The sequence below is a fragment of the Metabacillus mangrovi genome, from assembly GCF_009711125.1.
Lineage (GTDB): Bacteria > Bacillota > Bacilli > Bacillales > Bacillaceae > Metabacillus_B > Metabacillus_B mangrovi.
The window spans coordinates 1-57,671 of the sequence record NZ_WMIB01000022.1 but is presented as its reverse complement, the minus strand read 5'-3'; the positions used below and the strand labels follow the sequence as shown (position 1 = coordinate 57,671).

The following is a 57,671-nucleotide window of genomic DNA, read 5'->3' as shown; positions in this document are numbered from 1 at the left end:
CCCTTCCCGTTTGGAAGAGGATTGATAGAATAGTATAATAACGCGTGGATATATTTTACATGAAAGGACAAAGAACATGCTTAAAAAATATGACTGGCTCGTCCTCATTGTATTCACAGGACTGGCTTTGTATCTGAACAGCGGCTGGATGGAGATTGCCGCAAGCCTGGCGGGACTTGTCTGTGTATGGCTGAACGCAAAGGAAAACATTTGGGCGTACCCGATTGGAATCGTGAATCTTACTTTGTTCTTTTTCATTTTTTACGAAGTCAAACTCTATGCAGATGCCGTTCTGCAAATTATCTTTCTCGTTTTGTCCATTTATGGCTGGGTTGTGTGGCTGACTAAAAGAGAGGGACATTCGGTCCGGCCGACACGGAAAATAACGAGAAATGAGACAGTTTTTCTCTTTACCGGCATCCTGCTCGTTGCGGTGAGCTGGGGATATGGCCTATCTGCTTATACAGATGCCTCCATTCCGTATGCTGATGCATCAATGGCGTCCATGTCCATTTTTGCCCAGGCTTTCCTGTCCCGCAAAGTCCTTGAGAACTGGCTGATTTGGATTGCTGTTGATATCCTGTCAGTTGGAATCTATTTATACAAAGGGCTGCCGCTTATTGCTTTTACCTACTTTGTTTTTCTCCTCATCTGTATCTATGGATACATCAGCTGGAAAAAAGAATGGCAGAGCGCCAGGCTGCAGGATGCTGCATGAAAGGTGGAATAAAGATGTACGCACACGGTTTGGTCTTCGGGAAATTTTATCCGTTCCATAAAGGCCACCACTATTTAATCCGGCGCGCAATGGAAGAATCAGCGCATGTTACGGTGGTCGTCTGTTCTCTTTTGTCTGAGACCATCCCGGGGGTTCTTCGCCATGCCTGGGTTCACCAGTCTGTAAAAGAAATGCTCACAGAGCCGGAATTTGCAGGAAAAACAGCGGACGTCATCCATCTCGATCAGACTGTTCCCCAAGAGCCTTCGGAACATCCTGATTTCTGGGCCATCTGGACAGGGCTTCTGGAAGGCTATCTGACTCCTGCTCACCCTAAGTTTGACGCGCTGTTCACCTCAGAGGACTACGGTTTTCAAATGGCCGATTGCCTGAATTGCACACATGTCTTGGTGGATAAGGAGCGGCTCACACATCCGGTGTCCGGCACGCTTTGCCGCCGGTTCCTGAATGACAAAGCGGGAACCCATCCGGAATTCACCCGCTTCTTTCAGGAATACGCCGATATTCAAACAAAAGCCCCTGAACCTTTTCATCACCGCATTGTGATCGTCGGCAGTGAATCAACCGGGAAAAGTACGATGACAGAAAAGCTCGCTGATCAGCTGCATGCAGCCGCTGTTTTGGAATACGGCAGAACCTATACAGACCAGTTTCCGCTCACCGGCATTCAGGATTTCTATATCCTGCTGCAAAAACAGCTTCACCTTTTTCTCCACACACCGCTGGAAGCAGTTAAAAATCCAATTCTCATCTGTGACACGGACGCCATCGTCACCCAGACGTTTGCGGATCTCTATTTCCCGCTCAGAGAAAAGGAATTTGATGTGCTCGCTGAACAGCACATCCATGCCTACAGACAGCATGCGGATCTCTACCTGTTTTTAAAACCGACCGTCAAATGGGTGGACGACGGAACGAGGCTTCATGAGCATTACCAGGAATTTGCAGCACAGCGGATAAAGGAGAGGCTCGATAAGTACGGAATAGCTTATGCAGAGATCGATCATCCGGATTATGATGTCAGGACCGAGCAGGCTTTTCAAGCAGTTAAGAAGGTATTAGGATAATCCTGGCGGGGGAACGCAAATCAGTCACCGCCCCCTCCGCCTCCATCTCCGCCGCTGTCACCCCCGCCCCATTCATCGGAAAAACCTCCTTCACCATCACCGAGCCCATCTATTTTAAATACATAAATGACTAAACAAAGCAGGACACAAAACAGCAAAACGGTATCTGCCACACTCCAAAAAGAGCCTTTCAAAAACCCTAAAGCAGCCGTCACCACCGCAAGCCCCAAAAATACGGCCTTTTTCCGCTCATAACCGTTCTTAAAGAAGGAAACAGCAATCCTGAGAACTTTATTCACCACAAGGAGTGCTAATAAATAATTGAATGAGGCTAGAATTGATTCAGTCATCAAAAACCTCCTAAAAAATGTTTATTCTTTAATCACACAAGGAAAACATTCCCTATACGATTAAGATCGTAAACTCGTCTGGAGGCTTTTTTATGAAAATCCTGTTTATCTTTATCGTTGTATTTATTTCTGGAGGATGCAGCCTCAGCCCTGAAACGGAAACCTCTGCTGCAGAGGAATTTACCAAAAGCTATTTATCTTCAGAGAAAACGGCGGAAGACGGCTACGATCTGTTTGAATCGAAGACGGGCGGGTATACGATGCTGTTTCCTGAGGATGCTGTAGTCTCAGAGCATTTCGGCAATGAAAAGCGGAATGACGCGTTTGAGTCTATTATGTACGGCTACCGGTTAAATGGAGCTTCTGTAAGCACCCGAATTACATATGAAAATAAACCAGGCACCCGGGACATTCAAGAGAAACAGAGACTGCTGTCTGTGTCAGCAGGCTACGACGGGGCTTATGAAGTAATTCAATCCAAAGGAAAAACCATTTACTTTGCAGAAAAGAGGACTGTATTAAAGAACTCAAACGGTCATGTCTATCTCGGGTTTATTAAAGCATCAGACAGTGGTCAAGCTGTGGAGTTTACCTTAAATGCAAGGTGCAAGAGGGATGACCAGAGCTGCCAGCCCCCTCTAAAGAATACAGCGCTGAAACTAATGAAGTCTGTACAATTTAACGGGAGGGTGAACGGAACTTGAGAATCCAAATCAAATTTGCTGCCGCACTTCTTCTTTTCATCCTTGCAGGCTGTGACGGTTTAAATGGAAAAGTGGAAAAGCCTGCGGCATTGAAAGATGACTTTACTAAAGGGTACCTGTTGTCTGACAGCGAAGTGGAGGAAGGCTATTTCACGTTTAAATCCAAGACAGACGGATATACGATGCTGTTTCCTCAGGATGCTGTGATATCAGATGATTTCGGCAACGAAATCCATGGTCTTGAATATGAGGCTATTCTATACGGAGCAAAAAGAGATGGGGCTGCTATTGAAACCCAAATCACGTATGAAGATAATCGCAGCACAAGCAAGCTCGAACCGAATTTAAGCCTGCTGTCCTCATCCATTGGCTATGAAGGATCCTACAAAGAGATGAAAGAAGACGGGAAGGTCCATTACTTTGCAAAAGATGTGATGGATGTTGGAAAAGCCACGGCTTACAGCTATTTAAGCTTTATCAAGGCAGATACCACCAATCAGGCTGTAAGGATCGTGTACACCATTACCTGTCAGAAAAAAGATACATCCTGTACGGCAAAGCAGAATGATTTTGAACAGGTTGCCATTAAAATGGTGAAGTCTATTGTTTTTAAGAAGTAAGGAGGAAACAAGTTGAAGCGGCTCATCAAGGTTGGCATTATTTTAAATCTGATTATGACTGTGGGCTGCGGTATGAGTAAAACCCCTGATGAAAGAACGGTTCAGGGACGAACAGCAGCTGAAAAAGACTCTTTTACAAAAGGCTATCTGTCCTCATCAAAAGAAACGGAGGATGGCTATCACTTATTTAAATCAAAGACTGGCGGCTATACCATGCTTTTCCCTGACGATGCAGTCCTATCTAAAGAATTTAATGAGCAAAGAGAAGCCTCCTTTGAAAGCATCGTTTATGGAGCAGAACGGAAAAACGCCAGTATCATGGCGGATGCAACCTATGAAAATAAACCGGAAACTCAAGATGCAGAAGCTAATCTGGAACTATTATCAAACACTACTGGCTATACAGGCGAATATGAAGAACGTAAAGAGGAGGGCAGGAGGATTTACTATGCAAGTGAAGAATCCGAGATTGAAGGAGCTATGAGCTATAACTACTTTGGCTTTATTCAGTCTGCCGGCAGCAGCCAGGCAGTAGAGTTCATCTATAATGTCAGCTGTGAAAAAGCAGCACAAGCCTGTAGAGCAGCTGAGGCAGACCATGAAAAAACGGCTATGAAAATAATGAAGTCAGTGACTTTTAGCAAGGAATGAAGAGATAGCCAGATTTTTACTCTACCTGCATTTGATAACCCCGACTTAAAGCCTAATCTGGTTTCTGTTGATCCATAATTCCGTGTTATCTTATTGGGCAGCGGAGATCTATATGTTCGTAACAATTGAGGGGGATCCATTATGAGAATAAAAAGATGCATTTATGCACTTGTTAGTTTATTGATTATTGGAGGATGTGAACTAAGCACAGAATCCGCTCAGCAAGAGACACCAGCATTAAAAGATGAGTTTACCAAAGAAGATTTAACCTCCGCTAAAGAAGTGGAAAAGGGTTTTTATGAGTTCAAATCAAAAACAGGCGGTTACACCATGCTTCTCCCAGTTGAAGCTGTTATTTCAAAAGGCTTCTTATATTCGGTGCTGAAATTGATCAAGCATCCATTGACACACAGATCACTTATGAAAACGACCCCATCACCAGAGACATAGAAGTAAACTTAGAATTATTATCAAGTTCATCAGGCTACGAAGGTTCCTATAGTGAATCCAAGGAAGGCTCAAAAACCATCTATTATGGCAAAGAGACGATGGAGTCCGAAGAGTATACTACATACAAATATATCAGTTACATAAAAGGAATCGGATCGGATCAGGCTATCAGATTCATATATGGAGCATCATGTAAGAAAACCGATGAGAGCTGTCATGCGAAAGCAGATGAACAAGAAAGAACAGCGAAAAAAATCATACATTCCATCACATTTAACAGGAAGTGAACCGAGTATAGCCTCTGCAACGGACAGGCCTAATATCAAAATTCAGAACCATAAAAAGGTAAGGTCCAAATTCCGCTATAAAAGAACTGAAGTCGTGAAACTGTCCGTTTTATATGGATAAACAATAGTAATGAAATGAATAGATTCATGACAATTGAGGGGGCAAAATCTTGAACCGGCTCATTAAACTTTGCATTGTACTTCATTTACTTATTATTGGAGGCTGCGGCATGAGTGAGAATACTCCTGAAAATAAAGCTGTACAAGGGGAAGCCGCCCCTAAAGCAGCAGCAGTAGAAGATACGTTTACAAGAGGTTATTTAACGTCTGCTAAAGAGAAGGAAAAAGGATTTTATGAATTCAAGTCGAAAACGGATGGCTACTCTATGCTTTTTCCAGCTGAAGCAGTCCTATCCAATGAATTTGGCAATGAGCGAAAAGGAAATGACATGGAAGCCGTCATGTTTACCGCAACTCTCGAAAAGGCCGATATGAACACGCAAAGCATTTACGAGAATCTTCCCATTACAAGTGACATTGCAGCCAATCTAGATCTATTGTCAACCTCCGTCAGTTATGATGGAAGATTTGAAGAAGTAAATAAAGAAGACCGAAGCATCTATTACGGCAAAAAAACCACTGACCTGGATGATGCAGTTGCCTATAGCTATTTTAGTTTTATAAAAGCCAAGGATGGTAATCAAGGTGTACGCTTCATGTATAGCGCAACCTGCAAGAAAGCAGATAGATCCTGCGTTTCAAATTCAGAAAAACATGAACAGATCGCTAAAAAAATAATGGAATCTGTTACGTTTGAGTAGGTGCAGCAGGTAGACCGTGCTCAATTTGATTATGCAAATCGATTCGCGGGTAAGCGCACCCATTTATTTTGTGCAGTAGGAATATGTGGTGGTAATTAAATGGATTTATGACATTTGAGGGGGCCTCATTATGAAATTAAATAAAAGCGCCTATGCACTCATAAGTTTATTACTTATTGGAGGCTGTGCAATGAGTGAAAAAAATTCAGACGAAAAATCTGAACAAGAAGAATCCGTTCAACAAGAAACACCTGCTTTAAAAGATGAGTTTACCAAAGGATATTTAACCTCTGCTAAAGAAGTGGAAAAGGGTTTTTATGAGTTCAAATCAAAAACAGGCGGGTACACCATGCTTCTCCCAGTTGAAGCTGTTATTTCCAAAGACTTTGGAAACGAACTAGATGAAGATTTTTACGAAGCCATTCTATACGGTGCTGAAATTGATCAAGCATCCATTGACACCCAGATTATTTATGAAGACAAACCAATTACGAAGAATATAAAAGAAAACTTAGAGTTACTATCAAGTTCATCTGGCTATGACGGTTCCTATAGTGAATCCAAGGAAGGCTCAAAAACCATCTATTATGGAAAAGAGACGGTGGAGTCCGAAGAGTATACTACTTATCAGTATATAAGTTATATAAAAGAAAATGGGTCGGATCAGGCTATTAGCTTCCTATATGGAGGATCATGTAAGACAACCGATGAGAGCTGTAATGCGAAAGCAGATGAACAAGAAAGAACAGCTAAAAAAATCATACACTCCATCACCTTTAACAGGAAGTGACCAAACGAGAAATAATGGACGAGGATAGCTCTCAGACCAAAATCCTAACACCCCAAAAAATCAAGGTCTAAATTCCCGTGAAGAAAGAATCGAAATAATGCAAATATCCGTTTTATATTGTTGGACAGTGGGAATATGTGGTAGTAATTAAATGTAGTGATTTGTGACATTTGAGGGGGACAAATTCTTGAATCGGCTCATTAAACTTGGCATTATAATTCATTTATTTATTATTGGGGGCTGCGGTATGGGTGAGAATAATCCTGAGAAGAAAGCTGTTCAAGGGGAAGGCAATTCAAATGAGACCCCTAAAGCAGCAGCGTTGCAAGATGAGTTTACCAAAGGCTATTTAATTTCATCGGAAGAGACAGATAAGGGGTATTTCACTTTTAAATCAAAAATAGACGGTTATACCATGTTATTCCCTTCGGGAGCTTTAATTTCTGAAGATTTCGGCAACGAGAAGCGAGATGATGCCTTTGAGGCTATCATGTATGGTTATAAATTAAATGGAGCATCCATAAGCACTCGAATAACCTACCAAAATAAACCGAGTACACAGGATATTGAAGAAAAACAAAGATTGCTTTCTGTTGCAGTGGGATACGAAGGAACTTTTGAGGAGATAAAGGCAAAGGGAAAAACAATCTATTTTGCAAAGAAAACAGCTGAACTTAAAAATTCGAATGGCTTCGTTTATTTTAGCTTTATAAAAGCAGAAAACAGTGATCAAGCGGTTGAATTTATTTTTAATACAAGATGTAAAAAAGAAGATAAAACTTGCAATTCCAACGTGAATGATTTGGAGAATACAGCAATTAAAATCATGAAATCTGTCCAGTTTGAACAGGAGTAATGACAATGAAAAACAATGAAAATTCTAATGAAGTTCTCTCCACCGAAATGCTGAGGGCGAGAATTGCTAAACTCGAATACGATATTCCTAAAGATCCATCTGAATTGGAATTAAAAGAATTCCAGGAGAAAATCAGGCAAATATACATCGAAGAAACAGGATCTCCTCCCCCTATAAATATTACTATTTACCACTCAGGATCCAAGGAGTACAGCGAAGATAAGGATACAGGCTTTGATGGTACTGTCATTCACTTTTTTGATCCTGAAAAAGGAATCAATCAGTCTTATACAATAACAAGGGGCAGTGAAATGGGAGAAGATAGCGGTACAGGGGAGCCGTTAGACTGGCTGTATAATACGTTTGGAATATATACAGGTAGAAATCGGGAACAATATGAAGCCGCATCAAGCTTTCAAAATAAGGTGAACAATGAGATAGAAAGAAAGATTGCGAAGGAAATTGAGATCAAAAAAACGAATGGTCAATCATACAAAGACCTTGAACTATCCCGCTTCGGAATTGGACATTCTCTTGGAGGGAATTTAATACAAATGCTGCAACTGCAAGAAGGCCACTTTAAGGAAGTATACGCATTTAATGATGCACCTCCAAGTGCCTATCAGCTTGCATATATCGATCAGGAGTTTTGGTTTGAGCTTAGTGATTATTTCAGCATTCCTGAAAATAACTTCGATGAAATCTACACCATCCCCAGCGCCGATCTCGAAAAATTCGCCACCGACTACTACAAAGAACGAGGCAAAAACATCCACCACACCACATCGGCAGATGAAATTCTGTACGCCATCTCTAATTTTCGCGGCTTCCTGTTCTTCGGCGACCGGAACATCATAGAGACAAATCCTGAATTTGATGGACTGAAAGGTGTGCTTGATAACGTGTCGGATGAAGACCTTGCGGTGATTCAGAAAAAGCTCGCCGAGATTGCGCCTTATTATGAGAAAGGCGGGATTGACGGGATCGTCTTTGGTGTAACCGGCTACGATAAAAAATTCTGGGATGATTCTATTGAAACGCTTAAAGACCTGGACCTTACTACTTTAAATCCTGTGGAACGGGCGGAGAATGCGATCACCGTGGCGAAAACGATCAGTTCCATGAAGGATCACGTTGGCCTCATGATAAACAGGGTGACAAGCCTGAAGGATGAGCTGCCTGCTTTACTATCGATTGTTGGCACTGTATCTGCTGAAGAAAGGGAAGAAATCGAGTCGGTCATCGATGGAATGGTAGACAACCTGGAAACGATGAAGGGCGCCATTGAAAACATTGGGGATGTCGCCACCTTAGAAAAGCTTCGCGACGGGGATCTGAGCGGGTTTTTAAAACAAGTTGAAATGCTGATGAACACCTCAGACATCATCAAAACCGAATTCAGCGAATTTAAGGCGGGCTTTGGATCCATAAAAACCATCTTAGAAGAACTAATGGACAAATTCGGGATGGCGACAGAAGCCCATCTGCTGGATGCTGTAATCAGCGCACTTTCTATAGACGGGTTCTCCTATAAGGGTGATGATATGTACAAGGCTAAAATGGTGAACGGGAAGCCGGTCATCATCAACCTTTCATCCGCTCTCCGGCTTTTTAAAGAGGGGCTGACCATTTATGAGGAAAAGGAAAGCATTCTCAAGCAGGTGAAAGAGGCGTACCAAAGAGAATACGCGGAAGATTATTCCCATAGAAAAGGTACGCTGATGAAAGAGATCGCCAGAACCGAATTGGATTTCAGCTGGGCTCAGAGCAGGCTCGGATACAGCCCGACCGCTTACAAAGTAACGAAGATTGACGTACAGGAAAGCATTTACCCGATTCCTCCCGCCAACACCGCAACCTTCCAGGAGCTATTCCACTACCATGAGAACGAACAGGAAGCAGGAGTAAAGCAAATCCATAAAATTAAATCCTCTGTAGAAGACTTTTTCAAAGAAGACAAGAAAATTGCCCAAATGTTTAAGCTAATTTAAGAAAAGAGGGATCATTTATGCCGCAGCTATCCTTCCTGCACCAGCTCGTACCGGAGCAGGACCTGACCCATAAAGCCAGCAAATTCCACAGCCTTTTGGATGAACTCAATGCAGCAGGAACGAAACTCACCCAAACCGTCCAAATCGAAATGGAAGCCCAATCCGGTGAACTCGTCGACCAAATCAGCGATCAAATCCAAAAGGACCAAACGAAACAGCAGGAAGCCATCACCCAACAAAAAGCCTCGATGACCGCCCTCGCCTTCCAGTACAGCAGCTTCGTCAACAGCATGAACCGGCAGATGACGACGATTCATTATGAGGAGGATAAGAAGGCTGTGGTTTCGGTTTGAGAATGAGAAGAATCGCCGCTCGGATTTCCAAGACGAGTGGCGAATTACTTCCCAAGATAAACCTTTCTCAGTACCTCTTCTTCCTCTTCCGTAATATTTAATTTTTTGCGCCACTTTGAAAGTAAGCATTCAAACTCTTCGATTAAGAGACCGTAGTGGCACATCACCAACATTGCTTGATTTAACAGCTTCTTATCTGCAATCAGCAGCTTTTCATTTGATTCATTTATGTAAGAAATACGATATCCAGCTGCTATTGCCTCCATTATGATACGATTCCTCTTTTCTTCTCCCACTGAGAAGGAGCCGGATTTAAGAACATTTTTTAGGATCATTTCTGCCGAATGTATATTGATTTCATCTCGCTCTAGCAGTTTCTTCATTTCATCTCTTGAAGGAAAGCTGCTTTTTCGACTTACAGTTAGTAAATAAAGCGCTAAGAGAGCGATGATCCCCCTGTGAAATTCTGCAAGTTCTGTTTTGTAATCCCGCTGGACTTTGCATAGTTTTATCGGAGACCCCTGTACCAGCACATATCCTGTTTCCAGATCTGCACTTCCGCTGCTGTTTTTATGGTAGAAATAGACATCATCGTAATCAAATTTGCCAATCGCATAATCAGTCTCCAGTAATTTATATAAAGATTTGGTCTTATTAATGGTGAACCAACTCACGAAGCATTCCTCTTTTCAGCAATTTCTAAAAAGAACTCCGGCAGCAGCCGAAGTTCTTTCCATTACTCACCATATTCCTCTTTTATCGCTTTCTCCGCACAAAACTCAAAGAATCTGTTCAGCAGTTCGTCAACTTCATCTTTCTTGGCAATCGCATCCAGCCACTCTGCAGGGATTGCATCCATGTGACGGGATAAATGCCCATCTACTTTATAAAGGATCCCGGCCATCGTTCCCGTAATAGACGCGACCGTATCGGTGTCGTCTCCCAAATTAACAGCTTTTAACACTGCCTCTTTAAAGCTCGACGTGTTCCCGAGGCACCATATTGCCGCCTCCAGTGTATGCACCACATAGCCATCCGAACGGATTTCACTTTCCGGCAGATCAAAGAAGTCCGGGCTGAACAGCCGAGAATAGTGCTGGAGTTCGGTGGTGTAGGGGTGGTCCGCATTAAAGTTGTCTGCAAATAGCTTTCCAATCTGCTGCAGTGCTGTTTCCGGATCATTGTTGTGGTAAATTCTTATTAGGAATTCAATATAAATAATGGATCCAACAATTGAGCGCGGATGAGAGTGAGTGACCTCACTATATTTTTTTATCACTTCTGCTTTCTCAATAAAGTTGAAATTTTTATATAAGGTGAAAGCAAGCGGAGCAATTCTCATTACTGCACCGTTTCCATTATCAAATTCAGAACCGCCTCCACATTCTCTTGGAGCTAATCCGTTCTGATATCGGCTGATGGATTCAATCGTCGTTCTGCCAATATCAAACATCTCACCATAAGGAGTCATATAGCCTTCTGTTCTGTATCGGTTGAACTTTTCAAGCAGATTCGCCGCATCTCCGTCTTCCAATAAATTTTCAATCAGGCATAGGGTTAGTGACGTATCATCCGACCAGGTTCCAGGAGGCTGATTATACGTTCCGTAGCCGGTAACTTCCTGGATACGAAAGCTCCCTCTGCTCTTGAACTCAACAGGCACACCTAATAAATCACCCACAATTCCTCCATAAAGAGCCGGCATCAGTCTTTTCTTTAGACCAATTTTTAAAAACGTTACGCTATCGTCTTTCCATTTATCTTCCAAACTTCCTCTTTCCATATTTCACACCCACTTTTAAATAAAGTCTAACTTAATATACAGTCTATCATCATTATCTAAGAATGCCTCTCTAATGACCATTTCCTGGCGTGCCTGAAGCAATAACTCCGCCTCATGTGGAAAGTGGCTGACTTGTCCGAGATAAGCACCATGTGCACCTTTCGGAACATTAATCTCCCATGAGACAGGCAAATTTTGAAACGATGCACTTTTTGCGATAGACGTACTGGTAAACCCGTAATCTTTAAAGGTTTTTCCAACTAATTTCTCAGCTATTATTCTTCCTTCATCATTAAATGTAATCAACTCATCAAGCGGTCCCAAATCTGTGCCACGGAAAACGCTTATATCATGAGGAACTTGTGCTTTATACAAGCTCGACGTGAGATCTTGGATAACACCCGGATCCACACCATGCAGACTGTCACTAGTTCCTCTAAGATATCGATTAATTTTACTGAAATCATTTCCTGTATATTGTCTTAATGCTTCAACTTCTCTTTCTGACAAGTTTTCAAGCCAATCAGAATAGTGTTCTTCTCCCCATTTATGAGCTTCATCTAAAGTATGGATTGTTTCTCTTGGTAATGAATCTGCCCCTCTTCCGCTGTTGTTAGAAGAGAACTTAGTGAGCACCTCACCAAGCGTTTTCTTCTCTACATCAAATAAAGGAATGTTCACACCGTTAGCATCAGCATTCCAGACCTTCAGGTTAACTGGTACAGGGATACTGCCAACTCTTTTCACCGTATTTTTTAATGTTTCACTGGCTGCTGATTTAAGCTTATTGGATGTTTCAGACGCTAAGCGGAAAGCATCTTCCACTTTTGACCCTGCCCGGCTGCCAATCTGTTTTAGAGCCTCATCAGCTTTCATCAGTTTGCCTTTTACATAGTCCGTGCTATAAGGAAATTTGCTGCCCAGTTTTTGAAGACCGCCTTTATCAACAAAATGGGCTCCGCCGCCAATCAGTCCCATGGTCAGCCCGTTCCACATCGCTTGCTGTCTTTGCTCTTCAGTAAGCTGATTGCCGAACATGTCCGTACCGGTGCCAAATTCCCACGCACTATTCGCTGTGTAAAGTCCGTATATCCCTTTTTCCGTCTTATTCAGGATATCCATTGCTTTAAGGCCTTTGTAAGAATCCAGCATATGATTAGCTGTGCTTACTCCTTTAGCCGTTTTGTAAAGAGCGCTTCCTCCTTTGATGGCACGGCCTGCCCAGCCTACAACCGGTATGAACCCGGCAGCAGCCATCGCACCGGCCGCCACCCGTTCAGCTTCGGAAAGCTTACGGCCGGTCACAGGATCGACACCCGTAGTTGCACGGACAGAATCGTAATATCCGCTGAATTCTCCAGTGAAGGTTTTAACGCCTTCTACCGCTTTCTCGTACCATGGCTTGTTTTTTTCTGCTTCAATTCTAGCTTTCTCCGCCTCAATCCGCGCCTTCTCTGCAGCAATCTGCTCACGAATCTTCTTCGCTTCCGCTTCCTGCTCTTTGAAGGTATCCACTTTTTCCGAAACAGATTTCCGGACATCATGAATCGGGTTTTTCTCATAAGTCGTTGCATTGAAGTTAATTGGCTGGACCGTTCCGCCTTTAGATGTGGCCTCCATGATCGCGACGTACGCCTGCTGGACCGCTGTCTGTGCATCTATACTGTCCATATAGCGGCCGATGAGCATTCCCTCATCCAGCTGATTCAGTGCTTCCTTGGTCTTGGTTCTTTTCTTGTCTGCCTTCTCCCGGTTCGTTTCAAATGAATCTGTGGAAAAAGGTGTGATCGAGATAATGTCGTTAATGGAACGAAGAATCGTCTTTAGCTCAGAATGCTGGGCTTCGACCATGGATTGGCTGTTCGAAGATGCCGTCTGCAGCTGCTCTTCCAAAAAAGGAGTTTCCACCCTTGTGGCGTCCGATAAATTGGCATCGCCCGCATACCCCGGCACCGCCTCATAAAACGCCAGCAGATGCTCGATCAGCTTCTTCCAATCTCCAACAAGATCTACCTGCGCCTCATAGAACGCCTTAATATTGTCTGCACCTTTCCCCTGAAACTCTGCATTGTCCACAAGTGTCTGAAACGTTTTCTCAAGCGAAACCAACTTGCCATTCAGCGTCTGGTATTGCGCAATCCTCGCCTCAATGGCCGAAAACAAAGTTTCCGAATCATAAATCTTCCCCATTTTCCACGCTGCCTCTCCTGTTTATGAGTGAGTAATCGCCTCATCCTGTTCCTTCAAAGAAGTCACATTCGCCTTCGTATCCTCAATATTTTTAGAAACCGCCTCTATGTACTCCCTGGCCATCACATGAATCGACTCCTCGCGCTGAAGCAAAAGCTCCGTAAACGCAAGCTTCAGATCCCCCAAAGAAGCCGCATCAAAAGGTTCAATCACAACCTCCTTCAGCGCCCTCTCCATCTCCTCAAGCTGGCTCATCACTGTATTATGGTCAAGTTTAATTGTAGTCATCAAGACACCTGCCTTTTTGAAAATGTAACTTTCTACTAATTTTATCATTTAGAGGATGTATGGCCCAATTGGAGGAAAGTCCTGTGTTTTTGGGGAGAATTCCAAAGGAGAAGGTATTTCGAATTATGCAAAGGGAAATAATTACAATAAGAACACATGTTTTCTATAATAGAAAGAAGGAGTTGAGGAGATGATCACTTTTGGATCGCTTACCACATATCAGCAAAATGTTTTATTGGCCAGTATTTTAGGAGATGGAGAAATAACAAAACTGTATAAAAATTCGAGAAGAATCAATAGGAGCTACAGAGAGCATTATTCAAAAGAGCAAGAGGATTATAGAATGTGGAAATGCGCCGTCCTTCCTGAATTACTTTATAAAAGGCAAAAAGGGAATTATATCGTCTCAAAATCTTTGGAGATGTTTAATTATTTAAGTGATCACTTCTATCCTGAAAACACCGATAAAAGAATTCCTGTACAACTTCTCCGATACATAAGTCATCCAATCTTTATTGCAGTTTTATATTTAGATGACGGATCTCTTTGCATTAGCAGGAGAATCAACCACCATAAAAAAAAGATCACATTAAGCCCAGTAATTGCTCTCTACTTGCAATGTTTCGAAGAAGAAGAATTGATTCTTCTAAAAAAACATATCAAAGAAATCTTTGATTATGATTTGGTACTCTCCAAACGTAAGGATGGAAAAGGTACTATTTTAAAGCTTCAAAAGACAGCAGAAGTTTATCAATTTCTTAAACTGATTGGCACCGAAATTAATTTGGAAAGCATGAGGTATAAGTTTGACTGGGAGTACCGTTTTATAAAAGAACGCCAAAGATATAGATCACTATACCCAGATTATGAAGTGACCTCAGCCCATTCGAACAATTTCCGTCCTTACACGGCAAATGAAATAGAAACAATGATGGCGTTAAAACAAAAGGGAGAAACAGATGCAAAAATTGCGCAAACCCTGGATAGAAGCTATTGGTCGGTCGTTTACAAACTGGCAGAGCTAAGAAAAGCAAAAAGAAGACCTCCGAAGAAGCCTTCTTGAGTCTCCAATTAACGAAGCAATTGAAGAACACCTTGTGGTTGTTGGTTGGCTTGCTTTGCCGCCATGCTTTTCAGCGATGGAATAGACTATATCTTCATCCTCAAAAATTTAAGGAGCCGGGCACTTCGAATGGCTGCTGCCACCCTACGGATTTCATCGTCATGGCACATTGCTTTAGACGGTATATCCTAGTCGTTGAACCTTCTCCAGAGTTTCCTCACAGGAGCTTGGCTGCTGATTGTCCAATCTTTCTTCTTTTCAGCCCGTCACGTCTGCCGTTTCCAGCTGCGTTGTGGGGAAGAAAGCTTCAGGAAGTTCCAGCAATTCACCCGGTTATGATCCAGCTCGTTGCCAAGCGGGACGCCCTGCAATCATTATCTCAAAAGTTGAAGTACACCTTGAGGCATCTGATTGGATTGAGCCAGCATTGCTTGCGCTGCTTGAGAAAGAATAGAATTCTTTGTTTGGTTCATCATTTCTTTCGCCATCGTGCGAACATTTACTTTCATAAATGACCAGACTATATCTTCACCCTCTGATGATCAGTAGGGGTCGGGCACTTCGGATTCGCAATGCTGATGACCATTGCTTCACCTACGGATTTCATCACCATAGCTTTAAGCCTTAGATGGTATATCCTAGTCGTTGAACCTTCTCCACTCTTTCGAGACAGGAGCTTGGCTGCTGATTGCCCAATCTCTTCTTTTTTTAAAGCCCTCACGTCTGCCGTTTCCGGCTGCGTTGTGGCAAGAAAAGCTTAAGGGGTTTCCAGCAATTCACCCGATTATGATCTCTAGCCGTTACCAGCTAGGACGACTGTGCTTGTTGCTGCTTATGCAGCTAAAGCATAATCTACGTCGCGAATACGAGATTCAGCGGCAGTTAGGTTTTCGGAAGATGTTCCGAGGTTGTTAATTGTGTGTTCTAGGCGGTTTTGGTAAGCACCTAATGATGAACGTTGAGCTGACACGGTTTTTATTGCTTCATCAATAACTGCAATGTTATCGTTAAATGTTTTATTTGTAACATTTACTGCCGCAATGTTTGCAACGTTTGCATTACTTGCAGAAGAACCCAATGCAGTTGAACGCATATCAGCAATGGAAATACCTAATGTTGTGTTGGCATTTGCACCAATTTGAAATTGTAAATTAGTCCCAGTTGTAGTGACTGTGTCAGCAGCAATATCCCCCGCATTTACTCCTGTAGCTAAGTTAACGTCAGCAGCAAAGCTCATTTTAACTCCAAGAGAATCGAAGTTTAAAGTTGTACCAGCTTTCATTGCAGTTGTATCTGACAAAGATAAAGTTTGTGCTTTGCCACTATTTGTTCCAGTTAATGTTAAAGTTGTACCAGTACGAGCAAACGTAAATGTTTCACCTGTATCTGCTCCACCAAAATCGAAGGAAATACCCGCTGCACTATACTGTGCAATTGTTGTAGTTCCGTTAGCACCTTGAACTCCTAGAGAACCATTTAACAGAGTTTTAGTATTGAACTCTGTTTTATTACCGACTCTAGTGATTTCATTGCTTAACTCAGTAATTTCTTTTTGAATTTCAGTTAAATCGCCAGCTGTATTAGTCCCATTGTTAGATTGAACTGCAAGTTCTCTCATACGCTGAAGCATATCATGAGTTTCGTTCAATGCACCTTCAGCAGTTTGAATTAAAGAGATACCATCTTGAGAGTTACGAGAAGCTTGATCCAATCCACGAATCTGTCCACGCATCTTTTCAGAAATTGCTAGACCCGCAGCGTCGTCACCAGCACGGTTAATACGCAGACCAGAAGATAGTTTTTCCATTGATTTAGATTGTGCACCGTTTGCAGCAGTAAGCTGACGGTGTGTATTAAGCGCAGCAATATTATGATTAATTCTCATTTTATTATTTCCTCCCTGATTTTCGGTTCCACATCCATGTGGTTTTTCAAGCAGTGTTTAAAGTCGGCCGCCTTTATTTTCTGCTTGTTACATTTCTTATATCGGCGGTTGTGGCGGGGGTTTAATAGGTTTTGAGAAAAAAATAAAAAACCTTGAGTACCGGGCTCAAGGTTTGGAATTCGTTAATTTTTTTAGGATGTCGGCTGATAGATTTGAAGCTGAGCTGTTTTCTTGCTGGATGGACAGATAGATTTCTTTGCGATGGATTTCTATGTGTTTCGGGGCGTTGATGCCGAGCTTGACTTGTCCGTCTTGGATGCTCACGACGGAGATTTCGATTTCTTCGCCGATTTGGATGGCTTCGTTTAGTTTCCTTGTAAGTACGAGCATGTTCCTGCCTCCCTATTGCACGATGCTGTGCTTGGTTTTGTAGGATGGGTGGTTCAGGATGACTTGTTTAGCCTGTTTGTTCACTTCATTTACGACGATGGGTGCCTGCAGGTTGGCGGTGGACAGGTTGAACGGATCCTGTACGGTCAGGATGACCATAATCTGCACTTGATTGGCATCTTCAATTTTTAGTGCTTCTACAGTGCTCTCGTCCAGATCAAACTCGTAGTCTTTGAAAAAGAAGAACGGGCTGGTGACGACGAATGCGAGATCTGGTGTGGTGGCGGATTGGAGAATGAGAAAAGGAGAGTCTTCCTCTAACGGAAGGACTACGAATTGCTTTTCCTCTACAAAGCCTGGAAGGCCTCCTGCAAATTTCAGGATTTGTGCTTCATCGATTTCCATTTCACCGTGATATTTTGTTTTCAGCATGATGTCCCACCTTTCTGGTTTTCATTATACCTTGATGTCGATCGTTTCGAAACGGATATCGAGGTCCGGATATTGAAGCATATCAAATTCCGTGTCTCCCGGAGTATAGTCTAAAATAGGTTTGTTAATTTGCACATCAATGACAGGCTTTCTCGGTTCCGCATCAATTTTTACCTGCGCCGGTGTATAGTTTAGCTTTACGCCGCCCGCTCTTGGAATAAAGGCAATGTTAAAGTCGTAGATTGGGGACTCACTGTTTGCTCTTGCCTGTTCCGGAATGGGGTTGCCGCCGTTTTCAATTTTCATTAGGTCATCCCCCTGAGAGGAGACCCTGGCCATCCCTTCCAGCCAGTCCTGATATCCCTGCTGGGCAAACTCCTGAATCCTTCTGGAGATGTGCTTCAGATCCACATCGGCTCTGGCCTCGGTTGTATCGATAGAAAGCTCGCCCTTAGTTGTTTCAATGGTTAAATCTGCTTTTGGCTGCTGGATGGACAGACTTGGCTTTGGCTGCTGCTGTTCCATTCTGGGCTGGATGGTGGTGTGGCCGATTTTTCCTGGGGTGCTTTGGATACGGATTTGCGGGATTTTCATAACTTCAGCTCCTAACTGAAAAGTGCCAGGCACCTCCTAAATTGGCAGGAAAGGATGCCGGGCACTTGTGTGGTGTACCTTATTTTATCTTAGAAAATCCATTAACGTCGGCTGGATGATGCGGGAGCTCACGCTAAGCGCTGCGCGGTGGACGCTTTCCTGCATTTTTAGGTCAGTAATGACACGTTCGATGTCAGCATCTTCGTTGTCTGAAATAATCCGGTTGGCGGTTACTTCCTGCTGGCCGATCCGGTCTTCAATGAGTTCAAGACGGTTGTAGCGCGCGCCGAGTTTTGCCCGTTCTGCGTTCATGTTGTCGAAGTGTTCGTCCAGATCGGATAGAAGATTATCTCCGTTCGTCATCGTACCGGAATTGATGTCGGTAACGATTCCCTGAAGGGTTTGAAACAGGGTATTGCCGGCCCCGCCAATTTTCCCTCCGAATGCTTCAAGTCCGTTTACATTGACTTCAAGCTCTACGCCTTTTGAAACGGCTACTTTGTAGTCGTTCAATAGAGGGTTAAATGCTCCGGTTCCATCCACTGGGGGCTGATCCGTTTTCGTTCCATTATAAATATAGCGGCCGGCTACCTGTGTATTCGCGACTCCCTGAAGGTCTTTATTGAGCTGCTCGATTTCAACTCCGATCGCTTTCAGATCGTCCGGGCTGTTGGTACCGTTTTTCGCCTGTAGCAGGAGCTCACGGGCACGCTGCATAACCTGCGTTGCGTGCTCGATCCCGCCTTCTGAGTTCTCCATCCACTGGTACGCTTCCGACAGATTGCGCTTGTATTGCTCAACTTCTGTCAGGTTCGTGCGGTATTGCATGCCTTTCATGGCGACAACAGGGTCGTCAGAAGGGCGGTTGATTTTTTTGCCGGTTGCCAGCTGGTCCTGCAGGCTTCCCATGCGGCCATAGCTGTTGCTGATGTGTCTTAGTGAATTATTGGCGAGCATTCCTTGTGTTACACGCATGTTTTGTCACCTACAGTCCCATTTTATTGATAATCGTGTCCAGCAGCTGGTCCTGCATCGTGATCATGCGGGCAGATGCGTTGTATGCATGCTGGAATTGAATCATGTTCGTCATTTCTTCATCGAGGGAGACGGCGCTGACCGATTGGCGGCGCGTTTCCACTGAATCCTTTAACGTATTTGTATTGTTCAGCATCCGCTCGGCTTCCTGCGCTTCAACAGCCATTCCGCCGATCATGCTTTCGTAGAACGTCTGGAATGTTCCGCTGTCAGGAAGTCCTGTGAGGATTTCATTCTTCACCTCTGCCAGTTTAAGAGCATTGGCTCCGTTCCCAGCAGTTGGATTTGGTCCGATGGCAGCGGCGATGTTATCCGGTGAAGTCAAGATTTCATCTGTCACTTTCATGCCTGCCGCCCCGGTTTTCCCGGCTTCAAATGTAAAGAATGAGATTCCTGTCCCTGTACCTTTTGGGGTTGTAAATTCGTTCAGGTTATAGCCTGATTGGTGAATGGCATTGAACTCCGCCACAAAGGCTTCAGCCAAATCATCCAGATCCTTTTGCATATCTGAAAAAGTCCCTTTTACACTGCCGCCTTCCATGTATCCGTAGGATTGTACAAGTCCCAGCATTTTGCCTGAAGACTGCATGCCGCTAAGAGCAATGGAGGCATCCCCCAGCTTAAATCCGTTTACCAGGCCTGAAGTATTGTCGTAGTCCACAGTGAATGCCGAAGCGGTCCGGTTTTCCCCGTCTACTAGCTTACCGGCTGGAGTCGTTCCATCTGCCCCTAGAAGTTCAACTGTTACAACGCCTTCAGCCACTTTAAGGGCATTTCCTCCCGGCTTAACCGGATAAGAAACTTTAACAGGAACGAAGCTGGAAAGCTGATCGATCAGCCGGTCGCGTTCATCATACAAATCGTTCGGCAGATAGCCGTGAGGCTCTATTTCAGAAATCTGCTGGTTAATCCGGTTCAACTGGCTTGCAATTGATTCTATTTCCTTTGCGGAAATATCGATTTGACTCTTCAAATCCTTTTGTACACTCTGCAATGAAGTGGATAGATACTTAAACGTATCTGCTACCGCAATCCCGCGTTGCTGGACAACGGAACGTGCTCCCGTATTCGTCGGATTCGCTGCAAGATCCTGCAGGGACTGCCAGAAGCGGTCCATCGTTTTGGAAAGTCCAGCTTCAGACGGCTCGTTCATGATCTCTTCCATTTTTAAAAGGGCTTCGGAACGTGCGCTGTAGTAGCCGGTTTTCGTGTTCTCACTGCGGAACTGCATATCAAGGAATTTATCGCGTACGCGCTCTACCGTTTCCGCTTCGACTCCTGTTCCCATTTGACCTGGAATTTTCGGCATTTCCAGGCTTGGAGATGGGAATGCCTCTGTAGCTTTAAAGGTTACACGCTGGCGTGTGTAGCCGGGTGTGTTGGCATTGGATATATTCTGGCCGGTCGTGTAGAGTGCGCCCTGCTGCGCAGTCATGCCGCGCTTTGATATTTCGAGGCCTGCAAAAGTTGAACCCATCGTTGATCTCCTCCGGATTTAAGCTTTCGAATCAAAGAGGGATCTTCGATTCGGTTCGTTTTTTGCGGCATCAGGCCGCTTATAATTCGGCTCAGGCACTCTCGGCATGAGCATATCGAGTGACATGGTGACAAACTGAAGCGCCTGCTGGGTCATCTGTTGGTTTAGCAGGTTGGCGGCCTTCAGCTTGTCCATAACGCTTTTGAATTCTTCCTTCAGTTTGGAGAGGCGCGTCTTTTCCGCGCCTTCTGCCCGGTCCGCGCAGGCAGCGAGGGTCAGGTCGGTGTGCCGGCCAAGAAACCGGGAGGCTTCGGTGATGCGTTCTGCCTCCGTCTGTTTGATGATCTGCACAAGAGCCTGTTCGCGCTGCAGCGTCTGCTTGAGCTCTTCTGTCTTGTTGTGCTTGAGCTGTTCTGTTTTGTTTAACGCAGTTTGATATAGATCCAGATGCTGCTCAAGGAGCTTTTCAAGGGTGAGTATGAGCGCGGCTGCCTGCATGGCGGTTCCTCCTTATTGCTGTTTGTAAAAGTCTGCGAATTTTTTCGCGATTTCGTCCGGCTTGATTTCATATGTTCCGTTTTGGACCTGTGCTTTCAGCTGGTCCACTTTTTCCTGGCGGGCTTCAGAGATCTTGTTTGTAGACTGAAGCTCTTTGGCAGCACTTGAGATTTCTACTTTGTCCTGCTTTTGCTTCGCTGCTTCTGTTTTTGCCACCATATCTGCACTTCGTTTATAAGGGTTGATTCCATTGACACCGTAATTGTTGATCTTCATCCGTAACGCCTCCATCTGCCTGATTTGGTTACCGTTGATATCGTCACTTTCTTCAAGCAGTTAATAGCCTTTTTATCTTTTGGTAGAATTGGAGTAGTAGGTTTTTTTCTCCTCCTGTACCTTTTGGCCCTGAAACTCCTCCTCACGTTGGAGCCGCTGCAGCTGACCGTGCAGGTCTTTTGTACAGGAAGCACAGATTTTGCCTTCGCGGATCAGGCTGCCGCATTTGCTGCAAGGATAGCCAAGGTTCGGGAAGTTTGACAGCTGCAGCCGGCCGAGCCGGATAAACTTCAGGATGATCTCTTCCGGCACTCCTGTTCCATCGACCACTTCATTCAATTTTGCCTTCCGGTTTTCCCGCTTTCTTAAAAAACCGTATACCGTCTCAAACTGTTTTTCTTCTATTTTAAAGCAATCCGCACATACGGTGCGAAATTGTGTCTGCACAAAGAGGGCATTGCATTTTGGACAATTCGCAAGCTCGTTCATCAGGTCGTCTCCTCTTATCTTACTCTATTTTCTATATCGGCAGAAGTGATCGAACCTTTAACCCCTGATCAAGGTAAGTGAGGAAACGCTTGCGGCACCGGCATCTTTAAGAAGACGGGCGGCCTGATACACGGTATTTCCGGTCGTATAGATGTCATCCACTATAACCAGGACCGCTCCCTGAAGCAGATGATCCGAAGACAGCTTAAACAGCGGGCCCCCTGCAAGCCGCTCCCTTCTTGATTTTTTTGACTGCTTTTCAGAAGTGATCCGTTCCAAAGGAAGAAGGATCGGCCTGCGAATCGCTTTTGCGAGCAGCTCGGCTTGATTGAAGCCTCTTTCCTGAAGCCGCTCAATGGACAAGGGAATCGGAACGAGCATCGCTTTCTTCGGCAGCTGTTTTGCCACTGTCCGGATATCCGTTTCAAACAGGCGGACCAGCTCGGCATCTCCCCGGAACTTGTAAAGGTTCATGATTTCTTTCACCGAATCGGTGTAGGAATAAACGGAAAGGTTGCGGTCGAGAACCCCAGCCCCCCACCTTTCACAGTCCCCGCACACCCGTTCCTCCTCCATCGGCCGGCTGCACCTGCTGCAGCGGGGACCTGAGATTTTGGTGAGTTTTTCAAGGCACGGCTCACAGGCTGCCGGCACAGGATCCGTACCAAACAGGATGCCCCAGCTCACCTGCTCCTGCATGTACCCGTGGCACAGAATACACCAGCTCATAGCCCCGCCTCCCGGTTCATCTCCTGGATATGGCGTCTCGCGCTGATCATCGCATGAGTCTTGCCGTAATGGAAAAAGACAACATCACCTGCCGGGTAATCACGGTGGCGGCCCACCCTGCCGGCGATCTGCACAAGAGCACTTTCCGTAAAGATCTCTTCCTCCGCACCAAAGACAGCCACTTCCGTATCCGGTACAGTGACTCCGCGCTCGAGGATCGTCGTCGTCACAATGATTGGAGTCGTTCCCTCCCTGAAACGCTGAACCTTCTCCTTCCGGTCCGGGTCCTCTGAATGGACTCCTTCTATAGAAGCGTTCAGCTTTTGAAGCGCGGAGGTGACTTGATTTAGAACGGGGATGTTTGGAACAAACACGAATGCCTGCTTTTGGATTTGCAGATGGTCCTCTACCCATTTTTGAAATGGGGAAGGAAGCTTTTGCTTTAGAAGACTGCCTTTCCAGCTGCCGATCCATTGAAAGCGCGGGACGGGCAGCGGGTGCCCGTGGTAGCGGCCGGGGATTTTGATATGCGGAAGGTTTTTATTTTTTCTCATTTTTCCGGAGGGAGTTGCTGACAAATAGATCAGTGTACTTTCCTGTTTCCGGGCCTTCCCCACAGCCTTCTGCAATGTCTCATCGGCCGAAAAAGGAAAGGCATCCACCTCGTCGATGATGAGGCAATCAAACGTTTGTTTAAACCGGAAAAGCTGGTGAGTCGTAGATAAAATAAGGCTTGAGGAAGAAAAGCGGTCCTCACTTCCGCCGTAGAGCGCTATCGGATCCGCATTCGGAAACGCCTGTTTAAAACGCGGCAGCAGCTCGAGAACCACATCTGTTCTAGGCGTTGCCAGGCAGACACGTCTGCCGGATTGCAATGCTGCTTCAATTCCTTCGAAGAGAATTTCTGTTTTTCCTGCTCCGCATACAGCCCAGACAAGAAGTTCCGTATGTTGTTCGATGGCTTCCTTAATTTTCAGTGAGGCTTTTTCCTGCAGGGGGGATAAGATCCCGCTCCAGTTCATACCGGCTGATGATGGCGGAACGAGGGATTCTCCGATCCAGCTGTACAGCGTTTCACACTCACTCACCCGCCCCATCATGATGCACGACCGACAGTATGTACATTGCCTGCCGCATTTTGCACAATCAAAGGAGGCAAAGAGGTGGCGCTTGCTGTTGAGACAGCGGGTGCATTGGTAGCTACTGCCTTTTTTGGTGACACCTTTTTCTTTTTGAATGTCCTGATGCTGGAGGAGTTCTGGAGGAAATGGGATTTCGGAGGAAAGCAGGTGGCGGCCGGCGAGGTGGTTGCGAAGATCAATCGGTGACATGAATTGGAGCTCCTTTTTTACTTCAGTATGCACTTTGCAAAGGAGATCTGTCTAAAAGCGATTAAAGGAAAAAAGCAGCTAAAAACTCCAGATTTCACAGAGGAAAACGGGTTTATTCTTCTTTGGATAGTTTCAAAAAGGTACTATTGGCATTTAGAGGTTTTTTCAAGTCCACAGCGAAAAGTACATTTAAGGGGGAAACTCAAATGACAATTTCGAACCAAATCGGCACAGTTTTTATACCGGTGCAGAATATTGAGAAAGCAAGAGACTGGTATTGCAGGCTGTTAAATGTGAAAGCAGATGGGGAGATTCAGTTTGGGCACCTTTATATTTTACCGATGAAGGGCCCGGGGATCGTGCTCGACAGCAAAATCTATTCGCCGGAACACACTTTTAAGACACCGGCTTTTCACTTTAACACCGATGATGTGGAAGCAGCTTTTTTCTACGTCAAAAACCTGGAAATTGAGCTTGTGACCGGCATTGAGCACGGGCACTATTTCACCTTTAAGGATCCGGACGGAAATCATCTCATGGTCTGCCAATGCTAAAAAACTCAGAGCGCGTTTGCTCTGAGTTTTTTACTCCATGTACCAGCCTAAACCGAGTGCGCCCTCACCGAGATGGGTCCCGATGACCGCTCCGAAATAGCTTAAGTAGAAGGTAACGTGCGGATATTTCGCTTCAAGCTCCACCTTTATTTCTTCCGCTTCCTCCGGACGGTTGCCGTGGATCACCGCAGCCCGCATCGGCAATCCGAGCTTTGCATCTTCCTCGAACAGGTCATAAATCCGGTTCACTGCCCGCTTACGGGTACGGATCTTTTCAAAAGGGACAATGACTTTGTTCTCGAAATGCAGCAGCGGCTTCACCTGCAAAAGGGAACCGATCAGCGCCTGCGCACCGTTCAGGCGGCCTCCGCGCTGAAGATTGGAGAGGTCGTCCACCATGAAATAGGCACGGACGCTTTTCTTCATCTCATCCAGCCGCTTCATAATTTCATCAGGAGACTTGCCGTCGCGTGCCATTTCGGCTGCTTCAATCACATAGAACCCTTGAACCATGCAGCTGATTTCAGAATCAAAGGAGTACACCTTGATCCCCTCTGCCATGTTCCCTGCGGTAATGGAACCATTATACGTCCCGCTGATCCCGGAAGAAAGATGGATACAGATCACCGCATCATATTGCCTGGAGAACTCTTCGAACATGTCGAGAAACTTTCCGACTGGCGGCTGTGAAGTCGTTGGCAGCTGGTTCCGGCTGCGCACCTCAGCGTAAAAATCTGCAGCACTCAGCTCAAGCTCCTCCTGATACGTTTCGCTGCCAAAAATGACACTGAGCGGAATCAGGTGGATATCCAGCTCATTTAGCAGTTCTTTCGGTATGTAGGCCGTGCTATCGGTCAGAATTGCCGTTTTCATCGTCTTTAGAAACCTTCCTTATAACAGAATCGCAGTGATTACTCTCTATTCTATAGAACTTTACGTAAAATTTCATTACTCCGTTTCATTTATTTTTGGAAGGGAACGGAAAAGGCAGGATGCAGGGGTGTGGAAAGCGGAGACTGGGCTGGGCTGGTTTGTCGATTGCGTTAAGTATTTTGTCGATAGCGTTCGCTATTTTGTCGATTGAGTTATCTATTTTGTCGATAGAGTCATCTATCTTGTCGAAAAGCGATTTACCGACACGTTGCGGCAAATTTCGCTATCGCGCAATGACGATCAGCTGCGGTTTAAGGGCTGCTGCAATTAAAAACTTGTATTTTATTTGAGTGAAGGAGATGGTTGCTCTGACCCCACATACTTTAAAGCAGCAGGGGAACAAGCTGGACTGCTCCAAACCCTTGCCCCACTTTCGTTCGGTCGGTTGGGGGACGGAGGTTTAGTGCTTTAGCGAAAGTGGGGTCAGAGCTCAGCACTGACCCCACATGCTTTAAAGCGGCGGGGGAACAAGCTTCTTCGCTCCAAACCCCTGCTACACCCCAGTTTGTAGAGAAGGGTGACGGAGGTTTAACGCTTTAGCGAAGGTGGGGTCAGAGCACGGCACTTACGCCTCCCCCCGCCCCAAGCTAGCTGCCAGCCCATGCCCCGCCTCAGTCCTCCACATATTACCCATCCGCCCCACCAAAACAAAAAAACCGCCCTCCTTCAAGGAGCACGGTTCTACAAAATTATCGTACTTCGACCCAGCCGTTTTTGATCGCAACAACCACCGCTTGGGTACGGTCGTTTACGTTCATTTTCTGGAGGATGTTGGATACGTGGTTCTTGACGGTTTTTTCGCTGATGAAAAGGGCTTCGCCGATGCCGCGGTTGGATTTACCGTCAGCGAGCATTTGAAGCACTTCGCATTCGCGTCGTGTCAAGATGTGAAGCGGTCTGCGGATTTCAGGCTGCAGCTGCTGTCCGCCGCCGCCTGCGCCTGTTGTAGCCAGTCTGCGGAATTCGTTGACGAGGTTGTGGGTAACCTTCGGATGAAGGTAAGAACCGCCCTCTGCCACGACTTTAACGGCTTCAATCAGTGTGTCGGCATCCATTTCTTTCAGGAGATAGCCGCGTGCACCTGTTTTGAGGGCACGGGTTACGTAGTTTTCATCATCATGGATGGATAAAATGATGACCTTTGTTTCCGGGTTGGCTTCAACGAGCTGTTTGGTTGCTTCCACACCGTTTACGTTTGGCATATTTATATCCATAATGACGACGTCCGGTCTGTGCTCTTCTACGATGCGCATTGCCTCGTCGCCGTCATCACCTTCTGCTACTACTTCAAATGTTGGTTCAAAATCAAGGATTCGTTTAACGCCTTCTCTAAATAATTGATGATCATCGATAATTACGATTCTAGTTTTCATAACTGAATACGCCTCCTCGCTCACTTCATTCTAGTCCAATCCTCATACCCATCGTCAATAAGCCTTTTGACTCTACTTCATCGCTTTGCCGGAGCGAAGGCAGACCGCAATTTTACGACTTTTTTCTTACGGTTTTGCTATTTTTCTCCCTGTTTCAAGGGTAGACCAGGAAGCAGAGGAAAGAAACGTCTAAAATATGGAAGGAACTTTAATCATGATGGTGGTTCCTTTACCGAGCTCCGTGCTGATGTCCATCGAACCATCCAGCAGTTCTACCCGCTCCTTCATGCCCACAAGCCCGAACGATTTGTTTTTCTTTTCTTTCAGCTCGCTCATATCAAAGCCGCTGCCGTCATCCTTGATCAAAAGGTTGACGTACTCAGGCGAAACCTCTACTTTCACGGAAATTTCCTTCGCCTGAGCATGCTTCAGGGCGTTTGTGACGGCTTCCTGGGCAAGGCGGAAAAGAGCCACTTCAAATCTTGGCGGAAGTCTTCTTTCCTCTGCTTCACCAAAGCTCTGGAAGCTCATTTTTGTTTTTCCGTTGTATTCTTCTATCGTATGTAAGTATTTTCGAAGGGTAGGAATTAATCCCAGATCATCCAGCGCCATAGGTCTTAGGTCATAGATAATACGCCTCACTTCATAAAGGGCATTGCGGACATTTTGGCGAAGATTGCGGATTTCCTTAAAGCCTTCTTCGGTTCCCCGATCCCTGAATATGCGTTCGAGCAATTCCGAGCGCATCATCACGTTCGCGAGCATTTGCGCAGGACCGTCATGGATTTCCCGGGAGACTCTTTTCCGTTCTTCTTCCTGTGCCTCAATGATGCGCAGACCGAAGTCCTGCTTCGCCTGGGCATCCTCTAAAAGCATGCCGACCTGGCGGAGATCCTGGCTGAGATAATTCAGCACGACGCCGATCTGGGTGACGAGTGCCTCTGACCGCTCGATAATTTCCTGCAGGCCAAGAAGCCTGCGTTCCAGCTCATCACGCCGGTCCCTCAGCTGTTTTTCCCGGTGCTGCATGGTGGTCAATTCGACTTGAAGGGCATGAGCTCTCTCATACGCTTCCCGGATTTCATTTTCTGTAAACCGGTTGAAGTTTTTGCTGACCTCGGACAGTCTTTTGCGGGCATGTCTTGCCTGAATCTCGAGCTTGTCCCCCGCTTCAATGACATCGTTCACCTGTGTTTTTATAATGGACAGTTCTTCTACCAGTGATTCGTACTGGGTTCTTGACTGCTCGCCGATTGCGAAGATCTCACCCTTGCTCCCATCCACCGTAGAAATCATTTTATTAAGGATTTCATCTAAAACTACACTGTCCAGCTTCTTGGCATTCACCAGAAATTACCTCCATTGCTGTAAATGTCATGATTCTGTTATCGATTTGTGATTGAAGTCACTGCGGCACCGCTATATAATGAAATAATGCGGGCGTGAAAAAACGCTCGCAATTTGCAGAAAAATCTGATGGAACGAGCAGATGGGTTCCCCGTTATGGCCAGGAGGTGTCCAAACATGCTTTCTACTTATTATACAGCAAAAGGCAGCGGAGAGCATGAGATAATCATTCAGAAATCGCGTTTTATCTGCCATATCAGCAGGGCTTCCACAGAAGCGGAAGCACAGGCTTTCATACAGGCTATTAAGAAAAAGCATTCCAGTGCCAATCATAACTGCTCTGCCTATTTAATAGGAGAGAGAGATGAGATTCAAAAGGCAAGTGATGATGGCGAACCGACAGGAACAGCAGGTATTCCGATGCTTGAAGTGCTGAAAAAACGCCAGCTGAAGGATACGGTTGCTGTGGTAACCCGCTATTTCGGCGGCATTAAGCTCGGCGGAGGCGGATTGATTCGCGCGTACGGGCAATCGGTTTCAGAAGGATTGAACCATACAGGTATAGTAGAGCGTAAATTAATGAAAATTATGCATACTAAAATTGACTATACGTGGCTCGGAAAGCTCGAAAATGAGCTCCGTTCCTCAGCGTACCTTTTAAAAGACATTCATTATCTCGAAGATGTTGAGATTGAAACATATGCTGCCGCAGATCAAACGGAAACCTTCACCAAGTGGATGACTGAACTGACAAATGGACAAGCCAAAATCAGCGAAGGAGATGTCACGTATTTGGAAGAAGAGGTTAGTTAGGAGAAGATGGAATGGCTGAATACAGACGAGTAGTCAGAAAGAAGAGAAAGAAAAAATCCGTATTTAAACGGATTATGCTATTGCTGCTGCTGGTTCTGATTGCCGGCGGAGGCTACCTTGCCTACATCGGGGTTTCTGCTTATCAGGCAGCAGATAAATCCTTTCAGGGACTTGAGCGGGGAGAAAAGTCTGAACTGCGTGAGCAGGCTGTTGAGCTCGCAAAGGATCCTGTGTCAATTTTGATCATGGGGGTTGAGGATTACTCAACCGGCGGAAAAGGCGGACGAAGCGATACCCTGATCGTCATGACGCTGAATCCAAAAGAGAAATCAATGAAAATGCTGAGTATCCCTCGCGACACACTTGTCGACGTGGAGGGGCACGGCGAGACAAAGATTACCCATGCGTATTCATATGGAGGGAAGGAACTGACCGTCCAAACGGTAGAAGATTTCCTCGATATTCCGATTGATTACTATGCGACCGTTAACTTTGAAGCATTCAAGAAAGTGATTGATGAGCTTGGTGGAGTGGAAGTCGATGTTCCTTTTGATTTCAGTGAAAAAAGTGACGTCACCGGAAAGCGCATTTATTTTAAAGAAGGCAAGCAGACTTTGGACGGTGAAGAAGCTCTCGCCTATGCCCGGATGAGAAAACAGGATCCACGTGGAGATTTTGGACGGAATGACAGGCAAAAAGAAATCATCACGGCGATCATTAAAAAAGCAACAAGCCCTCAGAATATATTGAAGGTCGATGATATTGCTAATCAGATTTCTGAAAATGTAGAAACAAATCTCCGTATTTCCGAAGCAATGGGCTTTCAGCAGAAATACAGCGGATTTAAAACGAGTCAGATTGATCAGCTGAAGATTGAAGGGGAGGACCTGAACCTCCAGAGCGGGTACTATTTCCAGCCTCTTGAAGAAGAGCTGGAACAATTGAAAGACCAGCTGAAGGATCATCTGGATCATAAAACGGTGAGCATTCGTGAAGAACGCGGACAAAGCATAAAACAGGAATTGAATAATTGATCGTAAAAAAGTCAGGAGTGCCATACTCCTGACTTTTTTCGATTATATGCATATAAAAAAGCCGTGATCCTCGGAATCACGGCTTTTTACATTCAATTCATTACTTTATGGAGCATCTTATTGAATATGATCGACCAGTCCTGCGATCTAGCCAGCTCGACTCGCTGTGCCCGCAGCTCCGGGCTCTCACTGTTCAGCAGTTCCTCGCAATGGCTGATAAATTCCTCATGGTCCCGGCCGGTCTGATACTCGTAAATCCCTTTTTGAGCGAATTTTTCAGTGGACGGAAGATTTGCACCAACAGAAGGGACTCCTGCTGCCAGGAATTCAAACATTTTCAGCGGAAAAACAGCCTGGTTATACAGAGAAGGTTTATACGGCATGATCCCTGCATCTATTTTGCTCATGTAAACAGGGACTTCCTCCGGCTTCACTTTTCCAGTCCAGATCACGTTCGGCAGCTTCAGAAGCTCTTGAAAAGCAGGATCCTGATTCGTACCGTCTGGTCCTACAAATAGCAGCGTCCAGTCCGGACGCTGTTTCATCACCAGCTGAAGCATAGGGAAATCAAGCTTGGGCTTAATGCCGCCAATAAAACCAAGCACAGGTCCCTGCATGCTCTTCAGGACATCAGGCAGCTCTGCTTGATGATTTTGGAAAAGAGCAAACTCCACGCCGTTTTCAAAGGTTGTAACCTTCTTCTCGTTAGCATAAGGGTTTTTCTTCACGTTCGCATTTAAATAATCAGAAGTGCAAAAAATCGGATCAGCATTGGCAATTACCTGGTTTTCTGCCTGAAGAATGCTTTTCTCCCGCATTTTCATCACCAGGTTTTTCTTACCCGTCATTGAAATGGTCCACATGTCACTGCAGTCATAAACCACATTGTCCCACTTAAGCATGTGTGCCAGACCAGGAAAGCCAGGGAAAGTGAACCACAAAATTTTCCGGATGTTCTCTTGCCCTTCCAGCACTTCTGTCAGAGCTGTTAATTTTCTTTTGTAAAAGATGTCATAGTAGCGTCCAAAACGGAATAGACGGTGTTTCAGCAGGTCTTTAACCGGATATTGAATAATTCCATTCGCGAGTTCCTTTTCTTCACTTGAAGGGGACTCGGAAGGGTGCACCCAATATACATCCTGAGTATCAGGCTGCTGCTTCAGAAATTCTGCCAGACGGTGACGGCGGTATCTTAATCCGTCTTTGTTCCATTCTGCTGTTGCGACGATGACATGAATGACCTTCTGGTTATCCAACACTTACACACCCAATCCCTAAATTCTTTTCTTTATGGCGTTTAGTGCATAATGACTAAAATACCAGGCGGACTTTATTAAGCTCAATTTCTCGATATGTCTGTAAACAAACCAGTTCTTTTTAGCAGCCTTAATTTTGTTGCTGGAGATGGAATTAGGTACAACACGGTACCTGGATAAACTCTCCTGCAGACCATAGGCAGTGAACCCTTTCCGAAGAAGCTGCAGCCAGAGGGCCAGGTCCTGCCTTGTACGGATATTCGGCATCTGGAAAGGGCCGGTTTTTTCCCTGTTGACGATTACGGTCAGACAGCCGATGATCGTGTTTTTCAGTAGATCCTGATAAGTCATCTGAGCAGGCGCTTCTACATACTTTCCAAGCGGAGTTCCTTTTTCGTCCATAATCTCGTAATTTGTAAAAGTGAAAGCATAGTCCTTTTCTTTCATAAACCGAATCTGGCGTTCGAGCTTCTCCGGGAGCCACTGATCATCCCCATCCAAAAACGCCATGAACGTACCTTTGGACGCGTGCAATGCCTTGTTTCTGGCCACAGCAGCCCCGCCGTTCTCTTTCAGAAAAATCGGCTTAATCCGGGAATCCTGTTCAGCATAAACAGAAATGATCTCTCTTGTCGAATCAGCGGATGCATCATCCACAATGATCATCTCCCAGTTCTCATACGTTTGATGGAGAACAGACTCAATGGTAGCGGAGATAAAAGCTTCGGAATTATAGGTTGGTGTGATAACGGAAACAAGCTCCTGGTTGCCCATCATAATTAACTCCTTTTATCTTTTATCATTCATCCTGAACAATACAGGAATGACAATATAGAAGAAAACAAGTGCTGCTCCTACAAGAAATCCAAGGAGGGCTCTTTTTTTGGGTGAGAACGTTTCAGAAGACAGTTCCGGCATTACATTTATCTTTCCAGCGTCTGCTTTCTTAGATGTACGTTCTTTTTCCCGCATTTCAAAAATGAGACGCTGCGCCTCCCCAAATGATTCCGAACTTGCTTCTGCTTTTTCTGATTCAGTAATGGTTTCATTTAGGATTTTCTGGTAGTCCTTATATTTTAAAGAATCATACGACAGGAACAGGTTGGACATTTTTTCCACTGCATTTTCAACGTCCTTTTCGTCTTCCCCGCTATAGGTGATCCTAACAGATGTTTCTGATTCATTTTCAATTTTAATCTTTTGAGTTATTTCAGCAATTTTTTCATCATCACTCTCATTAAATGCCTGAAAAATAAAATCTTCAGTAAGCATGTACTCCTTAACATTTTCAGCCAAATTCATTTCCTGATCCTCGTACTTACCAAGTTTCATTTTAGTAGTAGCTGAATAAAATTCAGGACTCTCAGACTTTGCTCCATAAAAGTATCCGACTCCTGCTAAAAGGAAGGGAACCAAGATAACGAGGACAATATTCTTTTTAAGTCGTTTAAATAGATCCATTATAAGCTTCATACGCTCACTCCATTCATGGTTGTACACCTAAGACCTTCTCCATTGATCAGCTGCGGGTAAAAGGATCTTCCTGTTTTTTTCGGATCCTTATATAATTCACCAGAGCCACTGCAAATGCGACCAGTACCCAATGGAAGTATAGATTTGATACTGAGCTCGGGCTGATGGAAGACACCAGAAAAGCAGCCATACCGGCAAATAATGCTTCGATCAGCATTTTTTCGTTTGCATGCATCTTTCGGCTGTATCCTTTTAAAAGCGAAAAGACAAGGTAGGCATAAATGGTAATGTACCCAATGAATATGATAAACCCATAGTTCATCAAGATTTCAGCATACCAGTTATGCACATTGATGATGTTCTCTGTATCAAATACCCTGTAATTTCCGATGTAGTATTCTGCATTCCCTGCACCAACACCAAATCCGTAAGTCTCAAGCATATGATTGACTGCATTTTTAATCAGATTGACCCTGACCTCATTCGAGTTAAGAACAACTGAAAAATCGCTCGTTGCCGGGCCTGCGAGAATGGAAGCGACCTTCTCGTAAATCGTAGAGAAGAACAGGATAAAGCCAAGACCCGCCCCGATTCCAGCGGCATAAATCGAAATCTTCCTCAAGATCCGGGGAAGGAGAAGGAAGAAATAAGCGGCAAGGCCGACTGCTACTCCAAGCATCCCTGCTCTCGAGTCTGTAGCAAAGATCAGGAAAAGGCTGGATAAGAATCCGACAGCTCCTGTGATTTTCCAAAATCCATGAGGGCTGTTCTTCAGCATCGCTAAAAACAGGAACACCGTTATGGTTAAATAGGTTGCGAAATCATTTTGGTTAACAAAGACAGATGTCGGATAGTGCTGCTTGTATGCCGGTCCTTCAAACAATGAGGAGCTGGGCAGATGCTGATGTGTGAGGTTATTCCAAAAACCGATGGCACATAAAAGCAAAGACATAACAACCCATATGTAATAGAAGGTGGAAAGTCTGTTCAGCCGGTTGAAATAAATACCCACTGTAAAGACAAGAAAAACACCCATAAACAGTAAAGAGTATCCTTTGATCCCATCTTTTACAGATTCTGCCCAGAGAAGCGACAATAGCCCGTAAGCCAGCCAGAAGATAAAAAAGGTGTGGATTTCCTTCGTTTGATTTTTTCGCCAGAGGTCTGTTAAAATGCCGTCATTAAAGTGCCGCGCAATCAACACAATACCAAGGACGATCAGCATTAAGCGGTAAGGGAAAAGTGTGAAGAATCCTAAGTTAACAGAAATAAGGGCATTGTTAAAAAAAGTAGATGCAATCAGCACGTAAAATACAAGCATAGTAAAGCCTTCTGATTGAATATACGGCCGAACGATCAGGAAAACGGCTGCAGCTGCCAGTAATGCAGCAAACAGCAGGAATTTATCCATTCCAAACTGTATAGTTAAAATGGTCATCAAGCAGCCTGTAAGCACCAAAAGCATGCTTATGACGATTCTTTGACCGGAAAGTTGGTATCTCATGCTTACCCCCCTATTAAGAGTTACATAAACGGCTGCGTTTGGCAAACAACGGACGTATTCACTTTCCCTTATGTATTTGCTTCACGCTCTCGTTTTATACGAAGGGAAAGAACAGCTGCCGTAAGCATTTTCTGCGCCGTCTTTATTTTCTTTAAAAAAGGCTGTTGACCAAGGTCAACAACCTTTTTTATTGTATTAAGCCATTTGGTAGAACTCAAGGGTTTTTCTCAAGCCTTCTTCAAGACCAACCTCCGGGTTCCATTTCAATTCACTAATTGTTTTTTTGTTGCAAAGCTTGCTGTGCTTGATATCTCCTGCCCGTTCTTCTTCATAGAACGGTTTCAGTTCCTGGCCTGCAATCCTTGCCATCACTTCAAACAGCTGGTTGACTGTAATGGATTCAGTACGGGAAACGTTCAGAACCTGCCGTGATCCGTTCGTAAGGGCCTGCACATTGGCATGCGCTACGTCCTTCACATAGACAAAGTCTCTTGATTGTTCACCGTCACCGTAGATGACAGGTGCATCAGCTTTTGCAATTTTTTCAGAGAAAATAGCAATGACTCCGCCTTCCCCATGTGCATCCTGTCTTGGGCCATACACATTTGCATAGCGCAGTGCTGTGTAATCTAATCCGTACAGTTCATGGCAAATTTCAAGATACTTTTCGACCGTCAGCTTTGAGAGGCCGTACGGAGACTGTGGAGACACCGGGTGCTCTGTATCGATCGGCAAGTATTCCGGGTTTCCGTAGACTGCTGCAGAAGAAGCAAAAACAAGCTTCTCGGCCTTGCACGCGGCGGCTGCCTTGATGATATTTAACGAGCCTGCAATGTTGACCTGCTCATCGTAGTTCATATCCTTTACCGAATGTGCCACGCTTACCTGTGCAGCCTGGTGGATGATATAATCCGGATTAATGGAAACAACGAGCTCAACCACACCCGGATCTGTAATATCATGTTCAAACAGCTCGACACGGTCCAGGCCTTCTATATTCTTTTTATTTCCGGTAACCATATTATCAATAATAGCGACTTGGTAGCTGCTCTCAATCAATTCCTCCACAATGTGGGAACCGATAAATCCGCAGCCGCCGGTAACAAGTACTTTTTTCATCTGTTACACCCTTTACTACTGAATTTGCGGCCGTCCTACAGAATGATAAATGAAGCCTTTTTCTTTAACGTCTGTCAAAGAAAAAATATTTCTTCCATCAATCAGGATTGCCTTATTCATAAGTTCTTTTGCTTTATTCAGGTCCAGACTCAGAACCTCCGGCCATTCTGTAAGAATGATACACACATCTGTGTTCTGGATGGTCTCGTATACATCTGTATAGTAGCTGATCGGAGCAGTGATCTGTTTCTTCGCTTCCTCTATAGCTACAGGATCATATGCTTTAACAGAAGCTCCCTCTTCAGTGATCGCATGAATGATGTCCACTGACGGAGCATAGCGCATATCATCGGTATTTGGTTTAAAAGCAAGACCAAGTACAGACACGTTCAGCCCGTTTAGGTCTCCAAATATATTCTTTAACTTATGGACAACGGTTTCCCGCTGGCGGATATTCGTTTTAATAACAGCTTTAATCAGTTCAAAATCATAGCCCGCTGATTCAGCAATATGGAGAAGCGCTGTCGTATCCTTCGGGAAACACGAGCCTCCAAATCCAACTCCGGCATTGAGGAATTTAGGGCCGATCCTGCTGTCAAGTCCCATTCCCTCCGCTACTTTTGTTACATCTGCTCCTACCAGCTCACAAATGTTGGCTATGTCGTTAATGAACGAAATCTTCGTTGCAAGAAACGCATTGGCAGCGTACTTAAGCATCTCAGCACTTTCAAGGTTCGTCTTGACGATTGCAGTCTGGAAAGGAGAGTGCAGTTCTTCAATGATTCCTGCTGCTTTTTCGCTTGTAGCTCCGATAACGGCGCGTTCCATCTGCATCGTATCTTTGATCGCAGAGCCTTCCCTTAGGAATTCAGGATTGGATACGATATCAAATTCATACGCTCCATTAGAGGCAGACCGAACGATTTCCTCCACCATCTTCCCAGTTCCGACAGGGACCGTGCTTTTATTGACAATCACCTTATACCCGTTCAAGTTCTCCCCAATTGTCTGTGCAACAGCCCGTACATATTTTAAATCGGCTTCGCCCGTTTCAGACATTGGCGTCCCTACTGCTATGTACACCACTTCAGCATCCTGAATAGCCGTACCTATATCCGTAGTAAAAGACAGGCGGCCTGCCTCCGAATTTTTTGCAACCAATTCTTTAAGCCCCGGCTCATAGATGGGAATTTCCCCTTTATTGAGAAGGTCAATTTTGGATTGGTCAATATCACAGCAAGTCACTTGGTTTCCGATTTCTGCAAAGCATGTTCCGGAAACGAGTCCTACATATCCTGTTCCAACTACTGCAAGTCTTTTCACCAGTATCTACCCTTTCGTGTTGAGGCCCTCATTTACAATCTGCTTTAAGTAATCCAAGACACTGTCATGAAGATCCTCACGATTTAATGCAAAATCTACAGTTGCTTTTATAAAGCCGAATTTATCTCCTACATCATAGCGGATTCCGCCAAAATGATAAGCCAGGACGCTCTGAACCTGGTTCAGGGATTTAATTGCGTCTGTCAGCTGAATTTCTCCTCCGGAGCCTTTCGGTGTGTTTTCAAGTATATCAAAAATATCCGGAGTCAGGATATACCGTCCCATAATCGCGTAATTGGAAGGAGCTTCTTCAAGCTTAGGCTTCTCTACAAACGTAGCAACATTCAGCACGCCTTCTTCCAATTCTTCCCCTTTAGGACCGACAATACCGTACTTGGATACTTGCTGCTCAGGTACGGTTTGCACACCGACCACAGAACAGTTGTATTTCTCATGAACGTCCATCAGTTGTTTAAGGCATGGAGTTTCTGATGCTACAATGTCATCGCCAAGCATAACACCAAACGGATCGTTGCCGATGAATTTGCGCGCACACCAGATCGCATGTCCGAGACCAAGCGGCTCCTTTTGACGGATATAATGGATGTTGGCAAGCTCGGAAATTGATTTAATTTCTTCAAGGATTGCGTGCTTCTCCTTTTTAGCCAGAGTCTCTTCCAGCTCATAGGATTTATCGAAATGATCCTCGATCGCACGTTTTCCTCTTCCGCTTACAATTATAATATCCTCGATTCCAGATGCAACCGCTTCTTCTACGATGTACTGAATTGTCGGTTTATCAACAATCGGCAGCATTTCTTTTGGCTGTGCTTTTGTCGCCGGCAAAAACCGTGTCCCTAATCCCGCCGCAGGAATAATTACTTTCTTAACTGTCATCTATTCCAATCCACCTTTACCAATTATTCACAAGAACTTATTTTACAGCATTTTCAATGGACTTTCTATCTATTTTATCACTTCTTCGTAAAGCTTTTTAAGCTTTTCTGCATTACGGTCTGCATCAAAGCTGTTTATGACTTTAGCGTAAAGATCTTCCTTTGTCTGATCGCTGTAAAGATCCGTTTCTAATAGAGAGGTGATCCTTTCGGCAAGCTGTGCGGTGTTTTTCGGTTCAACAAGCAAATGAGAGCTGCTTCCCATCAGTTCAGGTATCCCGCCTACGTTCGTGGCAACTACCGGAATTTTCAAAGCCAGGGCTTCAATCAGGACAGTCGGCATCCCTTCACTGTATGAAGGAAGGGCGAACAAATCAGATGCGAGCAGGTAAGACCGCACATTCTCATTACTAATTTCGCCCGTACACCGTACTTTCTGTCTCAATTCAGGGTTTTCTTTTAACTGACCCATCAGAGGACCGTTCCCGATCAATACGCACATATAAGAATCATCTAGCTGCCGGATCGCTTCGACCAGCTCTCCGATTCCTTTTTCTTTAACAAGACGGCCGATATATAAAATAATTTTCTTACCTTTCGGAAGATCTAGATTTTCCCTCAGTTCATCCTTGGACACCCCGGGGTTTCCCTTGAATTTAGAGAGGTTAATGCCGATCGGAAGTTCCACAGGGGTCACCCCGCTGCGCTCGGCTGTTTTCTGGATCAGCTTTCTGCTTACAGCGATGACCTTTGAGGCACCTCTGACAGCCTTTACGAATGCTTTTCTCGCACTCTCACTGTAATCCGGATAAATATGTACATCGCTGCCATGCAGCGTAAGAAAATAGGGCTTATTCGTCTTTTTAGAGACAATCTCTGCAGCCCCGCCGGAAGGCATAGCCAGGTGGGCGTGAATGGCGTCGAACTCCAGCCCCTGTTCGCGGATGATCTTCATAACTGCCCCGGCAATGCGCCTGCTCGGCTGGGCCCATTTCAGCTGGCCGGGAACCGCTATATACTTGGGCCGGTACACCTGTACCCCGTTCCGGGTATAGTGTTCCTCTATCTCATACTTTTTATATTTCTTATTAATCATTTGAAGAATCTTAGGGCTATGGGCGACAGGACAAATCACTTGAACCTCTACGCCCTGCTTCATCAGCGCATCTGCCTGTGTCTGATGAAACACCCCTGCTCCAGGGGATCTTTCAGTTGGATAGGTGCTTGTAATCCAAAGTATTTTCATGTAGTCCCTCTCCATCGTTTAGGAAGTCTCGCCTTTATTAGAGTACCATAAACCTTATAAACAGCAGCGGCATAAATCAGGACACCCGCTGTCACACACACAGCTAACTGGAGAATGGCTCCCTCTGTGCCAGGCATCATTTTATTGATCAGCAGGACCGGTACAGCCATTAGCGCTGTCATAATGATTGGCTGAACAAGCGTTTTCATGTAGGCTTTCAAGCTTAATCCAATCAATTTTTTCAGCAGCCAGCGGCCAATCATAAAGTTTATCAGACTTGTTGCAACATATGTCCAGGAAACAATCACCAAGTCCCCTGTGAGCGCGGCGAAATACAAGGCTGCACCGTAGAGGATCATTACCCCAAAGTCCCAGTAGAACGCAAGATCCGCACGTCCCTTAGCTAATATGACAGATCCGTTCGGATTCATAAGGACTCGTAGTGCTCCTACAATGGCCAGGACACAAATAATCGGAACGACATCCGGGAAATAAGCTTTTTCAAGGAAAACGACAGAGAAGACATCTGACACTGCCGCCAGACCCGCGAGCATCGGAAACGTGACCAAAGCAAGCATCTTGGTCACATCCAGGAAACCCTTGGAGACGGCTGCTATATCGTTTTTGCTTTTTGCAAAAACCGGGAATGCCACTCTTGTAATGATCGGATTCAATTTCAGAACAGGAATGGTGATCAGCTGGTAGGCCACATTGTAAAGACCAAGCTCCCTGTTCCCTAAGAAATAAGCAATCAAAAACACGTCGATGTTCGATCCCATCCGGTTAACAAGACGGGAAAAAAGCTGAAACGAACCAAAAGAAAGGAATGGTGCTACATCTTTTAATGAAAAACGAAAAGATGGTCTCCATTTTTTGTAATAAACATACGCAAAAGCAATTCCTTTAAAGGATTGAAGAAAAAGCTGGGAAATGGCAAATGCCATCAGTCCATCAGTAAAATAAAAAAATAAAAGCAGAACTCCAAATGATGCAATTGTCGATACGACTTCAATTTTAGCAAGGAGATTAAAACGAAGCTCCTTTTGAAGCATATACTGGAATTGCTGTCCAAAAGGGGCAATCAGAAACATCACAGCAGTCACTCTGATCAGCTCTGTCAGTCTTTCCTGATTGAAGAAATCGGCAATGAACGGACTGATTGCGTATAAGAGGATGAAAAGAAGAACACCTACAAAGATGTTCAGCCAGTATAAGGATGAGAGCTCTCTGTCATTTACTTCATCTTTTTGTATAAGGGCGGCGCCCAGCCCCATATCCAGAAGAATTTGCGAAAAAATCAGGACGGTTGTAATCGCAGCAATGACTGCCATTTCAGCCGGCGGCAGGAGCTTAGCTAAAAGAGCAAACTGGACAAGTTGAACGACGGTAATAATACCCGTTGACAAAGCTGTCCATTTTGCTCCTTTTAAGATGTTACCCGTTATGGTTGACATGATGTTCCTATCTTGCGCCTTCGCCGGTCAGGATGACCCGGACTGTTTTGAAAAGGATCATGACATCCAATTTCAGGCTCATATTGTTGATGTAATATATATCCAGCGCCAATTTCTCTTTAGGGGAAATTTCGTATCCGCCGTTAACCTGCGCCCATCCGGTCAGTCCAGGTTTCACAATCAAGCGGTCCGTAAATCCGGGGATTTCTTCGTTAAACTGAGCGGTAAAAATCGGCCTTTCCGGTCTCGGGCCAATAATGCTCATCTCACCTCTCAGCACATTAAACAGCTGGGGAAGTTCATCAATGCGGGTTTTGCGAATAAATGCCCCAATAGCTGTAACACGAGGGTCATTCTTTTGCGCCCATTGTGCACCGCTGCCTGTCTCCGCATCCAGCCGCATGGAACGAAGCTTCATGACTTTGAAGTACTTTCCATTCTTTCCTACGCGTTCCTGAAGGTAAAAAGGAGAACCAGGTGACTCAATGGAGATCAGGATCGAAAAGATGGCGATAACAGGAATGGCCAAAATAGCTCCAATCAGTGACAGGACAAGGTCCATCGTTCTTTTCATATACATATGCTTATTCGCTTCATGGCTTAGCATCAATGAGTAAGACTGGGACATGGAATATTCTTTATAAAGGTTAAAACTTTTTTCTGCACTCATTACAAAGACACCTCTCGGTTAAGTTCACGGCTTCTCATGCAGCCGGTGTGATACCACAGGTTTCTCGTGGCTGATTTCAGGAGCTGCATGGAGCAGCACATTAGACAAAATTCACGCTGCTTCGCGGAATTTCACCTTTGGATATTATAACAGATTTGGGGGATTAGTCTAGGCTTAATTCCATATGCCCGCCTTCAATAGCCCGCCCATTATTTTGACTGTTTGAAGCCGGTTTTTGTTTCACTTCTGCAAAGATTTTTTTATTATGTTCTCCATTTTTCTTCTGTTCAAATCACCCATCAAGAACGGCTTTAAGAAAGAAGTACTACTTTGAACCCCGGTAAATAAGGTGCTAATTAATTAATCCCGATTTTCATCCAGATTAAACCTGAATGAAAAAAAATCCCCCTTATAGAATTTACAGAATTGTTATACATCTGTAAAGAACTATTAAGGAGGCTTCTTTAAATGCAGAAGAAAATTCACAAATCGTTCAATACTTTATCTTGTTGTTATTCATACTTTTGGAAATAGTAATAGATACCTTCGTAAATGGCATTTGCCGCACGATCGCGGAACGCAGACTGATTTAAAAGAGCAGCTTCCCTGGAATTCGAGAGAAAGCCCACCTCCACAAGCACACTCGGCATATACCCATGCTTGATCACTTTGAAGTCTGCCGTCTTTACTCCCCTGTTGTCCATCTCCAGGTCGCTTGCCAGCTGCTTTTGAATTTCTTCGGCAAGCAGCTTACTTTCAGGGGATTTAGTACTCCAGTACGTTTCAGTACCGTCAGGACTTGAACTAATGTTTGCGTTATTATGGATGCTGACAAAAACATCTGCATTTTGCTTAACAGCCATTTCTACCCTTTCGTCCAAGGTAGGGTACGTATCACCTGTCCTTGTCATGACAGGGTACGCATCTTTAGCTGATAATTTGCTGACTGTCCTTTTGCCGATGTCCAATACAATGTTCTTTTCCTTTTGCCCTGTGTTCTTATTTACAGCGCCCGGATCTTTGTATCCATGGCCAGGATCAATCATGATTTTACGGCCTAAGAGCGGACTCGATAATCTGCTGGTTACACTTGAAGACACAGATTTTGTTCCGCCCAGAATGGAGAACCCGGACATTTTATGAACTTTAATATGACTCATCGTGCTGCCTGGAACAGCCGAGGCTTTCGTCAGCAAAATAGAAGCATTCTGCTTGGCAGCAGCAACAGAGCCTGCAAGCGCATCAGCATAGGCATGTCCATTTGCTATAAATACCTTATCACTGGACATCTTATATGCTGCAGCTACATTCGCTGCAACTTTATAGCGGTCTTCTCCGCTTATTCTCTTGCGGGTCGGGGCAAGTGAATGATAGACTGAGTCGCTTACACTGGCAGTCCCGCCGACCAGTACCGCATTATTGATTCCCCTGCTGGATATGGCACTTTTTGTTGAATACGGTACAGAGTTCTTGCTAACGAGCAGGATAGGAGTCCCGCTTCTTGCGGCATACGGAGCGATGGACAGAGCATCTGCATAAGCAGTACCTGAAGCAAAAATCGCTTTAGATGAAGAAGGAAACTTTTTAGCAATGTTGGCTGCAACTTCATAACGGTCTCTTCCATTAATTCTTTCAACGCTACTTATTCCCATGCCTTTCAGCTGATTGTACACGTTTCCGCTGATGCTTGATGTTCCGCCGATCAGTATAACCTTGGAAGCTTTCAGCTGACTGATTCTTGTCCTCGTTTCAGCCGGAATTCCTCCCGGATTGGTCAGCAGGATCGGGGCATTCAGCCTGTAAGCCAGCGGAGCAGCCGCCAAAGAATCTGCATAGGCGCTGTAGGAGGCCAGGATTACGGTACCGGACGTGTTCCAGTCCCTGGACAAACTTACGGCTACATTAATCCGGTTTGATCCATCATATCTTTTAATCGTGTTCGCTGCTTCAGCACTTGCTCCATAAACGAAAAGGCCTGCCAGTAGTACGAAAAAAGCTGCGGTTTTCTTCAACGTTACCTCCTGTGTTTTAACCTGCTGTTAATATAAGGTTTTAATTTGAGTACCTTCATAATAAAATTTCAGGATATCCTGATACTTAACACCTTTATTGGCTCTATTATTGGCACCATGCTGACTGAGACCGACACCGTGCCCAAAGCCTGTGCCATGGAAGGTAAAGGACGATGAATCTGCTGCAACGGATTGGAACATCGTACCTTTAATGTAGCTTGTACCAAGAACCGATCTCATTTTATTTGCATCAAATGAGAAGGTTTCCTGATGTTTTTTGAATACTCCTGTTGGTTCGAGCACATATTTTCCGTTTTGCTTTATATAATAAACGAGACTTACGGCGACACTGCTCGGTCTTCCGCTTGCTGTTTTGATTGTTGATAAAGAGGCATTAGTGATGGAAACCACTTTAAATTCAGACTCCGGGTGAATTTTTAACAGTTGCTTTTTAAGGCCGGCAAGTTTTGATTCGTCTGTTTCTTTTTTCATCCACAGCTGATCCGGCTTCTTCATATCCAGGCCGGTAGTTGAAATTTGTACCCTATTCAGCTTGTTCTGCCACTTATAGGCCGTATCATAAGTGTCTTGTTTAGGAGTGAGATAAGATTTAATGATCTCCCCAGGTACAGAAAAGCTGGATTCTGTGTAGCCACCATTGCTTGATGTATAAACACTATCCTGCAAAACAATGCCATCGAGTGTTAGAACCTGGCCTTTAGTGCCTTGAACAGCAAGGTCTGTGTTGTGGTGCCAGGAAGAATATCCACCATATACCTGAAAGGAATCCGTATCATTCATTGCACTGTTCAGCCTTTTGTAAGCATATGTCCGGGCAGAGACAGCTTGGGACTTAAGAGCTTCTATATTCCATGATGCATACATCTCGTCCGGCACTACACCCCGCAAGTAATCTTCCATAGGAATGTTCATGTTCACAGGCTTGATGAATAGATCGTTTTTTACATCAAACTTCATGGCACCAAGATATTTCCTGTTATTAATGAGCAGCTTATTTTCTTCAGAATAGCGGCCAGGGACAAATACAGCCGTTCCCTTTTCACCGAAATCCTTAATTTTTGTTCCAGCAGCGTTATAAAGCCCAAGTCTCTTGTTCTCCACTTTGACAAAGTAGCTTGTTCCCGGAGATAAGTACAAAGCATTCGGAAGCTCATTTTCCACCGCTTGCGCTACCGAAACCGGTCCTCCAAGGATCGTGAATGAGCGGGTTCCTTTTTCCTGTATCACCTGCTTAACCGAATCCGGAAGCCTGTTATTATATGTCAGCAGGATTGGGGCATTCCGTTTTGAAGCAAGCACTGAACCCGTCAGTGCGTCAGCAGGCTCCGCACTGCTGCCGTTTGCAATGATCGCTTCCTCTGCTGCATTGTAAAACTTTTTCGCGATATTCGATGCCACATCATACCGGCTTGCACCGCCGATCCGCTCAACTGAAATGCCAGCTGAGTTCAGCTTTTCCGTTACCTTACTGCTAACACTCGCTTCTCCCCCGATGACCAGGACCTTCTTCTTCCCATTTAAAGCTTCAAGTGTTTCTTTAGGAAGCAGATCCTTTTTCGTCAGCAAAATAGGGAATTTATTAGTCGCTGCATAAGGAGCGATGGACAAAGCATCATGGTATTTTTCACCGTTTGTGAGAACGGCTGTTTCTGTACCGCCGGAGAGATCTGACTTTATATTCTCAGAAACCTCATAGCGGTTAGCACCTGCGTAACGGGTAATTTCTTTGATTCCGTTAATCGATTTCAGCTGGTTTTCGACTGTCTGACTGACACTTACTTTCCCGCCGACAATCACAATATTATCCGGCTTCAGTTTTTCAATTTGATCTCTTGTTTTCTCAGTAAGTTTTGCTGAGTCTGTCAAAAGAATCGGAGCATCCAACTGGGCTGCGAGCGGCGCTGCGGACAATGCGTCTGCAAAAGCATCTCTTTTTACGATGAACACCGTATTAGACGTACTCCAGCCGGAAGAGGCAATTCCATTTGCCACATCATACCGGTCAGCACCGGATATTCGAACATTCGCATTATCAATTTTATAGGACCCTTCGCTTTGGATAGCAACCGATTTTGCCTGATCTCCTATAAATCTCTTAAGTTCAATGGAAACGAGCGGTTCTGTTCCGGCTGCGGCTGCTCCGGCAGGAAATGCAAGAACAGCAGCTGCTGCTAGCGACACTAACTTTTTTTTCATTTCAGGTCCCCCATTTAGTGTTCAGTCTTAGGAAAAGCCATTTTTCCTGCACATCTTTTTATATCGGCATAAACATGGTATTTTCCAGGCTATTAGACTATAAAAATAAAAATTCCCAAGAAAAAAACCCGAATACCGGGTTTTTAAATTTTTAGTTGAGGGTATTGAAACAGTAGGTTAGTTTCTTTTTGCTCCTACATATTTAGGCTTCCAATAAGAATTACTCAAAGAATCAACTCTTACACCTCTTGAACTGGATGCATGAATAAATTTGCCGCTTCCTGTATAGATTCCTACGTGAGACGGGCTTTTCTTGCTTGAAGTTCTAAAGAAGATCAAATCTCCTTTTTTCAGTTTCGATTTGCTGATCGAGCTTCCTTTTTTATACATGTCAGCCGCAGTACGCGGCAAAACCTTTTTAACAGACTTCTTGAAGGTATAACCAACAAATCCGGAACAGTCAAAACCTCTTACAGTAGTTCCACCATAACGGTATGGAGTTCCTATGTATCGTTTTGCTTCTTGAACAATCCGTTCTTCCTTAGAGACTGAAGCAGCTTCGGCTGAGTATATTTTCACAGTACTGAACGCAAGCGTAAGGGACAAGATTGCCAACCATTTCTTTTTCATTTGTTACCTCCGAAGGATTTTACTTGTTTGGTAGTCTTATATTACCAATTATTTTTTGACAACAGGTTACAATTTTTTTACGTTTTATTACATTACTATTACAAAACACGATATTTCAACTGCTTTTATGACATATGCTTCCACATAACTGATCCTATACTTCCATCTCTAAACCATAAAAAAACCCCGTAGGACAAAGTCCTGCGGGTTCCTATAGTTTGCTTATAAAGTATTCTGATAAGTGTTCAGCCCATACTTCATGTCCTTTAGACGAGGGACCGGAGCCGTCTTCCTCAATATAGTCTTTTAGAGCTGGATCATTGCCTTTGGGCCAGCTGCTCCAATGATCAACATATGCATATCCTTCTTTTTTAGCATACTCTTTAAGCTTGCCAACCTCTTTCGGGTAAAATACAGCATTGTATAATGGATAAGAAGGCTGGATCATAATAATCGGCTTGCTGCCGTCATTTGAGATGTTGCCAAGGATCGATGTGAGATTGGATAGGGAGTTTTCAATCCCGATTTTACCATTATCCTCTAACAAAAAAGGTTCAACCAATACTAGATCAGGACTTGCTTTCACTACATTTTCATATAACGATTCATTAAGCACTTCTTTGGATGTTTTGTCTTTAATAAGAATAGTCTTAACTTGAATAAGTCCTGCTGGATAACTTTCCTTTATGTTGTTCTCGAACCGGCTCATCCAGGAGTTTTTATTATTACCAGAAGTATCTGATCCAAAAATAACAAAATTTAAGGATTTTTGATTTTTCTCTGCGTTCACAATAGCTTCCTTCACTGCTTTAGGGAGATTTTTTGTTAATGGAGCAGAACCATTCTCCAGGTTTTCAGGTTGCTGGATGTCTGTTTCCGCTGATGATGAAGCAAGAAGTTCTTCGGAGGCTGTCTGCTTTTCTATTTTTTGATCCCAGTAAATCTTCCCTGCCGCAATACTAGCAATCGAAATGATAATCGTGAGTATAATCGCTGCTTTTTTCAAGATACTTCCTCCAATAGTTAAATTGCCTTTTGATAGTATACTACATTTTATGGAAGGGGAGGATATTTTTAAATTAATTTTCTTGTTGGCGCAGAGCGAAATACTAAAATAAATTTAAGACTGACATTTTTATCTTTTTCTAAATCATAAAAACCCGGCGCTGCTAATCAGTGCCGGGTTCCGCCGTATTATAGAGAAACAAAACTATTTAACGGTGAGTTCATACGGATACATACTCACCCGCTCAGAACTCTCCTCCACCGTCACATAATATACCCCTTTTTTCAGATCGGCCATAAAGGCTTCAGGATCTCCCGTGCTGTAAACATCGGAAGTGCGCACAAGCCGGCCGGAGGCATCATGTACTGTAACCTTCCCATCCAGTCCGAATGGAGAAGAGAGGGCAAATGTGATACGGCCATTTTTGGATAAGGAGAACTTATACGTATCCGTGTCGCCAAAGGTATGATAATATCCCGATCCCTTCCCGTTTTTCAGGGACAATGGTTTGGACGGGATATTGTTTTTCTTAACAGAACCCCTGTCCTCATCCACTTTTGAAATGGAACCTATCGACAATTTATAAGGCACCATCGATACAGCAAACGGATCATAATTAAATGCTGCGATGAAATAGCCTTTTCGTGATTTTGCATCAATGGATCCAGTCTCCGGCTCATTTGGTCCTGTGTAGTCGCCAAGCATGAAGTTCCCTTCTTCAGAAGGCTCCATCCTGCCGTTTCCGTTGGAATCCTCAATTGTTACAACAACAGGATCAATCGCTCCTCTAAATTCACTTTGAATCCCGGAACGGACCTGTTCAGGTACCGGTAGAAGCCGGTAGGAATACACTCCAGGTTTTGCCGGTTTGAAGTAGTAGAAATCCAGATCTCCAACGGAAGAAAAGTTACCGGTCAAGGTTGAACTGATTGGTCTGGCATCCTCATAATGATCATTGTCTTCATAGGTATCAGCTGTTTTATCCACCAGCATTTTAATCGTCAGGCGATACGGAAGGAGTGAGCCTTCCTGTCCAGTCAGACGGATGTAATAAGCCTGATTTTTTTTGAGCCCTGCTTTGTATTTAGGCGAGGCTGTAAAGCCGTCATTCGTATTGGCACCAACGAAATGAAATTCTTCAAATTCCTCGTCGTACGTGAAAATTTCCATTAGCGGCAGCTTGCTATCGGCTGCATCACGGAAAGACAGTTCATAGATGGCATGGCCTGAAGGGACGAATTTATACCAATCCTCGTCTTCCATGAACTGAAGATAGCCTGTTTTTTCCTTGCCGGCCGTAATAGATCCTGCTTGTTCGATAATTTTTTGGTTTGTTTCCTCGTAGGAATCCTCTTCTTCTGATCCTGCCTCAGGATATTGATCCTCGTCGTCAGGAAGGACTTTGCTTTCTAAAGACAGTTTATACGGGATAAAAGAAGTAAAGCTTCCATAAAAATCAACTGACTGGCTTTGTTCCTTGCTATCGAAGTTTTCGAGATTCAGTTTATTGGAAACTTCGAACACATAGTCTGTGCCCGGTTCAGGCATGAATACAATACTCTCCCCTTCACCTGATCCTCCATTATCCGCTATTTCCACTTCATTTTCAGTCTCTTCTCCCGATTCACCGGGTTCTTCCGATTCTTCTTTGGTGTTCGCATATATGTGCAGGCTGGAATCTATCCCCGGCACTCCGGAAAGATTGAGCCTGACTTTCGATCCCGGTTGAAGCATATCCGAGTTGAATTCAAAATAATCACTGTCACCTTCCGAATTTCCCTCATCTGTAAAATAGAGCGGAGCCGTTGTCTCAAAAGGAGCCTTCAGGATCTTTGCAGGCGTCTCTTTCGTATTTCCATCCTCAAGCTTTGCTGAACGCTTTTCAATAGAGAGCTCATATGGAGAAGCACCGCTTTCACTGTAGTTCCCGTAAGCATTTTTCACAGATACGACCAAAACTCCGTCTTCTTTTGCTTCATACAGCTTGCCTTCTTTGCCATTCTCTTTCCGGTCGTTTACCAATTCCGAATAAGCGGGCCTGCTGTTCTTTCCTTTATAAAAGCTAATACCCAGTATGCGGTCATAATCTCCTGCTTCCTTGAGCTGAAGCTGAACATTCTCGCCCTTTTTCACTGGCAGTTTGTAATAATCCGTCTGATTCAGCTTTTTAAAAGACCCTTTCACCGTTTTCAGTTTACCGTCTTCAGCGGTAAGCGAAATAGCCGAAGCAAGAACACGATCCTGCTTCACCTTCGGATCTGCAGGGATCTTCTTCACATCAAACTTCAGTGCAGCCACCGGATCAACCTGGCCATTTCCATAGCTTAGGTCATAGCCTTTTTTTCCGGCATCCTTCGCTGTTTTATTCAGAATATAATTAACCTGGTAAGGTGTAAGCTTCGGATTTTTGCTCAAAAGCAGGGAAGCAGTACCCGCTACGACAGGAGAAGCCATAGAGGTTCCGCTCATCTTCGCATAGGTAGACCCCTTCTCCATGTCATAAAAAGAAGAATAGATCGCATCTCCAGGTGCCGTTACATCTACTGAAGGGCCATACGTGGAAAAGCCGGACAGCTTGCTGCTGCTGTTTGTGCTCCCTACAGAAATGACACCATCATAGGATGCGGGATATAATTGCATGTTTGTCCCGCTATTTCCTGCAGAAGCTACTACCGTAATGTTAGCATCAACCGCCTTCTTCACAGCTTCTTCCAATATTGGTGAGGAAATATCTGTGCCAAGGCTCATATTGATGACCTGAGCCTTCAATTCAATAGCTTTCAGCACGCCCTGCGCAATGACATAGTCATTGGTATAAGGATTCCGGTTAAACACATCAATCGAGACAATTTCTGCATCAGGATTGATTCCGTAACCGCCTTCTCCATTTCCTTTAGCTGCTGCGATAATTCCTGCCACATGTGTTCCATGGGGATCAGCAAGACCCTTTTGCAGCGGATTTTTCACATTATAGCTTACTTTTATTTTACTCTTCAGCTCCGGATGCTTCGTATCGCCTCCTCCGTCAATCACAGCAACCCGCACTTTGTTTTTACCGGCAAGTTTTGCTGCTTCATCCACCTTCAGCCCCTTCAAGTGGTACATGGAACTTGCCTTTATATCGGGGTATCCATGCTTCTCAACCAAGGCGCTCTTTGCAATGGCGGTTACATTGGATAACTTTGAGTACTTTTCTGCAATTGCCTCCAATGAAGACTTCCCTGATACACTGACGACGTCATAGCTGAGGCCCGGTACCCGCTGCAGCAGCTTCCCGCCTGCCCGGCGATGGTCTGAAACGGAAAGAGGTGTTTTATATTTCACCATCAGTACGTGCTCATCAAACGTTTCGCGGCTCTCTTTCTTTTTGTCCGAAAGATTATTTCTAAACACCTCTTCTAATGGAAGGCCCGATTTAGCTGCTGCCTTCTGAGCTGCCGGTCCGGCTTGTACGGTGCTCAAAACAAGCAGTCCCGCAAGCACAGCCCCCATTGACTTTCTGCTTTTTCTCTTCACTCTGTTACCCCCGTTTTATCGGAATTTTATTCCAACTATTAAAATACGTTGTCCCACTGCCTTTTCCTCTTTTTTTGAGAAGATAATTTCATGGAATATATTGTGGAAATTTCCCGGGGAATGACGATTCAAGCAGTATAGCTAGTTTAGGACGGATGCTTAAGAAAGCAGAATCAAAATCCTGTCTTTTATTGCCCATTTATGAAACCTTTTCACCCATTCAAGCGTCATACAGGAAGCAGCTTCACAAAAAAAGATAGACTTTTTCTTCAAATTATGGCAAAATTCTTTCAGTTAGACTAACAATTCTATCCATTTTGGCTTATGGACTATATAGATTAATGAAACGAGGGCGAAAACGAGTGAGGACTCAAAAAGGAAAGAAAAAAAAGACATGGCTGTTGGTGACGATCTCTATTATCGGGGTTTTTCTTTTAGGCACCGCTGTGTATGCAGGTTATCTGGTTAAACGAACGAACGATGCAGTTGCTGTCATTCAGGAAAAGGCAGAATATAAGCGGGTAAACCCTGTAGCTGACCTTGCTAAGAAAGAACCGATTTCCATCCTGTTAATGGGTGTGGATGAACGGGATGGGGATGCTGGCCGCTCCGACTCCCTGATCTATATGACCGTTAATCCAAACAAAAAGGAAATGCATATGGTCAGTATTCCAAGGGACACCCGAACAGAGATCATCGGTCATAACACGGTTGATAAAATCAATCACGCTTACGCATTCGGCGGAACGACAATGGCCATTGAAACCGTTCAAAATTTTCTCGGTGTAGACGTTGACTATTTCGTTAAAGTAAATATGGAAAGCTTTAAGCAGATCGTTGATACGGTCGGCGGTGTAACGATTGACAATCACCTCGCCTTCGAATATGAAAACGAAACGTTCCAAAAAGGACCCATTACATTGACAGGAGAACAGGCTCTTAAATACAGCCGCATGCGCTACGAGGATCCGGATGGCGATTTCGGCCGTCAGCTCCGACAAAGAATGGTGATTGAAGCGGTCATTGCCAAAGGGGCAAACATTCAATCGATTTCTAAGTTTGGTGATATGCTCGGCGTAGTCGAAAATAATGTTAAGACGAATCTTTCCTTTGATAATATGTGGAATATGGTTTCCAACTACCGTGATGCCAGTCAAAAGATGATCCAGCATTCAATTAAAGGAAATGATACAAAAATTGACGGGATTTATTATCTGGAGGTTCCTGAGGAAAACCGGACAGCTCTTACAAACGAGCTTAAGAAAAGCCTTGAGATCTCGACTGACACTGCTCTAAAAAAATAAAATCCGGCTCCTGCCGGATTTTTTTTATTTGCTTCCGCTGCAATCGGCTTCTCTTTTATGAGAAAAGTAGTTCATAAGACTCATTTTATTTCAATCTATCTATATTCCCCTAGCGCAATATTCCTAAACCTCATATAATTAGCTTGCAGATTGCAAAATCCGACAAAATTCTACTTTGGTGATGACATTGACTCCAAAACGTAAACACTCACTCTCCTGGCTTGGGGCCCTTCCACTGACGATCCTTGCTGTTCTTTTCAATTATTTCTCCGTTGAAATTTTCTTTGGAATTGATTTTTTATTTGGTTCTGTATTTGTTTTCATCATTGTTTTCACTTATGGATTAAGGGCAGGTCTGGCAGCTTCCCTTATTGCCAGTACGGCTACTTTCTTTTTGTGGGGACATGTTTTCGGAATCATTCTTCTGACCTGTGAAGCAGCAGCCGTTTACTGGCTTCAGCGCAGAAGCGGCATGAACCCTGCCATCCTGGTCGCCGTCTATTGGCTTTTTGCCGGAATCCCCCTCGTTTATTTAACGTACTTCGGTTTTTTAGGCACAGATCTGCTCGATACGACGATTGTAGGCCTGAAATATATGGTGAACGGTATTCTTAATTCCCTGATCTTCTCCATTTTCCACCTACTCTATCAGCAATACGTTTTAAAAAGATTCAAACCCAAACGTTTTCAGGAAGTACTGTTTATCACATTTACTTCCATTTTCCTGATCCCTTCTATGTTTATGCTTGTCTATGAGGGAAACAAAGAATATAAAGAGGAACTTGTCCGCTTGGAACAGACCGCTTCTTTAAAAAAGCAAATGATTTCATCCTCGCTGTCAAGCTGGGAATCCGCCCATCGTGCTTCTCTCAATACGTTGAAACTATATATATCAGAAGACAGCCGACATATGCAGCAGCATTTGCAGGAACTCGGCCGCTCATTGCCTTATGTACAGGATATATACGTGTTTAATCACCGGAAAGACCTTGATTACATCTATTCGGAGAAATCGAATCTCCCTTTTTACCATATTCCTTTTCTAAAGCTGACTAAAATGAATCCTTATGTGACGGACGTTTATTTGAACCAGTTTACAAGGGAGCAAATGACGAGCATCGTTGTTCCGTTCCATGAAGAGAAATATACCGGATTTGCGGTTGCCACCTACCGGATTCAGGATCTGCTCATGATGCTGAACCGCATGGAACCCCGCGAAAACATTGAAGTAAGTCTTTATGATGAACAGCTGCTTTCCATGTACAGGCTGAGCCAGCTTAAAAACGGCAAAATTTCCGAATTTGCAGATCCAAATTCCTCTTTTATTATGCAGCCTGGCGGGGATCAAAGTGAGAATAAGATGAATCGCTGGAAAGAATCTTCCCTGGCTGAAAGAACAGCGGTACCGTTAATCCCATGGAATCTTTTTACTGCTGTTGAAATTGAACCGTACCAAGACCGCCTGTACATGAGCTACATTAAGCTTTTCGGCATGATCCTGATGATGATCGGCATGTCCATCTTTCTTGCCTACTGGCTGAGCAACATTCTCGTCAATTCAATCCGGAGCCTGTCTATCATTACCGAGCAGGTTTCTCCTGCAAAAATGGCCGGCCAGAAAATTGCCTGGCCGAAAACAAGCATCATGGAGGTATCCAGGCTTACGAAGAGCTTCGAACAGCTGATCAGCGACTTTAACCAAATCATGCAGGAACTAAAATCCAAGCAGAAAAAACTGGAGTATTTTGCCCATTATGATGTGTTGACGAATATGCATAACCGGTATTCCTTTACAGAACAGCTGGAACGGGAGCTTCGCCTGTCAGGGCAGTTTGACCGCTCACTGGCGTTAATGTTTTGTGACTTGGATCGGTTCAAGCTAATCAATGATTCCCTGGGCCATGATACAGGAGACGAACTGTTGAGAGAGCTCTCAAATAAGATCCGAAATATATGTGGAGAATGCGCGATCCTCTGCCGCCACGGCGGCGATGAATTCCTGATTGCTTTGCCCGCAGAGGGAGAAGATTCTGCAGCTGCTGCTGCACGAAAGCTGCTGGAGGATATTTCCAAGCCGATTGTGATCGGTGAACACGAGGTAAGTGTTACCTGCAGTATAGGCATCAGTCTTTACCCTGCACACGCTACAACAATCGAAGGCTTAATTTCCACTGCCGACATTGCCATGTACAGTGCAAAGGAAAAAGGGAAAAACACATTCGAATTTTTCAGTCCCGAATTAAGCGGCAATCTGGCCAGACGCGTCATGATTGAAAATGAGCTGCAAAAGGGCATTGAATTTGAGGAATTCCATCTGCATTACCAGCCTCAGCTGGATTTGAAAACGAACAGAATGACCGGTCTTGAGGCCTTGATCCGCTGGGAAAATCCCCGTCTCGGCCGGGTATCGCCAGCCGAATTTATTCCGGTTGCAGAGGAAACCGGGATTATCCGCCGTCTTGGGGAGTGGGTGATTGACCGCGCTGCTTCCGACATGAGAAAACTGATGGAGCATGGGCATCACGAACTCAGCGTAGCCGTCAACATTTCCATTAAGCAGTTTTACCACGACTCCCTTCCAGGCTTTATTATGGAAGTGCTCGCCAAGCATCAGGTCCCGGCGTCCCGTTTTAAAATTGAGATTACGGAAAGCGTCGTAATCGGCCATTTTGACCTTGTACTTGAACAGCTCCATTCTCTGAAAAAAGAAGGCATCCAAATTGCCCTCGATGATTTCGGAACAGGCTACTCCTCTTTGAATTACCTGAAGATCCTGCCGATTGATATCGTTAAAATTGACCGGTCATTCATACAGGATATTCTTTCCAACCCTGAGGATGCCGCCATCGTGCAGGCTGTCATTCAAATCGCCGAAAGCAGCAGCCTTACTGTAATTGCCGAAGGTGTTGAAACAGATGAGCAAACCGATTTTCTGAGAGTCATCGGCTGCCACCAGGGACAAGGGTACACCTTCAGCCGTCCTAAACCAATCGAAGCGCTCCTCACTGAGCTGGAAGAACAATACACAAAAGGGTGACCTGCAGGAGCGGGCCACCCTTTGCTATTTATTTTCTGGTCGGGCGATACTGGTCATCCAGCAAAAAGCGTCTCCGCTGCTGAAACGTCATGGCAAGATGAGAGGTATTTCCAACCTTGCTCGTTATGTACTCCTTTAATAGAGGAATAAACAGCTGTTCCCCATTCGTTAAGATCGCCACCGACTTATTTTTAAAGGCGCGCACATCTTTTACATGCTCGACTGAAAGCCAGATGACCCCGTCACTCCGGGGTGACATTGTCGGGAACATATAGATATCGTTGAACTCGCACACACATACCGGCAGGAGCTTCTGTCCGATCAGGATTTCTCCGGACGCCTTTAATCTTCCCTTATAACTGCTCCCATAAAACACACAGTTCTCTTCAATGATGGACGTTGCAGATTTACGAATCATCAGCTTCTGATACTCTTCATGAATAATGGTATACGCATAGCCGAGGCTATCCCATTTTAACTCAAGAGCCATCGTTTTTTTCGTAATCCAATATTCGTTTTCAATCTCTCTAATCATCGTATCCCCCCTTGTCTGCTAAATTAATGATATGATATGTGCAGGCCTACATTGCCTGCTCTCTTCACCTATGCTCCCGGCCAGGCTGCAGATGGGAAGAGAGTTTTTCCATTTTAACGGCAGTTTCATAAACATCACCTCTTTTTACCTAGATTTAAATAGTAAAATTTAACTATTCTAGAAACATTATATATAATTTACCATACCTAAATTATGTTATTTATGTTAAAAAACTGTATTGTTTTTGTAATGAATGCGGAGGGATTGTATCATGAGCAGCTATTTAGATTCATTTTCCGGCAGAAACTCTTGGAAGCGTTACTTGTCCTCTCTTGCGGTCGTTCTTGGCTTTCTGTTAATCGGCGGTATCGCATACGGCCTCTCTCTGATCATGGCGATTCAGCTTGATGGAGATTCTTATTTTGATATAGAACTTGGGAGATCCATTGGCCTGTCTCCCTATATCGAATTCATGTTACTGAATTCTGTTTACCTGTTCTGGCTGCTGGGCCTCTTTATTTCGGTCAGGTTCATTCATAAACGGCCGCTCCGGTCACTCGTCACACACAGAGATCACGTACAGTGGGGGAGAGTTTTTTGGGGATTCGGCGTATTCTTGGGAATCTATCTCTTGCTGAACGTCGCTGATTTGCTTATTTTCCAGGAGGGATTTAAAGTTAACCCCGGTACGTCCCCTTCACAATTTCTATTATTGTTTGGGCTCGTTCTTATTTTCACACCGATCCAGACAACGGTTGAGGAGCTTTTCTTCCGGGGCTTTCTCGCTCAATGGATTGGAAAAGGAGTGCGTAACCCCCTTCTGCTGTCTCTGATTATCGCGCTGATTTTCGGCTCGCTTCACTTTGCCAATCCCGAAATGAGCAGGTCCGCCCTATTTGTCGGGCTCGAATACCTATTCGCCGGCTTCATGCTTACGTACGTTGCTGTCAAAACCGGCACCGCCGAGCTGTCGATCGGAGCACATGCCGCCAACAACATCTTCCTGTTTCTCTTCTTCTCAGACAAACAATCTGTCGGCGGCGAGCTTCCTGCACTCTTTGAAGCAGGTGAGGTAAACGCAGGAATTTCACTGCTGTGGTCGGTCGTGCTATTTGGAGTGTTTTATTGGATGAGCATGAGGAAATACGGCGGGCAGGAATGATGAGGGGATGGGTGTTTTTAGCTTGGTCAGACGAGCAAACGCGGGGGCGGGGGGAGGGTCAGTCCCGCACTTTGCTAAAGAACTAAAGCTCTGGCACCATTTTTCTTAGCCCTTGGCACATAAGGGATTGCAGCGCTGTTCCTCTGTCCCCTGCTGCTTTAAAGGATGTGGGGACTGCCCCCGTGCCAGTCCCCACATTCTCTGCCGCACTAAAGCTCCGGCACCTCCTCTTTCAAACCCTTGTACACCAATGGATTGCAGCTCCAGGCCTCTGTCCCCCGCTTCGGTGAAGCTTCGCGGGACTGCCCCCCTCAAATAGCCATGCACCGCCTTCCGCCTCCCTCCATACGATAACCCATACCAAAAAGGGTACGTACAAGGAGGCCTCCAGTTGATTAAAATTTTATCCCTATTAGCAGCTTCACTGTTTTTGCTTAGCGGATGTGTCGTGAATGAAAAGCCTGTTCAAGAAGAAAAACCGGCTGCATTGGAAAAGCCTGCAGCACCTGAGCAAGATAAAGAGAAGGCACCGATAGCGGAGCCTGCACCTGAGGATTTGGCGCCTGAACCTGCTCCCGATGCCGGCGAGCTTCAGTATTTGGATGCAATCAGCCCCATCCTCAATCAGATGGCAGCTGGACTTTTCGACTTTGGAACGTTAAATCTGGAAGCGAGTCAGGATCCTTCCCTTTTAACAGATCCAGATTGGATATCGGAAATGGCTGCCTCTCTAGTTTTACTGCAGGGCACAAGTGATGCGCTGAAAGCTCTCAGCCCGCCGCCAGAAATGGCTGAAGTCCACAGCTTGCTCCTGAAGGCAGGAACAGAAATTGAATATGTAACAGAAAATTACCCCGCTGCCATCGAAAATGGAGATCTTATTGCAATCGGGAAGTGTACAGAAGCACTGGTAAATGTGGGAATGTACCTGGAGCAGGCTACCGAGGCACTTGGCACATCATTGCCTTCTTATTGAATGGGGAAGAGACAGAATCGGGGACAGTCCCGCACTTCGCTAAAGGACTAAAGCTCCGGCACCATTTTTCTTAGCCCTTGGCACATAAGGGATTGCAGCGCTGTTCCTCTGTCCCCTGCTGCTTTAAAGGATGTGGGGACTG

Annotated in this window: 56 protein-coding genes; 20 read left to right on the top strand and 36 right to left on the bottom strand. The window is 44.7% G+C overall.

Translation table 11 applies throughout. The features are described from left to right. The first annotated feature begins 76 nt into the window (after window positions 1–76). Both pnuC and GKZ89_RS16870 read left to right on the top strand, forming a co-directional pair. The gene (pnuC, locus tag GKZ89_RS16875) at window positions 77–718 is read left to right on the top strand and encodes a nicotinamide riboside transporter PnuC (RefSeq protein WP_155113590.1); all 642 of its coding nucleotides are present in this window, start codon (window positions 77–79) and stop codon (window positions 716–718) included. Between the two features lie 14 nt (window positions 719–732). Beyond that, window positions 733–1,806 (top strand): AAA family ATPase, encoded by a 1,074-nt coding sequence (locus GKZ89_RS16870; RefSeq protein WP_162357015.1) that lies wholly within the window; start codon window positions 733–735, stop codon window positions 1,804–1,806. Window positions 1,807–1,826: 20 nt separating this feature from the next. Here GKZ89_RS16870 and GKZ89_RS16865 read toward each other — a convergent pair whose 3' ends face one another. Continuing rightward, window positions 1,827–2,156, bottom strand: coding sequence for a hypothetical protein (locus tag GKZ89_RS16865; RefSeq protein ID WP_155113588.1), 330 nt, complete (start codon window positions 2,154–2,156; stop codon window positions 1,827–1,829). Window positions 2,157–2,248: 92 nt separating this feature from the next. On the opposite strand from GKZ89_RS16865, the gene GKZ89_RS16860 reads away from it, so the two are divergent. The 10 genes from GKZ89_RS16860 to GKZ89_RS16820 all read left to right on the top strand — a co-directional run bounded on the left by GKZ89_RS16860 (window position 2,249) and on the right by GKZ89_RS16820 (window position 9,679). Continuing rightward, the gene (locus tag GKZ89_RS16860; RefSeq protein WP_155113587.1) at window positions 2,249–2,860 is read left to right on the top strand and encodes a hypothetical protein; all 612 of its coding nucleotides are present in this window, start codon (window positions 2,249–2,251) and stop codon (window positions 2,858–2,860) included. Further along, complete coding sequence (locus GKZ89_RS16855) at window positions 2,857–3,480, top strand: hypothetical protein (protein WP_155113586.1); 624 nt, start codon at window positions 2,857–2,859, stop codon at window positions 3,478–3,480. The genes GKZ89_RS16860 and GKZ89_RS16855 overlap by 4 nt, the downstream gene beginning before the upstream one ends. A gap of 12 nt (window positions 3,481–3,492) precedes the next feature. Further along, window positions 3,493–4,131 carry a hypothetical protein gene (locus GKZ89_RS16850; RefSeq protein WP_155113585.1) on the top strand — a complete coding sequence of 213 codons (639 nt, stop codon included), beginning with the start codon at window positions 3,493–3,495 and terminating at the stop codon, window positions 4,129–4,131. 141 nt (window positions 4,132–4,272) lie between these two features. Beyond that, the gene (locus GKZ89_RS16845) at window positions 4,273–4,581 is read left to right on the top strand and encodes a hypothetical protein (RefSeq protein WP_155113584.1); all 309 of its coding nucleotides are present in this window, start codon (window positions 4,273–4,275) and stop codon (window positions 4,579–4,581) included. Further along, window positions 4,503–4,868, top strand: a complete 366-nt coding sequence (locus tag GKZ89_RS21700; protein WP_488225886.1) for a hypothetical protein — start codon at window positions 4,503–4,505, stop codon at window positions 4,866–4,868. The genes GKZ89_RS16845 and GKZ89_RS21700 overlap by 79 nt, the downstream gene beginning before the upstream one ends. 230 nt (window positions 4,869–5,098) lie before the next feature. After that, the gene (locus tag GKZ89_RS16840) at window positions 5,099–5,689 is read left to right on the top strand and encodes a hypothetical protein (protein WP_155113583.1); all 591 of its coding nucleotides are present in this window, start codon (window positions 5,099–5,101) and stop codon (window positions 5,687–5,689) included. Window positions 5,690–5,819: 130 nt separating this feature from the next. After that, window positions 5,820–6,479 carry a hypothetical protein gene (locus GKZ89_RS16835; RefSeq protein WP_155113582.1) on the top strand — a complete coding sequence of 220 codons (660 nt, stop codon included), beginning with the start codon at window positions 5,820–5,822 and terminating at the stop codon, window positions 6,477–6,479. Window positions 6,480–6,666: 187 nt separating this feature from the next. Further along, the gene (locus GKZ89_RS16830) at window positions 6,667–7,335 is read left to right on the top strand and encodes a hypothetical protein (RefSeq protein WP_155113581.1); all 669 of its coding nucleotides are present in this window, start codon (window positions 6,667–6,669) and stop codon (window positions 7,333–7,335) included. A gap of 5 nt (window positions 7,336–7,340) precedes the next feature. Beyond that, window positions 7,341–9,326: a DUF6792 domain-containing protein gene (locus tag GKZ89_RS16825; RefSeq protein ID WP_155113580.1), complete on the top strand. Its 1,986-nt coding sequence runs from the start codon at window positions 7,341–7,343 to the stop codon at window positions 9,324–9,326. A 17-nt stretch (window positions 9,327–9,343) separates the two neighbouring features. After that, on the top strand, window positions 9,344–9,679 hold the full coding sequence (locus GKZ89_RS16820) for a hypothetical protein (protein ID WP_155113579.1): 336 nt from the start codon (window positions 9,344–9,346) through the stop codon (window positions 9,677–9,679). A 44-nt stretch (window positions 9,680–9,723) separates the two neighbouring features. Here GKZ89_RS16820 and GKZ89_RS16815 read toward each other — a convergent pair whose 3' ends face one another. The 4 genes from GKZ89_RS16815 to GKZ89_RS16800 all read right to left on the bottom strand — a co-directional run bounded on the left by GKZ89_RS16815 (window position 9,724) and on the right by GKZ89_RS16800 (window position 13,940). Further along, entirely contained in the window at window positions 9,724–10,353 is a 630-nt protein-coding gene (locus GKZ89_RS16815; RefSeq protein WP_155113578.1) for a hypothetical protein, read from the bottom strand. Between the two features lie 62 nt (window positions 10,354–10,415). Beyond that, window positions 10,416–11,462, bottom strand: coding sequence for an ADP-ribosylglycohydrolase family protein (locus GKZ89_RS16810; protein ID WP_155113577.1), 1,047 nt, complete (start codon window positions 11,460–11,462; stop codon window positions 10,416–10,418). A gap of 15 nt (window positions 11,463–11,477) precedes the next feature. Beyond that, window positions 11,478–13,652: an ADP-ribosyltransferase gene (locus tag GKZ89_RS16805; protein ID WP_155113576.1), complete on the bottom strand. Its 2,175-nt coding sequence runs from the start codon at window positions 13,650–13,652 to the stop codon at window positions 11,478–11,480. Window positions 13,653–13,673: 21 nt separating this feature from the next. Further along, window positions 13,674–13,940: a DUF5344 family protein gene (locus tag GKZ89_RS16800; RefSeq protein ID WP_155113575.1), complete on the bottom strand. Its 267-nt coding sequence runs from the start codon at window positions 13,938–13,940 to the stop codon at window positions 13,674–13,676. 190 nt (window positions 13,941–14,130) lie between these two features. Between GKZ89_RS16800 and GKZ89_RS16795 the strand changes: the two genes are divergently transcribed. Next, window positions 14,131–15,003, top strand: coding sequence for a DNA endonuclease (locus GKZ89_RS16795; RefSeq protein ID WP_155113574.1), 873 nt, complete (start codon window positions 14,131–14,133; stop codon window positions 15,001–15,003). Between the two features lie 374 nt (window positions 15,004–15,377). Here the strand turns inward: GKZ89_RS16795 and GKZ89_RS16790 are convergent, their stop codons facing one another. The 12 genes from GKZ89_RS16790 to GKZ89_RS16735 form a co-directional block, all read right to left on the bottom strand. Continuing rightward, a complete protein-coding gene (locus GKZ89_RS16790) occupies window positions 15,378–15,479 on the bottom strand; it encodes a flagellin (RefSeq protein WP_309599050.1) in 102 nt (33 codons plus the stop codon). Between the two features lie 356 nt (window positions 15,480–15,835). Beyond that, window positions 15,836–16,888, bottom strand: a complete 1,053-nt coding sequence (locus tag GKZ89_RS16785; protein WP_155113573.1) for a flagellin N-terminal helical domain-containing protein — start codon at window positions 16,886–16,888, stop codon at window positions 15,836–15,838. Window positions 16,889–17,053: 165 nt separating this feature from the next. Further along, window positions 17,054–17,278, bottom strand: a complete 225-nt coding sequence (gene csrA, locus GKZ89_RS16780) for a carbon storage regulator CsrA (RefSeq protein ID WP_155113572.1) — start codon at window positions 17,276–17,278, stop codon at window positions 17,054–17,056. A gap of 12 nt (window positions 17,279–17,290) precedes the next feature. Next, the gene (fliW, locus tag GKZ89_RS16775) at window positions 17,291–17,713 is read right to left on the bottom strand and encodes a flagellar assembly protein FliW (protein ID WP_162357013.1); all 423 of its coding nucleotides are present in this window, start codon (window positions 17,711–17,713) and stop codon (window positions 17,291–17,293) included. Window positions 17,714–17,734: 21 nt separating this feature from the next. Then, on the bottom strand, window positions 17,735–18,304 hold the full coding sequence (locus tag GKZ89_RS16770) for a DUF6470 family protein (RefSeq protein WP_155113570.1): 570 nt from the start codon (window positions 18,302–18,304) through the stop codon (window positions 17,735–17,737). 84 nt (window positions 18,305–18,388) lie between these two features. Further along, window positions 18,389–19,279, bottom strand: a complete 891-nt coding sequence (flgL, locus tag GKZ89_RS16765) for a flagellar hook-associated protein FlgL (protein WP_155113569.1) — start codon at window positions 19,277–19,279, stop codon at window positions 18,389–18,391. Between the two features lie 10 nt (window positions 19,280–19,289). Further along, entirely contained in the window at window positions 19,290–20,816 is a 1,527-nt protein-coding gene (gene flgK, locus GKZ89_RS16760; protein ID WP_155113568.1) for a flagellar hook-associated protein FlgK, read from the bottom strand. Between the two features lie 18 nt (window positions 20,817–20,834). Continuing rightward, window positions 20,835–21,314, bottom strand: coding sequence for a flagellar protein FlgN (locus GKZ89_RS16755; RefSeq protein ID WP_155113567.1), 480 nt, complete (start codon window positions 21,312–21,314; stop codon window positions 20,835–20,837). 12 nt (window positions 21,315–21,326) lie between these two features. Beyond that, window positions 21,327–21,590 carry a flagellar biosynthesis anti-sigma factor FlgM gene (gene flgM / locus GKZ89_RS16750; RefSeq protein WP_155113566.1) on the bottom strand — a complete coding sequence of 88 codons (264 nt, stop codon included), beginning with the start codon at window positions 21,588–21,590 and terminating at the stop codon, window positions 21,327–21,329. 72 nt (window positions 21,591–21,662) lie between these two features. Beyond that, complete coding sequence (locus GKZ89_RS16745; RefSeq protein ID WP_155113565.1) at window positions 21,663–22,079, bottom strand: TIGR03826 family flagellar region protein; 417 nt, start codon at window positions 22,077–22,079, stop codon at window positions 21,663–21,665. 57 nt (window positions 22,080–22,136) lie between these two features. Beyond that, window positions 22,137–22,808, bottom strand: coding sequence for a ComF family protein (locus GKZ89_RS16740; RefSeq protein WP_155113564.1), 672 nt, complete (start codon window positions 22,806–22,808; stop codon window positions 22,137–22,139). Next, entirely contained in the window at window positions 22,805–24,139 is a 1,335-nt protein-coding gene (locus GKZ89_RS16735; RefSeq protein WP_155113563.1) for an ATP-dependent helicase ComFA, read from the bottom strand. The genes GKZ89_RS16740 and GKZ89_RS16735 overlap by 4 nt, the downstream gene beginning before the upstream one ends. A gap of 206 nt (window positions 24,140–24,345) precedes the next feature. On the opposite strand from GKZ89_RS16735, the gene GKZ89_RS16730 reads away from it, so the two are divergent. Next, window positions 24,346–24,693 (top strand): VOC family protein, encoded by a 348-nt coding sequence (locus tag GKZ89_RS16730; RefSeq protein ID WP_155113562.1) that lies wholly within the window; start codon window positions 24,346–24,348, stop codon window positions 24,691–24,693. A 30-nt stretch (window positions 24,694–24,723) separates the two neighbouring features. Here GKZ89_RS16730 and GKZ89_RS16725 read toward each other — a convergent pair whose 3' ends face one another. From GKZ89_RS16725 to degS, 3 genes are all read right to left on the bottom strand, one after another. Continuing rightward, window positions 24,724–25,566: a DegV family protein gene (locus GKZ89_RS16725; protein ID WP_155113561.1), complete on the bottom strand. Its 843-nt coding sequence runs from the start codon at window positions 25,564–25,566 to the stop codon at window positions 24,724–24,726. Between the two features lie 749 nt (window positions 25,567–26,315). Further along, entirely contained in the window at window positions 26,316–26,999 is a 684-nt protein-coding gene (gene degU, locus GKZ89_RS16720) for a two-component system response regulator DegU (protein WP_155113560.1), read from the bottom strand. 189 nt (window positions 27,000–27,188) lie between these two features. Then, window positions 27,189–28,346 (bottom strand): two-component sensor histidine kinase DegS, encoded by a 1,158-nt coding sequence (gene degS, locus GKZ89_RS16715; protein ID WP_162357011.1) that lies wholly within the window; start codon window positions 28,344–28,346, stop codon window positions 27,189–27,191. 177 nt (window positions 28,347–28,523) lie between these two features. Here degS and GKZ89_RS16710 point away from each other — a divergent pair, with 177 nt between their 5' ends. Both GKZ89_RS16710 and GKZ89_RS16705 read left to right on the top strand, forming a co-directional pair. Then, window positions 28,524–29,159 carry a YigZ family protein gene (locus GKZ89_RS16710; protein ID WP_155113559.1) on the top strand — a complete coding sequence of 212 codons (636 nt, stop codon included), beginning with the start codon at window positions 28,524–28,526 and terminating at the stop codon, window positions 29,157–29,159. A gap of 11 nt (window positions 29,160–29,170) precedes the next feature. Further along, window positions 29,171–30,193: an LCP family protein gene (locus tag GKZ89_RS16705; RefSeq protein ID WP_155113558.1), complete on the top strand. Its 1,023-nt coding sequence runs from the start codon at window positions 29,171–29,173 to the stop codon at window positions 30,191–30,193. Between the two features lie 92 nt (window positions 30,194–30,285). On the opposite strand, the gene tuaH is transcribed toward GKZ89_RS16705, so the two are convergent. From tuaH to GKZ89_RS16630, 15 genes are all read right to left on the bottom strand, one after another. Further along, entirely contained in the window at window positions 30,286–31,452 is a 1,167-nt protein-coding gene (tuaH, locus tag GKZ89_RS16700; protein WP_162357009.1) for a teichuronic acid biosynthesis protein TuaH, read from the bottom strand. Between the two features lie 15 nt (window positions 31,453–31,467). Next, window positions 31,468–32,226: a teichuronic acid biosynthesis protein TuaG gene (gene tuaG / locus GKZ89_RS16695; RefSeq protein ID WP_155113556.1), complete on the bottom strand. Its 759-nt coding sequence runs from the start codon at window positions 32,224–32,226 to the stop codon at window positions 31,468–31,470. A gap of 12 nt (window positions 32,227–32,238) precedes the next feature. Then, on the bottom strand, window positions 32,239–32,922 hold the full coding sequence (locus tag GKZ89_RS16690; RefSeq protein WP_155113555.1) for a GumC domain-containing protein: 684 nt from the start codon (window positions 32,920–32,922) through the stop codon (window positions 32,239–32,241). Window positions 32,923–32,968: 46 nt separating this feature from the next. Continuing rightward, window positions 32,969–34,426, bottom strand: a complete 1,458-nt coding sequence (gene tuaE / locus GKZ89_RS16685; RefSeq protein ID WP_155113554.1) for a teichuronic acid biosynthesis protein TuaE — start codon at window positions 34,424–34,426, stop codon at window positions 32,969–32,971. A gap of 195 nt (window positions 34,427–34,621) precedes the next feature. Beyond that, the gene (locus GKZ89_RS16680; protein WP_155113553.1) at window positions 34,622–35,545 is read right to left on the bottom strand and encodes an NAD-dependent epimerase/dehydratase family protein; all 924 of its coding nucleotides are present in this window, start codon (window positions 35,543–35,545) and stop codon (window positions 34,622–34,624) included. Between the two features lie 15 nt (window positions 35,546–35,560). Beyond that, window positions 35,561–36,868 carry a UDP-glucose 6-dehydrogenase TuaD gene (gene tuaD, locus GKZ89_RS16675; RefSeq protein WP_162357007.1) on the bottom strand — a complete coding sequence of 436 codons (1,308 nt, stop codon included), beginning with the start codon at window positions 36,866–36,868 and terminating at the stop codon, window positions 35,561–35,563. 6 nt (window positions 36,869–36,874) lie between these two features. Continuing rightward, entirely contained in the window at window positions 36,875–37,765 is an 891-nt protein-coding gene (galU, locus tag GKZ89_RS16670) for a UTP--glucose-1-phosphate uridylyltransferase GalU (RefSeq protein WP_155113551.1), read from the bottom strand. Window positions 37,766–37,834: 69 nt separating this feature from the next. After that, complete coding sequence (tuaC, locus tag GKZ89_RS16665) at window positions 37,835–39,010, bottom strand: teichuronic acid biosynthesis protein TuaC (protein WP_155113550.1); 1,176 nt, start codon at window positions 39,008–39,010, stop codon at window positions 37,835–37,837. Beyond that, complete coding sequence (tuaB, locus tag GKZ89_RS16660) at window positions 39,007–40,464, bottom strand: teichuronic acid biosynthesis protein TuaB (RefSeq protein ID WP_155113549.1); 1,458 nt, start codon at window positions 40,462–40,464, stop codon at window positions 39,007–39,009. The genes tuaC and tuaB overlap by 4 nt, the downstream gene beginning before the upstream one ends. A gap of 7 nt (window positions 40,465–40,471) precedes the next feature. After that, window positions 40,472–41,134, bottom strand: a complete 663-nt coding sequence (locus tag GKZ89_RS16655; protein WP_155113548.1) for a sugar transferase — start codon at window positions 41,132–41,134, stop codon at window positions 40,472–40,474. Window positions 41,135–41,646: 512 nt separating this feature from the next. Continuing rightward, a complete protein-coding gene (locus GKZ89_RS16650) occupies window positions 41,647–43,146 on the bottom strand; it encodes an N-acetylmuramoyl-L-alanine amidase (RefSeq protein ID WP_155113547.1) in 1,500 nt (499 codons plus the stop codon). A 27-nt stretch (window positions 43,147–43,173) separates the two neighbouring features. Next, window positions 43,174–45,363 carry a SpoIID/LytB domain-containing protein gene (locus GKZ89_RS16645; RefSeq protein WP_155113546.1) on the bottom strand — a complete coding sequence of 730 codons (2,190 nt, stop codon included), beginning with the start codon at window positions 45,361–45,363 and terminating at the stop codon, window positions 43,174–43,176. 177 nt (window positions 45,364–45,540) lie between these two features. Further along, window positions 45,541–45,993, bottom strand: coding sequence for a C40 family peptidase (locus GKZ89_RS16640; protein WP_155113545.1), 453 nt, complete (start codon window positions 45,991–45,993; stop codon window positions 45,541–45,543). Between the two features lie 211 nt (window positions 45,994–46,204). Next, entirely contained in the window at window positions 46,205–46,999 is a 795-nt protein-coding gene (locus tag GKZ89_RS16635; protein ID WP_155113544.1) for an SGNH/GDSL hydrolase family protein, read from the bottom strand. A 204-nt stretch (window positions 47,000–47,203) separates the two neighbouring features. Continuing rightward, the gene (locus GKZ89_RS16630; RefSeq protein WP_155113543.1) at window positions 47,204–50,515 is read right to left on the bottom strand and encodes a S8 family peptidase; all 3,312 of its coding nucleotides are present in this window, start codon (window positions 50,513–50,515) and stop codon (window positions 47,204–47,206) included. 362 nt (window positions 50,516–50,877) lie between these two features. Between GKZ89_RS16630 and GKZ89_RS16625 the strand changes: the two genes are divergently transcribed. Further along, entirely contained in the window at window positions 50,878–51,819 is a 942-nt protein-coding gene (locus tag GKZ89_RS16625) for an LCP family glycopolymer transferase (RefSeq protein ID WP_162357005.1), read from the top strand. A gap of 187 nt (window positions 51,820–52,006) precedes the next feature. Then, entirely contained in the window at window positions 52,007–54,856 is a 2,850-nt protein-coding gene (locus tag GKZ89_RS16620) for an EAL domain-containing protein (protein WP_162357003.1), read from the top strand. A 28-nt stretch (window positions 54,857–54,884) separates the two neighbouring features. On the opposite strand, the gene GKZ89_RS16615 is transcribed toward GKZ89_RS16620, so the two are convergent. Next, window positions 54,885–55,391, bottom strand: coding sequence for a competence protein ComK (locus GKZ89_RS16615; RefSeq protein WP_155113540.1), 507 nt, complete (start codon window positions 55,389–55,391; stop codon window positions 54,885–54,887). A gap of 271 nt (window positions 55,392–55,662) precedes the next feature. Between GKZ89_RS16615 and GKZ89_RS16610 the strand changes: the two genes are divergently transcribed. Both GKZ89_RS16610 and GKZ89_RS16605 read left to right on the top strand, forming a co-directional pair. Beyond that, on the top strand, window positions 55,663–56,553 hold the full coding sequence (locus tag GKZ89_RS16610) for a CPBP family intramembrane glutamic endopeptidase (RefSeq protein ID WP_162357001.1): 891 nt from the start codon (window positions 55,663–55,665) through the stop codon (window positions 56,551–56,553). Window positions 56,554–56,944: 391 nt separating this feature from the next. Continuing rightward, window positions 56,945–57,529, top strand: coding sequence for a hypothetical protein (locus GKZ89_RS16605; RefSeq protein ID WP_155113538.1), 585 nt, complete (start codon window positions 56,945–56,947; stop codon window positions 57,527–57,529). Window positions 57,530–57,671 lie beyond the last annotated feature (142 nt).

Bases quoted from the DNA above. Each gene is read 5' to 3' on its own strand.
- tuaC (WP_155113550.1), bottom strand. From the start codon at position 39,010: ATGAAAATACTTTGGATTACAAGCACCTATCCAACTGAAAGATCCCCT.
- GKZ89_RS16835 (WP_155113582.1), top strand. From the start codon at position 5,820: ATGAAATTAAATAAAAGCGCCTATGCACTCATAAGTTTATTACTTATT.
- pnuC (WP_155113590.1), top strand. From the start codon at position 77: ATGCTTAAAAAATATGACTGGCTCGTCCTCATTGTATTCACAGGACTG.
- GKZ89_RS16845 (WP_155113584.1), top strand. From the start codon at position 4,273: ATGAGAATAAAAAGATGCATTTATGCACTTGTTAGTTTATTGATTATT.
- galU (WP_155113551.1), bottom strand. From the start codon at position 37,765: ATGACAGTTAAGAAAGTAATTATTCCTGCGGCGGGATTAGGGACACGG.
- GKZ89_RS16785 (WP_155113573.1), bottom strand. From the start codon at position 16,888: ATGAGAATTAATCATAATATTGCTGCGCTTAATACACACCGTCAGCTT.
- flgM (WP_155113566.1), bottom strand. From the start codon at position 21,590: ATGAAGATCAACAATTACGGTGTCAATGGAATCAACCCTTATAAACGA.
- GKZ89_RS16810 (WP_155113577.1), bottom strand. From the start codon at position 11,462: ATGGAAAGAGGAAGTTTGGAAGATAAATGGAAAGACGATAGCGTAACG.
- GKZ89_RS16610 (WP_162357001.1), top strand. From the start codon at position 55,663: ATGAGCAGCTATTTAGATTCATTTTCCGGCAGAAACTCTTGGAAGCGT.
- GKZ89_RS16705 (WP_155113558.1), top strand. From the start codon at position 29,171: ATGGCTGAATACAGACGAGTAGTCAGAAAGAAGAGAAAGAAAAAATCC.
- GKZ89_RS16755 (WP_155113567.1), bottom strand. From the start codon at position 21,314: ATGCAGGCAGCCGCGCTCATACTCACCCTTGAAAAGCTCCTTGAGCAG.
- GKZ89_RS16770 (WP_155113570.1), bottom strand. From the start codon at position 18,304: ATGAAAATCCCGCAAATCCGTATCCAAAGCACCCCAGGAAAAATCGGC.
- GKZ89_RS16725 (WP_155113561.1), bottom strand. From the start codon at position 25,566: ATGAAAACGGCAATTCTGACCGATAGCACGGCCTACATACCGAAAGAA.
- GKZ89_RS16740 (WP_155113564.1), bottom strand. From the start codon at position 22,808: ATGAGCTGGTGTATTCTGTGCCACGGGTACATGCAGGAGCAGGTGAGC.
- GKZ89_RS16680 (WP_155113553.1), bottom strand. From the start codon at position 35,545: ATGAAAAAAGTACTTGTTACCGGCGGCTGCGGATTTATCGGTTCCCAC.
- GKZ89_RS16745 (WP_155113565.1), bottom strand. From the start codon at position 22,079: ATGAACGAGCTTGCGAATTGTCCAAAATGCAATGCCCTCTTTGTGCAG.
- tuaB (WP_155113549.1), bottom strand. From the start codon at position 40,464: ATGTCAACCATAACGGGTAACATCTTAAAAGGAGCAAAATGGACAGCT.
- GKZ89_RS16795 (WP_155113574.1), top strand. From the start codon at position 14,131: ATGATCACTTTTGGATCGCTTACCACATATCAGCAAAATGTTTTATTG.
- GKZ89_RS16690 (WP_155113555.1), bottom strand. From the start codon at position 32,922: ATGAAGCTTATAATGGATCTATTTAAACGACTTAAAAAGAATATTGTC.
- GKZ89_RS16865 (WP_155113588.1), bottom strand. From the start codon at position 2,156: ATGACTGAATCAATTCTAGCCTCATTCAATTATTTATTAGCACTCCTT.
- csrA (WP_155113572.1), bottom strand. From the start codon at position 17,278: ATGCTCGTACTTACAAGGAAACTAAACGAAGCCATCCAAATCGGCGAA.
- GKZ89_RS16710 (WP_155113559.1), top strand. From the start codon at position 28,524: ATGCTTTCTACTTATTATACAGCAAAAGGCAGCGGAGAGCATGAGATA.
- GKZ89_RS16735 (WP_155113563.1), bottom strand. From the start codon at position 24,139: ATGTCACCGATTGATCTTCGCAACCACCTCGCCGGCCGCCACCTGCTT.
- GKZ89_RS16615 (WP_155113540.1), bottom strand. From the start codon at position 55,391: ATGATTAGAGAGATTGAAAACGAATATTGGATTACGAAAAAAACGATG.
- GKZ89_RS16640 (WP_155113545.1), bottom strand. From the start codon at position 45,993: ATGAAAAAGAAATGGTTGGCAATCTTGTCCCTTACGCTTGCGTTCAGT.
- GKZ89_RS16805 (WP_155113576.1), bottom strand. From the start codon at position 13,652: ATGGGGAAGATTTATGATTCGGAAACTTTGTTTTCGGCCATTGAGGCG.
- GKZ89_RS16870 (WP_162357015.1), top strand. From the start codon at position 733: ATGTACGCACACGGTTTGGTCTTCGGGAAATTTTATCCGTTCCATAAA.
- tuaE (WP_155113554.1), bottom strand. From the start codon at position 34,426: ATGAGATACCAACTTTCCGGTCAAAGAATCGTCATAAGCATGCTTTTG.
- GKZ89_RS16645 (WP_155113546.1), bottom strand. From the start codon at position 45,363: ATGAAAAAAAAGTTAGTGTCGCTAGCAGCAGCTGCTGTTCTTGCATTT.
- GKZ89_RS16730 (WP_155113562.1), top strand. From the start codon at position 24,346: ATGACAATTTCGAACCAAATCGGCACAGTTTTTATACCGGTGCAGAAT.
- tuaG (WP_155113556.1), bottom strand. From the start codon at position 32,226: ATGATGGGCAACCAGGAGCTTGTTTCCGTTATCACACCAACCTATAAT.
- GKZ89_RS16800 (WP_155113575.1), bottom strand. From the start codon at position 13,940: ATGACTACAATTAAACTTGACCATAATACAGTGATGAGCCAGCTTGAG.
- flgK (WP_155113568.1), bottom strand. From the start codon at position 20,816: ATGGGTTCAACTTTTGCAGGCCTCGAAATATCAAAGCGCGGCATGACT.
- flgL (WP_155113569.1), bottom strand. From the start codon at position 19,279: ATGCGTGTAACACAAGGAATGCTCGCCAATAATTCACTAAGACACATC.
- GKZ89_RS16825 (WP_155113580.1), top strand. From the start codon at position 7,341: ATGAAAAACAATGAAAATTCTAATGAAGTTCTCTCCACCGAAATGCTG.
- GKZ89_RS16820 (WP_155113579.1), top strand. From the start codon at position 9,344: ATGCCGCAGCTATCCTTCCTGCACCAGCTCGTACCGGAGCAGGACCTG.
- degU (WP_155113560.1), bottom strand. From the start codon at position 26,999: ATGAAAACTAGAATCGTAATTATCGATGATCATCAATTATTTAGAGAA.
- GKZ89_RS16860 (WP_155113587.1), top strand. From the start codon at position 2,249: ATGAAAATCCTGTTTATCTTTATCGTTGTATTTATTTCTGGAGGATGC.
- GKZ89_RS16840 (WP_155113583.1), top strand. From the start codon at position 5,099: ATGAGTGAGAATACTCCTGAAAATAAAGCTGTACAAGGGGAAGCCGCC.
- GKZ89_RS16655 (WP_155113548.1), bottom strand. From the start codon at position 41,134: ATGAGTGCAGAAAAAAGTTTTAACCTTTATAAAGAATATTCCATGTCC.
- GKZ89_RS16790 (WP_309599050.1), bottom strand. From the start codon at position 15,479: ATGATGAACCAAACAAAGAATTCTATTCTTTCTCAAGCAGCGCAAGCA.